The sequence below is a fragment of the Muricoccus nepalensis genome (assembly GCF_006438825.1).
In the GTDB taxonomy this organism is placed as follows: Bacteria; Pseudomonadota; Alphaproteobacteria; order Acetobacterales; family Acetobacteraceae; genus Roseomonas; species Roseomonas nepalensis.
On the sequence record NZ_RCZP01000001.1, the window covers coordinates 338,414 to 393,783 of the forward strand.

Genomic DNA, 55,370 nt, shown 5'->3' on the forward strand with positions numbered 1-55,370 from the left:
CAGCGGCTCGATCGCCTCCATGCCCGCGACCTCGATCCGCAGGCCCTGGCCGATCGACTGCGCCGCTCGCTCCAGCGGCTCGCAGTCGAGCGCGGTCAGCCGCACGGCCTCGCCGTCGGCGCGCACCTCGGTCGAGAAGATCACGGCGTTCCCCTCCACCAGCATCTCCCGGCACTTGCCGAGGATCTCGGAGAAGCAGGTCACCTCCGTGCTGCCGCTGGCGTCCGAGATCCGGATCCAGGCCATGCGGCTGCCGGTCTTCGTCGTGCGCTCCTTCGCGCCGATGATGGTGCCCGCCAGCTTCAGCCGCGCGGCGCCGCCCTGGGCGCGCTCCGTCATCTTCGCGATGGGGCACACGTTCAGCTTGCGCAGCGTGTCGATGTAGGTGTCGAGCGGATGGGCCGAGAGGTGGAAGCCGATCGCCTCCGCCTCCTTCTCCAGCCGGTCGAGCTGCGGCCAGTCCGGCATGTCCCGCAGCCGCAGCGGCGGCGTGTCGGCGGCGGCGCCGGGCGCGCCGAACAGACCGATCTGCGCGCTTCCTCGGTCCTCGGCCGCCGCCTGGGCGCGGCGGAGGATTTGCTCGGCGCCCTCCGTCACGCGGGCACGGTTCGGGTCCAGGCACTCAAAGGCGCCGGCGCGCGCTAGGTTCTCGACCTGCATCTTGTTGAGCTGCTTCGGGTCCACCCGGTCCGCGAAGTCGGAGAGCGATCGGAAGGGTCCGCCCTCCCCCCGCACGCGCACGAGGTCCTGCATGGCGGCGAGCCCCACGCGCTTGACGGCCGCCAGCGCGAAGCGGATCGCCTCCACTTGCGAGCCGTCCTCGCCCTCCCGCATCTCCACCGTGAACTCGGCGGCGCTGCGGTTCACGTCCGGCGGCAGCACCTTGATGCCGAGGCGCGACGCCTCCTGCAGGTGGGAGGCGAGCTTGTCGGTGTTCGCCATGTCGAGCGTCATGGAGGCCGCGAGGAAGGCCACCGTGTGGTTCGCCTTCAGCCAGGCCGTCTGGTAGGACACCAGCGCGTAGGCGGCGGCGTGCGACTTGTTGAAGCCGTACTCCGCGAAGCGCTCCATCAGGTCGAAGATCTCGCCGGCCTTGCCCTCCGGGATGCCGCGCTTCGTCGCGCCCTCCACGAAGATGGCGCGCTGGGCCTGCATCTCCGAGCGGATCTTCTTGCCCATGGCGCGGCGGAGCAGGTCCGCGCCGCCGAGCGAGTAGCCTGCCAGCTCCTGGCTGATCTGCATGACCTGCTCCTGGTAGACCAGGATGCCGTAGGTCTCCTCCACCAGCGGGCGCATCGCGGGGTGCACGGGCTCCCAGGGCTCGCCGTGCTTGCGGGCGCAGTAGGCGGGGATGTTCGCCATCGGCCCCGGCCGGTAGAGCGACACGGCCGCGATCAAGTCCTCGAACCGGTCCGGGCGCATCATACGGAGGCAGTCCCGCATGCCCTGGCCTTCGAACTGGAACACCCCGGCCGCGTCGCCCTTGGCGAGCATGGCGTAGGTCTTGGCGTCGTCCAGCGGGATGGTGGTCAGGTCCACCGTGATCCCCTGACCCTTGAGGATGTTCACCGCGCGCTCGAGCACGGTCAGCGTCTTCAGGCCGAGGAAGTCGAACTTCACCAGCGACGCGCTCTCGACGTATTTCATCGAGTACTGCGTCACCAGCATGTCGCTCCGCGGGTCGCGGTAGAGCGGCACGATGTCGATTAGCGGGCGGCGCCCGATCACCACGCCGGCGGCGTGGGTGGAGGCGTTGCGGTAGAGCCCCTCGAGCTGCAGCCCCGTGTGCATGAGGCGGTCGACGTTCTCGTCGGTCTCGCGCATCTCCTTCAGCCGCGGCTCGCCGTCCAGCGCCTCCTGCAGGGTGGGCGGCTTGGCGGCGTTGAAGGGAATGAGCTCCGCGATGCGGTTCACCTGGCCGTAGGGCATGCCCATCACGCGGCCGACGTCGCGCACCACCGCCTTGGCCTGCAAGCGGCCGAAGGTGATGATCTGGCCCACGCGGTCCTCGCCGTATTCCCGCCGCACGTACTGGATCACCTCCTCCCGCCGGTCCTGGCAGAAGTCGATGTCGAAGTCCGGCATCGAGACGCGCTCGGGGTTCAGGAAGCGCTCGAACAGCAGCCCGAAGCGGAGCGGGTCGAGGTCCGTGATCAGCAGCGCCCAGGCCGCGACCGACCCCGCGCCCGATCCGCGCCCGGGCCCCACCGGGATGCCCTGCTCCTTCGCCCACTGGATGAAGTCGGCGACGATGAGGAAGTAGCCCGAGAAGCCCATCTTCTCGATGACGTTCAGCTCGAAGGCCAGGCGCTCGCGGTACTCGGGGCGCTTCTCCTCGGGCGTGCCCTGGGCATCGAGGCGCCCTTCCAGCCCGCGCGTCGCCATGTCCCGCACCGTCTCCGCCTCGGTCATGCCGGGCTGCACCTTCGGGCAGATCGGCAACTCGGGCTTGCGCGTCTCCGCCATGACGGCGCAGCGGCGCGCGATGGCCAGCGTGTTGTCGCAGGCCTCCGGCAGGTCCGCGAAGAGGGCGCGCATGGCGGCCGGCGGCTTGAACCAATGGTCCGGCGTCACGCGGCGGCGGTCGGGCTCGGCCAGCGTCCGGCCCTCGGCGATGCAGAGAAGCGCGTCATGCGCCTCGTGCGCGGCCTCGGTCGCGAAGTAGACGTCGTTGGCGGCGACGATCGGCACGGCGGCGGCGTCGGCCAGCGCCAACAGCCCCGGCTCCACCGCGCGGTCGCGCTCCGTGCCGTGGCGGGTCAGCTCCACCGCCAGGTCGTCGCCATAGGCCTCCCGCAGCGCGGCCAGCAGCGCCTCGGCCTGCGCGCGGCGCCCCTCCGCCAGCAGGCGCCCGAGCGGGCCCAGCGTGCCACCGGTCAGCAGGAAGATGCCCCCCGCGTTGGCGCGAAGCTGGTCGAGGTTGATCGCGGGCTTGCCCGAGGGGTCCTCGCCGAGCCAGCCCAGCGAGGACAGCCGCTGGAGGTTCTGCAGCCCCGGCGCGTCCATCGCCAGCGCCACGACCGGGTCGGGCGGAAGCCGCGCCGCCTCCGGCCGCTCCGGCTCCTTCGCGCGGGCGAGCCAGAGCTGGCAGCCGATGATGGGCTGCACGCCCTCCTTGGCCGCGTACTGACTGAACTCGAGCGCGCCGAACATGGTGGCGGTGTCGGTCAGCGCCAGCGCGGGCATGCCGGCCTTGCGGGCGAGGCCGGGGAGCTTGTCGGCCTTGATGGAGCCTTCCGCCAGCGAGTAGGCGGAGTGGACGTGGAGGTGGACGAAGCTGGAGGCCATCCCCCGAATATAGGCCCTCCCCGCCCGATTCGCGCCCGTCCGCGGGCGGCAGGCCCGAGAAACGGGCCTCCGCCGGCGGAACATCGGCGCCTGTGGCTCTAGGTCGGCACGATCAGCCCGTCGCGCAGCGTGACCGTGCGGTCCATCCGCGCGGCCAGCTCGGGGTTGTGGGTCGCGATCAGGGCCGCGACGCCGCGCCCGCGCACGGCCTCGAGGAGCTCGGCGAAGACGCGGTCGGCCGTGCCGACGTCGAGGTTCCCGGTCGGCTCGTCCGCCAGCAGCACCTTCGGGCCGTTCGCCAGCGCCCGGGCGATGGCCACCCGCTGCTGCTCGCCGCCCGAGAGCCGCGTCGGCCGGTGGTGCCCGCGGTCGGCCAGGCCGAAGGTGGCCAGCAGCTCGCGCGCCCGCGCCTCCGCCTCCCGCCGCGGGCGATTGGCCGCGAGTTGGGGGAGGACGACGTTCTCCTCCGCGGTGAACTCCGGCAGCAGGTGGTGAAACTGGTAGACGAAGCCGATCGTGTCCCGCCGGAGCGCGGTGCGGGCGTCGTCGGAGAGGCCGCCAGAATCGCGGCCCTCCACCAGCACCCGCCCGGCATCCGGCTTCTCCAGCAGCCCCGCGACGTGCAGCAGCGTCGACTTGCCCGTGCCGGAGGGGGCGACGAGGGCCACGATCTCCCCCGCGAAGAGGTCGAGCTCGGCGCCGCGCAGCACCGGCAGCTCCCCCGCCTCGGTGCGGTAGCGGCGCTCGACGGCACGGAGCGCGAGCGGCGCGTCAGGCATTGCGCAGCCCCTCCACCGGGTCCAGCCGCGCGGCGCGCCAGGAGGGATAGATCGTGGCCAGCAGCGAGAGGCCGAGCCCCATGCCGACCACCTGCGCCACCTCCATCGGCTCCACCACCGCTGGCAGCTTCGTCAGGAAGTAGATCTCCGCGCTGAACAGCTCCGTGCCCGTCAGCCCCTGGAGGAACTGCCGGATGTTCTCGATGTTGAGGCAGAAGACGAGGCCGATGAGGAAACCGATGAGCGTGCCCGCGATGCCGATGGAGGCGCCGGCGAGGAGGAAGATGCGCAGGATCGCGCCGCGGGTCGCGCCCACCGTCCGCAGCACCGCGATGTCCCGCCCCTTGTCCTTCACGAGCATGATCAGCGACGAGACGATGTTGAAGGCGGCGACGATGATGATCAGCGTCAGGATGAGGAACATCACGTTCCGCTCCACCTGCACCGCGTTGAAGAAGGAGGAGTTGGAGTCCTGCCAGTCGAGCACCCGCACGGGCAGGCCGCGCAGCGCCCCGAAGATCTCGCGCGTCGCGTTCCGCACGCGGGAGGGATCGTCGACGAAGACCTCCACCTGGGTCGCGCTGTCGCGGTGCTGGAAATAGATCTGGGCCGCGCCGAAGGGCAGGAAGACGTAGCTGGAATCGTACTCCTGCATCCCCGCCTCGAAGAGCGCGACCACCTCGTAGGCGCGCAGCCGCGGCACCGTGCCCATCACCGTCGTGCGCCCCTGGGGCGAGACGAGGGTGATGCGCTCGCCGACGCGGATGCCGAGCTTCCGCGCCAGGCGCGTGCCGATGACGATGGTGTCGTCGCCGCCGAAGCGCGCGAGGTCGCCCGCGCGGATGTTCCCCGCGATCAGCGGCCGCGCGCGCAGGTCCTCCGGCCGGATGCCGCGGGCCAGCCCGCCCGTCGCGCCGCCCTCGTCGCTCGTGAAGAGGACCTGCCCCTCCACGATCGGGGTCGCGGAAGCGATGCCCGGCAGGCCGCGGATGCGGGCGGCGATGTTGTCGAAGTCGCGAAGACCGTCGTTGTCCTGCGCGTAGACGCCGAGATGCCCGTTCAGCCCGAGGATCCGCCCCAGCAGCTCCTGCCGGAAGCCGTTCATCACGGACATGACGATGATGAGGGTCGCCACCCCGAGCGCGATGCCGACGAGCGAGAAGATCGCGATGACCGAGACGAAGCGCTCCCCCTTGCGGGCGCGGAGGTAGCGGAAGGCGACGGCGCGCTCGAAGGGGGAGAACATCAAGCGAGCGTCGCGCGGATCCGGGCCAGCGCCTCGTCGAGCGGCAGTTCCAGCCGCTCGCCGGTCGCGCGGCGCTTCAACTCGACCACGCCCTTGGCCGCGCCCCGCGGCCCGACGATGGCCTGCCAGGGATAACCGACGAGGTCCGCGTCCGCGAACTTCGCCCCCGCGCGCTCCGGCCGGTCGTCCAGCACCGCCTCGCTGCGGAGCGCGCCGTAGAGCTGCTCGCAGAGCGCGTCCGCCGCGGCGTCTCCCGGCTTGAGGTTGAGGATGGCGCAGGCGTAGGGCGCGACGGCGTCGGGCCAGATGATGCCGCCCTCGTCGTGCCCGGCCTCGATGATGGCCGCGAGCAGCCGGGAGACGCCGATGCCGTAGGAGCCCATCTCCGGCACCACCGGCGTGCCGTCCGGCCCGGCAACCGTCAGGCCCATGGGCTTGGAGTACTTCGTGCCGAAGTAGAAGATGTGGCCGACCTCGATCCCGCGCGCGGTGACCTGGCTCTCCGCGGGGATCGCGCCCCAGGCGGCCTCGTCGTGCTTCTCGTCGGTCGCGGCGTAGCGGCTGGTCCAGAAGTCCACCACCGGCGAGGGGTCGCCCGTGCCGCTCGGGTCCTGCGCCAGCACGTCGAAGTCGAGCAGGTCCTTGTGGAGGTAGACGAGGCTCTCGCCGGTCTCGGCGAGGATGATGAACTCGTGGCTGAGGTCGCCGCCGATCGGCCCCGTGTCGGCCTGCATCGGGATCGCCTTCAGCCCCATCCGCGCGAAGGTGCGCAGATAGGCCCGGAACATCAGCCGGTAGGAACGCCGCGCGCCCTCGGCGTCGAGGTCGAAGGAGTAGGCGTCCTTCATCAGGAACTCGCGCCCGCGCATGACGCCGAAGCGCGGCCGGATCTCGTCCCGGAACTTCCACTGGATGTGGTAGAGGCTGCGCGGCAGGTCGCGGTAGGACTTCGCGTAGCCCTTGAAGAGGTCGGTGACCATCTCCTCGTTCGTCGGGCCGTAGAGCATCTCGCGGTCGTGCCGGTCGGTGATGCGGAGCATCTCCTTGCCGTAGTCCTCATAGCGGCCGCTCTCCTTCCAGAGGTCGGCGGGCTGCACCGTCGGCATGAGGATCTCCTGCGCGCCGGCGAGGTCCTGCTCCTGGCGCACGATCTCCGAGACCTTGCGGAGCACGCGGAGCCCGAGCGGCAGCCAGGCGTAGATGCCGGCGCTCGTCTGGCGGATGAGACCCGCGCGCAGCATGAGGCGGTGCGAGACGATCTGCGCCTCGGCGGGCGTTTCCTTCAGCGTGGGCAGGAAGGCGCGGGAAAGGCGCAAGTGCGGAGGCTCCGGTGGGCCAGGGGATGCGGTCGGGGCGCAACCTAGAGCAAGGCGCGGGGGGCGCAATCCGTGACGGGCTCCCGCCGCCCCGCGGTGCAAAAAAGAAGGGCCGCCCCGAAGGGACGGCCCGAGTTTAGGGAGGAAACGCCAGTCACACGGCGGAAGAGGAAAAGCCCTCTTCCATGTCCCTATGATGAGCCCCGACCTCTCCCCGGAGAAGAGTTTTTGGCCGCCGGACGGCGTGAAAATAGGCGAATAAGAAGCCTATTGATCAAAAAGAAGGCCTCAAGACGCCAAAACCATGCATCTGCCTAATCGTTGGGCTTTGCCAGCCAGCCCTCGCGGAAGGAGAGCCAATCCGCCAGGACGAGCCAGTCGATGAAGAACCACACGAGGATGGAGACAACCGTGGTGGTGAGCACGACTCGCAGCACCCGCACCTGCCGGGGCGCCCCGCGCCAGCCGCCCGTCGCCTCGGCCTCGGGGTCCGGGTTCACGCCCAGCGGCAGCACGGCGAAGAGGACCGTCCACCAGACGAGGAAGTAAACGACCGTTCCGGTAACCCAGCCCATCCCTGTTCCCCACGCCGCCCCGAAGGGGACTGCCGGGCCGCCCCAGGCGCCCGGACCCTGCCGTATCAGCCGCGATCACCATCAGGCGGAAACGGGAACATACCCCGCGCCTGCCGGATCAGACCCGCAGGAGGTGAAGCTCCACCAGCGGGCGCTTGCGCACCCGGCGGCCGATGGCCTTGCGCAGCGCGGTCCGGGCCGCCTCGCGCAGCGCCGTGTCCTCGCGCCGCAGCCCCGCAGGCATGTCGTTGACGAGGCGGGCGAGGTCCGTCGCGATCTGGTTCGTCGCGTCCTCGCCTTGCTCAAAGAGGCCGGGCGCGGAGATCTGCGGCAGGCCGCGCACCTTCCCGCTGTCGTCCACCGCGAGCGAGCCGACGACGACGCCGTTGAAGAGCATCCGCCGGCGGGCGCCGAGCACCGTCCCCTCCAGCGGCAGCAGCCGGGCGCCGTCGACGGCGAGCTTGCCGCTCTGCACCGTCTCCGACACCTCCACAGTGCCCGGGCCGAGGCGGAGCATGTCGCCGTCCTCGATCAGGTGCGGGATGGCGCCGAAGTCGCGGGCCAGCGCCGCGTGCTGCTGCAGGTGACGCCACTCGCCGTGCACGGGTACCGCGTGGCGTGGCTTCACCAGGTCGTAGAGGCGTCGCAGCTCCTCCTTGGCGGGGTGGCCGGAGACGTGGACCGGGTGCTCGGAGTCCGGCGTAATGACTCGGCAGCCCGCGCGGAAAAGGGCGGACTCCACGGCCATGATCGCCTTCTCGTTCCCCGGGATCATGCGGGAGGAGAAGATGACGGTGTCCCCCTCCCCCAGCGAGATCTGGGGATGCGTGTCCGCCGCGATCTTGGCGAGCGCCGAGCGCGGCTCGCCCTGGCTGCCCGTGCAGATGATCAGCAGCTCGTCATCCGGCTGGTAGCCGGCCTCGTCCTCCTCCAGGAAGGGCGGGATGTCCTTGAAATATCCCGTCTCGCGCGCCGACGCATCGGCGTTGCGCAGCGACCGGCCGAAGAGCGCGACCCGTCGCCCCGCGGCCATGGCGGCGCGGGCGATCGATTCGACACGGGCGATGTTGGTCGCGAAGCAGGCGACCGCCACCCGGCCCTTCAGCCCCGCGATGAGGCTGGTCAGGGCGACGCGCACGTCCGCCTCGCTTCCGGAGAAGCCGTCCACCAGGGCGTTGGTGCTGTCGCAGACCATGGCCAGCACGCCCTCGCGCCCGAGCGCCGCGAAGCCGGCCTCGTCGGTCGGCGGCCCGATCAGCGGGTCGGCGTCGAGCTTCCAGTCGCCGGTGTGCAGGACCGTGCCGTAGGGGGTGCGGATGGCCAGGGCCTGGGCCTCGGGCACGGAATGCGCGACGCGGAGGAACTGGAGGTCGAAGGCCCCGATCAGCAGGCGGGAGGCCAGCGGCACGGTGTGGAGCTTCACCTCGCCGAGCAGCCCGGCCTCGCCGAGCTTGCGGCGCAGGACGGCCGCGGCGAAGGGGCTGGCGTAGAGCGGGCAGCGCAAGAGCGGCCAGAGCGACGCCACCGCGCCGAGATGGTCCTCGTGCGCGTGGGTGATCACCAAGCCCACCAGCCGGTCCCGCCGCTCCACCAGCCAGGCGGGATCCGGCACGAGGATCTCCGCCTCCGGGAACTCGCTTCCCCCGAACCCGATGCCGCAATCCACCGCCAGGAGGGCCCCGTCCAGGCGATAGACGTTGAGATTCATCCCGATCTCGCCCGTCCCCCCCAGAGGGAGGAAGGCGAGGTCGTCCGTTGTATCGAAGGTCATTCGGTCTCGTTCTTGAGAGCTTCTGGAAGCGTTGTCTTGTGGAAGATGGGGGGTGGGTTGCGGCCAGCCAACAGGCGCAACCCTTCCAGCGTGATATCGGGATCAGTGTGTTGAATGACCGTCGTCCCTTCGGCGAACAAGGGGGCGAGCCCGCCGGTCGCGATCACCTTCAGGGGACTGCCGTGCTCGGCCCGGATGCGGCTCACGAGGCCCTCGATGAGGCCCACGTACCCCCAGAAGATGCCCGACTGCATGGCGGGCACGGTGTCCCGCCCGATCACCGCCTGAGGGCGGCCGATGCCGATCCGGGGCAGCCGGGCGGCGGCGCGGTGCAGCGCCTCGATGGAAAGGTTGATGCCGGGCGCGATGACGCCGCCGATGTAGGCCCCCCCCTCCCCCACAACGTCGAAGGTGGTCGCGGTGCCGAAGTCGATGACGATGAGGGGCCCGGAATAGTGGTGGTGGGCGGCCAGGGCGTTGAGCAGCCGGTCGGCGCCCACCTCCTTCGGCCGGTCCATGAGAATCTCGAAGCCCCAGTTCACGCTGTCCCCGCGCGCGACGAGGGGCTCGCAGTTGAACCAGTCCCGCACCAGCCGGCGAAGGTTGTAGAGGGCCGCGGGCACGACGGTGCCGAGGGCGCAGCGGGTGATCTCCGCCGGCCTCAGCCCCGCGTGGGAGAGCAGGGTGAGCAGCCAGACGGCGTACTCGTCGCTCGTCCGGTCCGGCCGGGTGGCGATCCGCCAGCGACCGCGCCACTCCCGGCCGTCATGGACGGCGAAGACGACGTTCGTGTTGCCGGCATCGATCGCCAGAAGCATCGCGGTCATCCTTCTGCGCGGCCCGGGGGGCGCCGTTCAGGCGTGAACGTCCCCGGCCGTCACCGTTTCCATGCCGAGAGCGGTGCGAAGACGCAATGCGCCGGTCTCGTCCAGCCCCTCGAACGCGCCGGTGACGGTCCCGCGCGGCCCGGTGACGGTCGTGGGGGTGCCGGGCGCCGGGCCGCGCTCGAGCCAAGCCCGCCGGATGGCCGCGAAGCCCTCCGCCTCCCGCACCGCGCGCCAATGATCGAGCGAGGCCAGGAGCGCCGCGGCCGCCCGCTCCGGCGGGAGGGCAGGCGGCGGCAGGGCGGCGGTCCGCCGGCCGGGCACCTCCGGCGCGAAGGCGAGGTTCACGCCGATGCCGAGGGCAAGCCAGTCCAGCCGCCCCTCCGCCGAGAGCGCGGCCTCGGCGAGGATCCCCGCGCATTTGGCGCCGCCAAGAAGAAGGTCGTTCGGCCATTTCAGGCACAGCCCGGCGGCGTGGGGCTCCAGCGCCGAATGCAGCGCGACCGCCACCAGCAGGCCCCATTGCGGGACCTCCCGCACCGGCGCCGCGGGGCGGAGAAGCACGGAGAGGGAGAGGTTGCCGGGCGGGGACTCCCAGTGCCGCCCCCGGGTGCCGCGCCCCGCGGTCTGCCGCCGGGCGAGGATGGCGAGCCGCTCCGGCTCCCCGGCCTCGGCGCGCTCCCGCAGCAGGTCGGCGGTGCTGGGGAGCTGGTCGTGCACCAGCATCCGCCAGCCCGCCGGCAGGTCGCTCACCCCGCCAGCGCCGCGACCGCCGCCGTGGCCGCCGCGACGATCGGCGCGGGGAAGAGGAAGAAGAGCACGTTGAAGAGCCCCGCCCCCGCCAGCACGAAGGAGACGGCCGAGCTGCGCGGGTCCAGCGCCGCCTCGGCCGCGTCGAAGTACATGATCTTGATGATGCGGAGATAGTAGAAGGCCCCGACCACGCTCGTCAGCACGCCCACCGTCGCCAGGACCCAGTAGCCCTCCTGCACCGCGGCGAGGAAGACGTAGAGCTTCGAGAAGAAGCCCGCGAGCGGCGGGATGCCGGCCATGGAGAACATGAAGACGGCCATGGCCAGCGCCATCGCCGGATCCGTCCGGCCGAGCCCCGCGAGGTCCTCGATCCGCTCGAGCGAGCGCCCCTGGCGCCGCATGGCGACCAGCACCGCGAAGACGCCGGCGTTCATGACGATGTAGATGGCCATGTAGAGCATCACGCCGCGAAGCCCGGTGTCGGTCGCGACCGCGAGCCCCATTAGCGCGTAGCCGACATGGCCGATGGAGGAATAGGCCATCAGCCGCTTGATGTTCGGCTGCCGGATGGCGGCGAAGGAGCCGAGCAGCATGGAGCCGAGGGAGGCGAGCCAGATCACCCCCTGCCACTGCGCGGCCAGGTCGGCGAAGGGGTCGGCCAGGACCCGGACCAGCAGCGCCACCGCCGCCACCTTCGGCGCCGAGGCGAAGAAGGCCGTCACCGGCGTCGGCGCGCCCTCGTAGACGTCCGGCGTCCACATGTGGAAGGGCACCGCGGAGATCTTGAACGCGAGCGCCGCGACGACGAAGGTCATGCCGACCACCACGCCCAGCGACACGCCGCCCTCCCCCGACACCGCCGTCGCGATGGCCGAGAAGTTGGTCGAGCCCGCGAAGCCGTAGGTGAGGCTCGCACCGTAGAGGTAGAGGCCGGAGGCCAGCGCGCCGAGGACGAAGTACTTCAGCCCGGCCTCGGCCGAGCGCGCGTTGTCACGGTCGAAGGCCGCGATGACGTAGAGCGAGAGCGAGAGGAGCTCGAGCCCCATGTAGAGGGTGATGAGGTCCGAGGCCGAGACCATGGCCATCATCCCGATCGTGCTGAACAGCACGAGGATCGGGAACTCGAAGCGCGCGATGCCCTGCTTCTCGTTCCAGTCGAGCGCCAGCAGCAGGCCGGTCGCGGCGCCGAGCAGGATGAGGATCTTGGCGAAGCGCGCGAAGGCGTCGGAGACGAACTGGCCGTGGAAGGCCTGCCCGTCCGCGGATCCCAGCACGAGCACCGCCGCCACGAGCAGCGCGCCGAGCGTGCCCATGGTGATCGGGAAGGTCATGTCCCGCTTCGGGATCACGCCGGCGAGCAGCAGCACGAGGCCGGCGACCGAGAGCAGCGTCTCGGGAAGGGCGAGGGTCCAGTTCATCGTCTCACAGCCCGGCCATGCGGGGGATCGCGAGGGCGGCCTCGTGCCGCTCGATGAGCGCGGCGACGGAGGCCTCCCAGACATGGGTGAAGGAGGAGGGATAGAGGCCCATCCAGAGGGTGAGCAGGATGAGCGGCGCGAAGATCGCGAGCTCGCGCGGCGAGAGGTCGAGCAGCGCGCGCACCTCCGCCTTCGTCACCTTGGAGAAGATGACCCGGCGGTAGAGCCAGAGCATGTAGCCGGCGCCGAGGATCATCCCCATGGCCGCGCCCAGCGCCACCCAGCCGTTGGCGCGCCAGGCGCCCGTGATGACCAGGAACTCGCCCGGGAAGCCGGCGGTGCCCGGCAGCGCAACGCTCGCCATGGTGAAGAGCATGAACACCAGCGCGTAGGCCGGCATGATCTTCGCGACCCCGCCGTAGCGCGCGATCTCCCGCGAGTGGACGCGGTCGTAGAGCACGCCGACGCAGAGGAAGAGCGCGCCGGAGACGATGCCGTGCGACAGCATCTGGAAGATGGCGCCCGAGATGCCCTGCTGGTTGAAGGTGAAGAGCCCGATTGTGACGATCCCCATATGGGCGACCGAGGAGTAGGCGATGAGCTTCTTCATGTCGTCCTGCGCGAAGGCGACGCAGCTCGTGTAGATCACGGCCACGACGCTGAGCGCGAACATGAGCGGCGCGAAGAAGGCGGCCGCGTCCGGGAAGAGCGGGATGGAGAAGCGAAGGAAGCCGTAGCCCCCCATCTTCAGCAGCACGCCCGCCAGGATCACCGAGCCGGCCGTCGGCGCCTCGACATGGGCGTCCGGCAGCCAGGTGTGCACCGGCCACATCGGCACCTTCACCGCGAAGGAGGCGAAGAAGGCGAGGAACATCCAGTACTGCCAGGAGACGGGCACCGGGTTGTCCATCAGCCCCGCGATGTCGGTCGTGCCGGCACGGTACCAGAGCGCGAGGACCGCGAGCAGCATCAGCACGGAGCCGAGCAGCGTGTAGAGGAAGAACTTGAAGGCCGCGTAGACCCGCCGCTGCCCGCCCCAGACGCCGATGATGAGGAACATCGGGATCAGCACGCCCTCGAAGAAGACGTAGAAGATGATGAGGTCGAGCGCGCAGAACATGCCCACCATCATCGTCTCGAGGACGAGGAAGGCGATCATGTACTCCCGCACCCGGTTCTGCACGGCCTCCCAGGAGGCGAGGATGCAGATGGGCGTCAGCAGGGTCGAGAGCAGGACGAAGAGCATCGAGATGCCGTCGACGCCCATGTGGTAGTTGACGCCGAACTCCGGCAGCCAGGTGGCCTGCTCGACGAACTGCGCGTCCGCCACCCGCGGATCGAAGCGGACCCAGAGGATGAGGGAGAGCACGAAGACGATCAGGCTTGTCCAGAGAGCCGTCCAGCGCGCGTTCGAGGCGACGGTCGCCTCGTCGCCGCGGATGGCCAGGATCGCCAACACCCCCGCCAGCGGCAGGAAGGTGAGCAGGGAGAGCAGCGGGAAGCCGGCCGCGTTCATCGGGTGAAGCCCAGGAAGATGACGGATACGAAGACGACGAGGCCCGCGATCATAGTGAAGGCGTAGTTGGCCACGCGCCCGGTCTGGAAGCGGGCCACGCCGCGGGCGGCGTCGACCGTGATGGCCGCCACCCCGTTCGGCACGCCGTCGATGATCCTCACGTCGCCGGTGCGCCAGAGCACCCGCGCGAGCCGCCGGAAGGGGCGGACGAAGATCATGTCGTAGAGCTCGTCGAAGTACCACTTGTTGAGGAGGAACCGGTAGACGGCCGGGAAGGTCTCCGCCAGCCGCACCGGCAGGCCCGGCGCGAACATGTAGAAGAGATAGGCGAGGGCAATGCCCGCGATGGCCACCACGGTGGGGGCGAGCGGAACCCAGCCCGGCACCTCGTGGATCGCGTGCATGATGTGGTTGTGCTCGCCGCTGAAGATGGCGCCGTTCCAGAACTCGCGCTCGTGGTGGCCCACGAAGAGGTCCGAGAAGGCCGCGCCCGTGAAGAGCGCGCCCAGCGCCAGCACCAGCAGCGGGATGAGCATCACGGCCGGGCTCTCGTGCACGTGCTCCATCGTGTGATGGTCCGCGCGCGGCCGGCCGTGGAAGGTCAGGATGAGCAGCCGCCAGGAGTAGAAGGCCGTCAGGAAGGCCGCGATGATGCCCATGGCGAAGGCGTAGAGCCCGGCGCCGGTGTGGGCGGCGAAGGCGCTCTCGAGGATGGTGTCCTTCGAGTAGTAGCCGGCGAAGAAGGGGATGCCGGCCAGCGCCAGGCTGCCGATCCACATTACCGCGTAGGTGACGGGGATCTTCGTCCAGATGCCGCCCATCCTGCGGATGTCCTGCTCGTCCGACATCGCGTGGATGACCGAGCCCGCGGAGAGGAACAGCAGCGCCTTGAAGAAGGCGTGCGTGAAGAGGTGGAACACCGCCGCCTGGTAGGCGCCGACGCCGATGGCGAAGAACATGTAGCCGAGCTGCGAGCAGGTCGAGTAGGCGATGATCCGCTTGATGTCGTTCTGCACGCAGCCGACCGTCGCCGCGAAGAAGGCCGTCGAGGCGCCGACGATGGTGACGAGCGTCAGCGCATTCGGCGCGTACTCGAAGAGCGGCGACATGCGCGCCAGCAGGAAGACGCCCGCCGTCACCATCGTCGCCGCGTGGATGAGGGCGGAGACCGGCGTCGGCCCCTCCATCGCGTCCGGCAGCCAGGTGTGCAGGCCGAGCTGCGCCGACTTGCCGCAGGCGCCGAGGAAGAGCAGCACCGAGATGACCTCGAGCGCCGGCATGCCCGCGAAGGTCGCCGAGCGCATCTCCTCCACCCGGCCGAAGATCTCGCCGAAGTTCAGGGCGCCGAAGGTCCAGAAGGTCAGGGCCATGCCGAGCATGAAGAACAGGTCGCCGACCCGGTTCACGATGAACGCCTTCATCGCCGCCCGGTTCGCGCTCTCGCGGTCGTACCAGTAGCCGATCAGAAGGTAGCTCGCGAGGCCGACGCCCTCCCAGCCGAAGAAGAGCTGCACAAGGTTGTCCGCCGTCACCAGCATCAGCATGGCGAAGGTGAAGAGGCCGAGATAAGCGAAGAAGCGCGGCGGGGTCTCGTCGTGGGACATGTAGCCGACGCTGTAGAGATGGATAAGGGTGGAGATGAAGGTCACCATCCCCACCATCATGGCGCTCAGCGTGTCGTAGCGGAGCGCCCAGTCGACGGTCAGCCCGCCGACGTCGATCCACTCGGCGATCGTGACGGTCCGCGGCGCCGAGTGCAGCCCGACCTCCACGAAGGCGGAGACGCCGCAGATCGCGGCCAGCACCATGCAGCCGACGGAGACCCACATGGCCAGGCGGTCGCCCAGCCAGCGGCCGAAGAACCCCGCGAGCGTCGCGCCCAGCAGGGGGAAGAAGACGGCACCGACGAACATGGCGCCCTAGCCCTTCAGGGTGGAAACGTCTTCCACCTCGATGCTTCCGGTGTTCCGGAAGTAGATGACGACGACCGCCAGCCCGATCGCGGCCTCGGCGGCCGCGACGGTCAGGATGAACATGGCGAAGATCTGCCCCGTCAGGTCCCCGAGCCGGGCCGAGAAGGCCACGAGGTTCAGGTTCACCGAGAGAAGGATCAACTCCACCGACATCAGGATGACGATGATGTTCTTCCGGTTCAGGAAGATGCCGAAGACGCCCAGCACGAAGAGGATCGCGCTGACCGTCAGGTAGTGGCCGAGGCCGACGTCGAGCATCAGTGATGGCCCCCGTGAGCGTGGTCGTCCTGCGCGATGGCCTTCGGCTTCTCCTCCGGCACCGGCGGGCGAAGGATGCCGAGCTCGCCGATGGAGGCGCCGACCGGCACCCGCGCCATATCGAGCTGCGTCCGGCGCGTCACCTGCGCCTCGATGTCCTGGCGCCGGCTGCGCACGCGGTCGCGGTGGGTCAGCACGATCGCGCCGATCATGGAGACCAGCAGGATCAGCCCCGCGCCCTGGAACAGGAACACGTAGTCCGTGTAGAGCACGCGGCCGATGGCCACCGTGTTCTGCACGCCCTCCGGCATGGCGTTCAGGCGAAGCCCCTCGGCCTGCCCGCTCGACTGCCAGGCGCCGAGCACGAAGACGAGCTCCAGGAACAGGATGCCGCCGATCACGGCGCCGATGGGCGCGTAGCGCTGGAAGCCCTGCCGCAGCCGCACGAAGTCGATGTCGAGCATCATGACCACGAACAGGAACAGCACCGCGACCGCGCCGACGTAGACGATGACGAGGATCATCGCCAGGAACTCGGCGCCCGCGATCAGGAACAGCGCGGCGGCGTTGAAGAAGGCCAGGATCAGGTACAGCACGCTGTGCACCGGGTTCCGGCTGGTGACCACCATCACGGCGCTGGCGATCAGCACCGCGGCGAAGGCGTAGAAGGCGAGGCCGGCGATCATCGGAAGGGCGCATCCGCCTTGAGGCGGGCCGCGAGAACGGGCTCCCAGCGGTCGCCGTTATCGAGCAGCTTCTCCTTGTTGTAGAGCAGCTCCTCGCGGGTCTCGGTCGCGAACTCGAGGTTCGGTCCCTCGACGATGGCGTCCACCGGGCAGGCCTCCTCGCAGAGGCCGCAGTAGATGCACTTCGTCATGTCGAGGTCGTAGCGGGTCGTCCGCCGCGACCCGTCCTCGCGCGGCTCGGCCTCGATCGTGATGGCCAGCGCCGGGCAGACCGCCTCGCAGAGCTTGCAGGCGATGCAGCGCTCCTCCCCGTTCGGGTAGCGCCGCAGCGCGTGCTCGCCCCGGAAGCGCGGGCTCAGCGGGGAGCGCTCGGAGGGGTAGTTGATGGTGGCCTTCGGCTTGAAGAAGGCACGCAGCGTCAGCCCCATGCCGGAGATGATCTCCGTCAGCAGGAGGCTGCGCGCGATACGGTCGAGCGTCGCCATTCAGCGGACCTTTCGCGGGCGCAGGGTGCGCCGGGGTGTCGGAATCATGTCGGGAGCCAGCCCCCGACCTTCAGCACGCCCGCCGTGATGACGAGCCAGATGAGGCTGATGGGCAGGAAGACCTTCCAGCCCAGCCGCATGAGCTGGTCGTAGCGGTAGCGCGGGAAGGTCGCGCGGACCCAGACGAAGACGAAGAGGCAGAAGCAGACCTTCAGGATGAACCAGACCGGCCCGGGCAGCCAGTTGAAGGGCGCGACGTCCATCGGCGGCAGCCAGCCACCGAGGAAGAGGATGGTGGTCAGCGAGGACATGAGGATCATGTTCGCGTACTCGCCCAGGAAGAAGAGGGCGAAGGTCATCGCGGAGTACTCGACGAAGAACCCCGCCACCAGCTCGGACTCGCCCTCGGGCAGGTCGAAGGGCGCCCGGTTTGTCTCGGCGAGCGTCGAGATGAAGAAGATGACGAACATCGGGAAGAGCGGGATGAAGAACCACACGGTCTTCTGCGCCAGCACCACGTCCGTCAGGTTCAGCGACCCCACGCAGAGCAGCACGGTGACGATCACGAAGCCCATCGAGACCTCGTAGGACACCATCTGCGCCGCCGAGCGAAGCGCGCCGAGAAAGGCGTATTTCGAGTTCGACGCCCAGCCCGCGATGATGATCCCGTAGACCCCGAGCGAGGAGATCGCGAAGAGGTAGAGCACGCCGACGTTGATGTCGGCCACCGCCCAACCCTCGTTCACGGGGATCACCGCCCAGGCGATCATCGCGAGCGAGAAGGTGAGCATCGGCGCCATGATGAAGAGGATCCGGCTCGCGCCCGCGGGCACGATGGTCTCCTTCATCAGCATCTTGCCGGCGTCGGCGAAGGGCTGCAGCAGGCCGAAGGGCCCGACCACGTTCGGCCCCTTGCGGAGCTGCATCGCGCCCAGGATCTTGCGCTCGGCCCAGGTCAGGTAGGCCACGAAGATGAGCAGCGGCACCAGGAGCGCGAGCGCCTGGGCCACCGTCAGCGACAGCACCCCGATGGGGGAGTTGAGGAAGTCGGTCATCACTCGGCCGCCATGGCGGGGGTTGGCGCGTGGGTGCGGGCGCACTCCGCCATCACGTCGCTCGCCCGGCCCATGACGTCGGCCTGGTAGTAGTTCGTGATGAAGGGCTGGAAGGGCTCGCCGCCCACCGCCCCGGCGTCGCCGCCCGGCGTGGCGGAGACGGCGGCCGGCGCCGGCACCTCGTCGGTGCGCGCGAAGGCCGGGTTCACCTCGGCCAGCCGCGTCCGAACCGCGAAGAGGTCGTCATAGGGCAGCGGGTGCCCCAGCACCTCGCTCGCCGCGCGGAGGATCCGCCAGTCCTCGCGCGCCTCGCCCGGCGGGAAGACGCCGCGGCGGCCGCGCTGCACCCGGCCCTCGGTGCTGACATAGGTGCCGTCCTTCTCGAGGTAGGTCGCGCCCGGAAGGATCACGTCCGCCCGCCCGGCGCCGCGGTCGCCGTGGTGGCCCTGGTAGATGACGAAGGTGCCGGGCGCGATCAGCGCGGGGTCGAAGCCGTCCGCCCCCAGCAGCCAGAGCGCGTCCACGCCGCCGCCGAGCATGGCGCCGAGGTCCTTGCCCCTCTCCCCCGGCAGGAAGCCGAGGTCGAGCGCGGCCACCTGCCCGCCCTGGGTGTGCAGCAGGTTGAAGCCGTTCCAGTCCTCCCGCACCGCGTCGAGCGACCGCGCGAGGCCCCAGGCCGCCGCCAGCACCGCCGCGCCGTCCGGCCGCGCGAGCGCGCCGCGCCCGACGATGATCATCGGCCGCTTGGCGCTGCGCAGCACCTCGCCGTAGGCGCCGCCCATCACCTCGGCGATCGCCGACGGCCCCTCGCCCAGGTACTGCACGGGGTAGGTGAGGTCCGCCCGCGGCCCGATCGCCGCGGCCGGCATGCGGTTGTTCATCACCTTGCGGCGGATGCGCGAGTTCAGCACCGGCGCCTCGAGCCGCGGGTTGCTGCCGATGATCAGCACCGCGTCCGCCACGTCGATCCCGGCGATGGCCGAGTTGAAGAGGTAGAAGGCCCGCTCCGACCCGTCGAGCGCCGCCCCGTCCTCGCGGCAGTCGAGGTTGGAGGAGCCGAGCGCCCCCATCAGGTCGCGCAGCGCCACGATGCTCTCGGCATCGGCCAGGCCGCCGGCCACCGCCCCGATGCGCTCGCCCGGCAGGCCCTTGAGCTTCGCCGCGATCGCCCCGAAGGCCTCCGGCCAGCTGGCCGCGCGAAGCTTGCCGTTCTCCCGGATCCAGGGACGGTCCAGCCGCCGCTTCTTGAGAGCGTCGAAGGAGAAGCGGCCGCGATCGGCCATCCACTCCTCGTTCACCTCCTCGTGCACGCGCGGCAGGATGCGCAGCACGTCCGGCCCGCGCGCGTCCACGCGAATGTTCGTGCCCGTCGCGTCCAGCACGTCCACGCTGTCGTTCTTCACGAGCTCCCAGGGGCGCGTCATGAAGGCGTAGGGCCGGCTGGTCAGCGCGCCGACCGGGCAGATGTCGATCAGGTTGCCCGAGAGCTCGGAGGACAGCGCCTTCTCGACATAGGTCGTGATCTCCATCGCCTCGCCGCGGCCGACCGCGCCCAATTCCGGCACCCCGGCCACCTCGGTCGCAAAGCGGACGCAGCGCGTGCACTGGATGCAGCGCGTCATGATCGTCTTGATCAGCGGGCCGAGATACTTGTCGGTCACCGCCCGCTTGTTCTCGTGGTAGCGGCTGCTGTCGCCGCCATAGGCCATCGCCTGGTCCTGCAGGTCGCACTCGCCGCCCTGGTCGCAGATCGGGCAGTCCAGCGGGTGGTTGATCAGCAGGAACTCCATCACGCCCCGGCGCGCGTTGCGCACCACCGGGCTGTCCGTGATGATCTTCATGCCGTCCATCACCGGGAAGGCGCAGGAGGCGACGGGCTTCGGCGCCTTCTCCACCTCCACGAGGCACATCCGGCAGTTGCCGGCGATCGACAGGCGCTCGTGGTAGCAGAAGCGCGGGATCTCCGCGCCGGCCAGCTCCGCGGCCTGGAGGGCCGTGGCGCCCATCGGCACCTCGACCTCCTTCCCATCCACCGTGACCTTGATGAGCTTCACCTCGCTCATGGTTCCTACTCCGCCGCCATCGGCATGGCCGCCGGGGCCATGGGTGCGGCAATGCGCGCCTTGTAGGCGGCGATGCGTTCTTCCATCATCGGCCGGTAGTGGCGGATGAGCCCCTGCACCGGCCAGACGCCGCCATCGGCGAGCGCGCAGATCGTGTGCCCCTCGATGCGCTTGGTCACGTCCTCCAGCACCGAGATCTCCTCGATCTCGGCCCGGCCCTCGACCATGCGGTCCATCACCCGGCTCACCCAGCCCATGCCCTCGCGGCAGGGCGTGCACTGGCCGCAGCTCTCGTGCTTGTAGAACTTCGACAGCCGCGCGATCGCCCGGATCAGGTCCGTGGACTTATCCATCACGATCACCCCCGCCGTGCCGAGGCCCGACTTGTGCTCCCGCAGCGCGTCGAAATCCATCAGCACGTCGTCGCAGATGTGCTTCGGCAGCAGCGGCGTGGAGGAGCCGCCGGGAATGACACAGAGGAGGTTGTCCCAGCCCCCGCGCACGCCGCCCGCGTGGCGCTCGATGAGCTCCCGCAGCGGGATGCTCATCTCCTCCTCCACGTTGCAGGGCTTGTTCACGTGGCCCTGGATGCAGAAGATCTTCGTGCCCGAGTTCTTCGGCCGCCCGAAGCCCGCAAACCAGGTCGCGCCCCGGCGCAGGATCTCCGGCACCACCGCGATCGTCTCGACGTTGTTCACCGTCGACGGGCAGCCGTAGAGGCCCACCGCCGCCGGGAAGGGCGGCTTCAGCCGCGGCATGCCCTTCTTGCCCTCCAGGGACTCGATGAGCGCCGTCTCCTCGCCGCAGATATAGGCTCCGGCGCCGCGGTGGACGTAGAGGTCGAAGTCGTACCCCGTCCCCGCCGCGTTCTTGCCGAGCAGCCCCGCCGCGTAGGCCTCCTCGATCGCGGCCTGCAGGATGAGGTGCTCGTTGTAGTACTCGCCGCGCACGTAGATGTAGCCGGCGGAGGCGTTCATCGCCACGGCGGCCATCAGGCAGCCCTCGACCAGCGTGTGCGGGTCGTGCCGGATGATGTCGCGGTCCTTGCAGGTGCCGGGCTCGGACTCGTCGCAGTTCACGACGAGGTAGGAGGGCCGGCCGTCCGGGTTGGACTTGGGCATGAAGGACCACTTGAGGCCCGTGGGGAAGCCCGCGCCGCCGCGGCCGCGCAGGCCGGACTGCTTCACCTCCTCGATGATCCAGTCACGCCCCTTGGCGATGATCTCCGCCGTGCGGTCCCAGTTGCCGCGTTTCTGCGCCGCCTGCAGGCCCCAATGCTGGGTGCCGTAGAGGTTGGTGAAGATGCGGTCCTTGTCCTGCAGAGCCATGGTCAGTCCCCTCCCGGGACGTCAAGCAGCGTCAGCGGGCCGCCCTCCGGCGCGCTCGTCTGGCGCCCGGTGGTGCTGCCCGGCGCCGGGCGCTCGCCGCGGCGCAGCTCCTCGATCAGCTGGACCGTGCGGTCGTAGTCCAGGTCCTCGTAGTAGTCGTCGTCCACCTGCAGGATCGGCGCGTTCACGCAGGCGCCGAGGCACTCCACCTCGGTCATGGTGAAGAGCCCGTCCTCGCTCGTGTGGCCGTAGCCCGGCAGCTTCGCCGCGTCCTTGCAGGCGCGCAGCACGTCATCCGAGCCGCGCAGCATGCAGGGCGTCGTCCCGCAGACCTGGAGGTGGTAGCGCCCGATCGGCTTCGTGTTGAACATGAAGTAGAAGGTCGCGACCTCGTAGACGCGGATCGGCGCCATGCCGAGGCGCTCGCCCACCCGGTCCATCGCGATCCGCGGCACCCAGGCGCTGCCCGTCTGCCGCCCCATCTGCTTCTGCACGACATAGAGCAGCGGGATGACGCCCGAGGCCTTCTTGCCCTCCGGGTAGCGCGCCAGGATCTTGGCGATCTGCGCCTCGCTCTCGGCGTCGAAGTCGAAGCGGTCGGGCTCCGCGCGGCTGTTCCGCCAGTTCGGGTCGAGGTGGTCGACGGCGGCTTCGGTCATCGGTCGATCTCCCCGAACACGATATCGAGGCTGCCGATCACCGCGACGGCGTCGGCCAGCATGTGGCCTTTGGACAGCACCTCCATCGCCTGGAGATGCGCGAAGCCCGGCGCCCGGATCTTGCAGCGATAGGGCCGGTTGGTCCCGTCCGCGACCAGATACACCCCGAACTCGCCCTTCGGCGCCTCGACCGCCGTGTAGGTCTCGCCGGCCGGCACGTGGTAGCCCTCGGTGTAGAGCTTGAAGTGGTGGATCAGCGCCTCCATCGAGCGCTTCATCTCGCCCCGCTTCGGCCCAACGATCTTGCGGTCGTCGATCTTCACCGGCCCCTCCGGCATCTGGTCGAGGCACTGGTGGATGATCTTCAGGCTCTCCGTCATCTCGGCCATGCGGACGAGGTAGCGGTCGTAGCAGTCGCCGTGGCGCCCGACCGGGATCTCGAAGTCCATGCGGTCGTACATGTCGTAGGGCTGCTGCCGGCGCAGGTCCCAGGCCATGCCGGAGGCGCGGAGGCAGGGGCCCGAGAAGCCCCACTCCATCGCCTGCTCGGGCGTCATGATGCCGATGTCGACGGTGCGCTGCTTGAAGATGCGGTTGTCCGTCAGCAGCCCCGCCACCTCGTCGATGAACTTCGGGAAGCCGTTCGCCCAGGCGCGGATGCGCTCCGGCAGCCCGTCCGGCAGGTCCTTGGCCACGCCGCCCGGCCGGAAGTAGTTCGCGTGGTAGTGGCTGCCCGAGACCTGCTCGTAGAACTCGAGCAGGGTCTCCCGCTGCTCGAAGCCCCAGAGGGAGGGCGTGATGGCGCCGCAATCGAGCGCGTAGGTCGTGATGTTCAGCAGGTGGTTCGCGATGCGCGTGATCTCGGCGAACATCGTGCGGATGTACTTGCCGCGCTCCGGCGCCTCGATGCCGAGCAGCCTCTCCTGCGCCAGCGCGAAGACGTGCTCCATGCACATCGGCGAGACGTAGTCGAGCCGGTCGAAATACGGCATCGCCTGGATGTAGGTCTTGTGCTCGATCAGCTTCTCGGTACCGCGGTGCAGCAGGCCGATATGCGGGTCGGCGCGCTCCACCACCTCGCCCTTCATCTCGAGGATGAGGCGGAGCACGCCGTGGGCGGCGGGGTGCTGCGGGCCGAAGTTGATGGTGTGGCTGTCCACCTCGACGCGGCGCGTCTCGGCCGCCGTCTCGGCATTGGCCCCTGGCGCCGAGGCGCCAAGCGGCATGGACTCGGCCGTGGTCAGGCTCATGGCTGCTTCTCCGCCGCCGGGCCCTCGACCTGCGGCTTGTCCAGCAGCGAGGTCTCGGAGGGCGCGATGCGGTTCAGGTGGACCTTCTCGTCGCCGGGCAGGGTCGTCAGGCCCTCCCAGGGAGAAAGGAAGTCGAAGTTGCGGAAGTCCTGCTGGAGCTTCACGGGCTCGTAGACCACCTCGCGCCGCTCCTGGTCGTAGCGGACCTCGACATGGCCGGTGAGCGGGAAGTCCTTGCGGAGCGGATGCCCCTTGAAGCCGTAATCCGTGAGGATCCGGCGCATGTCCTCCAGCCCCTCGAAGGCGATGCCGTACATGTCCCAGGCCTCGCGCTCGAACCAGCCCGCGCTCGGCCAGATCGCGGTCACGCTCGGCACGGCGTTCTCGGCGTCCGTGCGGGCCACCACGCGGATGCGATGGTTGTGCGTCAGCGAGAGAAGGTTCCACACCACGTCGAAGCGCTCCTCGCGCTCCGGGTAGTCGGCGCCGCACACATCCATGCACTGCTCAAAGGCGAAGCGCGGGTCGGTGCGCAGCACCGTCATGACGTTGCGCACCTGGTCGCGGTGGATGCGGATGGCCAGCTCCGCCCCGCGGGCGATGGTGGCCTCCAGCAGCACGCCCGCCGGCAGGGTCTCGGTGAGGGCGGTGCCGAGCGCGGAGAGGTCAGCCACGGAGGATGGTTCCCGTCCTGCGGATCTTCTTCTGGAGCTGCATGATCCCGTAGACCAGCGCCTCGGCCGTGGGCGGGCAGCCCGGCACGTAGACGTCCACCGGCACGATCCGGTCGCAGCCGCGCACCACGCTGTAGGAGTAGTGGTAGTAGCCGCCGCCGTTCGCGCAGGACCCCATGGAGATCACCCAGCGCGGCTCGCTCATCTGGTCGTAGACCTTGCGCAGCGCGGGCGCCATCTTGTTGGTCAGCGTGCCCGCCACGATCATGACGTCCGACTGCCGCGGCGACCCGCGCGGGATCACGCCGAAGCGGTCGAGGTCGTAGCGCGCCATGTAGGCGTGGATCATCGGCACGGCGCAGCAGGCCAGGCCGAAGGTCATCGGCCAGAGGCTGCCCGTGCGGGCCCAGTTCACCACCTTGTCGAGGTTGGCGACCACGAAGCCCTTCTCCTCGACCTCGTCGGTCACGCCGCGCAGCAGCGCGTCCTGTTCCGGGCCGGGCGGCAGTGCTTTGCCGTTCCAGGCGATCTGAGGTTCGTTCATCGGTTCGCTGACGCCGCTCATCGCATCGTCCTCCGCGCGTTGCCGCGCGTCATGTTCCTGCGCGCACGCCCCGGATGGGCCGCCGCGTCTCGCCGCGCGACTACGCGCGACTCGTTTTCCCGCGCGTCGAAGCGCCGGTCATTCCCAGTCCAGCGCGCCCTTGCGCCACTCGTACACGAAGCCGACCGTCAGCAGGCCCAGGAAGCCCATCATCGACAGGAAGCCCAGCCAGCCGATCCCGCCCAGCGCCACGGCCCAGGGGAACAGGAAGGCCACCTCCAGGTCGAAGATGATGAACAGGATGGCCACGAGGTAGAAGCGGACGTCGAAGCGCCGCCGCGTGTCGTCGAAGGGCTCGAAGCCGCACTCGTAGGTCGAGAGCTTCTCCGAGTCCGGCTTCTGGCGCGCCGCCAGGACGGAACCCCCGACCATGGCGATGCTGATCGCCGCGGCAATGCCCAGGAAGACCAGGATCGGGAAGTAGTTGGCCAGCAGCGGCTGGGTCATCGTGCCCTCAGTGCTCTCGGGCGGACCGGGACCAGAACGAGGCACCGGATACGCCCATGGGCGCTGGGGCGATGCCGCAGCGCAACGCACGCTACATATAGGCCCCGCGCCCCTTCCGCCATAGGGCTCCGGCCGCGCGGCCGCAGAATAAACGCAGCGTAATCAATGGTTGCGAGACGTTCGCAACAGCGCTTCCGCACGGTAAGGCGCGCAAAACGAAAACGCCGCCCGGTGAGGGGCGGCGCTTCGATTTCGTCGCGTGGCGCGAGTGACGGGGCTCGAACCCGCGACCTCCGGCGTGACAGGCCGGCGCTCTAACCAACTGAGCTACACCCGCTCGCGTCGTGGGGGCCGTTTATGAGGTCCGCCCCGCGGTGTCAAGCAGGCCTCAGCGCAGCACGACGACAACCGGCGGCGGCGCGAGCCAGGAGGCCAGCAGCGCGGCGTTCCAGAGCGCGCGCGTCTCCTCCTGCCGCAGGGCGAGCGCGCGCTGGAAGTCCCGCTCCTCCCGCTCGGCGCGGTCGATCGCGGCAAGGTCACGCCGCGCGGCCGCGTCGCCGCGCCCGGCTGCGAGCGACAGCCAGCTCCGCGCCTCGCCGAGGTCCTGTCCCATCTCCTCCAGCCCGGTCATGTAGAGCCGGCCGACCGCCCGCTGCGCGCGCAGGTCACCCCCCTGCGCCGCGCTCCGCATCCACTGCAGCGCTTGGTAGGACTGGCGCGGCACCCCCTCGCCGCGGAAGAGCATCGTCCCGAGCGCGTACTGCGCCTCCGGGACCCCGCCCTCCGCCGCGCGCGTCATCCAGCGCGCGGCCTCGCCGCCGTGGCGCGGCAGGCCGCGGCCCTCCTGGTAGGCCACGGCCAGGTTGTAGGCCGACGGCGCGTGCCCGGCCGCGGCCGCCGCGCGCGTGAGGTCGAGCGCCCGGCGCCGTCCCCCCGGCGCCACCCCGCGCTCGACCAGCGTGGACAGGCGCCAGGTGGCCCAGGGATGCCCCTCCGCCGCCGCGTGCTCGTAGGAGCGGGCCGCCGCCGAGGGGCTGCGGGCCGCGCCACCCAGGCCGAACTCCTGGGCCTGGCCGAGCTTGTAGGCGGCCCGGGCGTCCCCGGCGGCGGCGGCGTCCCGCAGCGCCCCGACCTCCTCCCCCGCGTAGGCGTCCGCGTCCGTCGGACGCTCGGGCTCCCGCGCGTAGGTTGCCGTCACCTGCTGGGAGGACTGGGTCCGGCACGGAACCCCGGGCGGGCAGACCACCACCGAGGGCCCGAAGCCGCCGCCGGGTTGCCCGGAGGAGGCGCAGGCGGCGAGGCCGAGGCCCGCCCCGAGGAGGGCCAGTCGGACGACGCTCACGGCGGCCTCAGTTCACCCGCAGCCGGCCGCCGGTGCCCATGCCGCCGCGCACCTCCTGCGCCTGATAGTTCTGCAGGGCCACGACCATCTTGTTGTAAGCGTCCACGAAGGCCGCGACCGTCGCCTGCCCCGCCGGCGTCCGCTGGTAGCCGCCAAGCGCCCCGGCCGCGCCGCCGCCGAAGCCCGCCAGCACCGCGCCGAAGTTGGTGGCGGTGGAGGACCCCTCCGACGCCGCGACCTGCACGCCCGCCCGCATGTTGAACACCGAGAGCGTGACCTGCGTGGAGGAGCTGGACATGGCGGCGCCCGCCAGGCCGACGGCGAGCCCGCCCCAGCCGCCGATCCCCGCGCCCAGGCCGCTCGTGTCCTGGTTGGCGAAGAGGATCGCGGGCTCCATGAAGTAGTCCGCCGCCACGCGCTGGCCGCGCTGCATGTTGGAGCCGGCGCGGAACTCGCCGCTGTTGCGCATGTCGCCGATCATGCCGCGCATGCGGCCCTCGAGCCGGTCGTTGCCCATGGCCGTGATGACGAAGCAGTTCGACTGCTGGACGATCAGCCGCACCATCGGCTCGATCGTCGTGATCTGCGTGCGCTGCGTGAAGGGGCCGAACCAGCTCGCCTGCCGCCCGTCGTCGATGGCGATCGTGCCCAGCGTCTCCGGGCAGCGGACGATGCCGCCGCCGACGCTGGTGCCGCCCGCCGCGGCCCCGGTGACCGGGCCGCTGGCGGTCCCCTGCTGGAGGCAGCCACCGAGCGCCACGGCGGCGACGGCGGCCAGGAGGCCGTTGCGGAAGATCATGGAATGGATGGTCCCTCTGAGCCGGCCGCCGATTCGGCCTCCAGACGAAACATTCCACAAGGGGATTAACAGGACAATATTGCAACACCGCGACGATATTACGGCCTGCGGGCATGGGCGCTGAGGGATTCGAACCCCCGGCATCCTCGGTGTAAACGAGGCGCTCTACCGCTGAGCTAAGCGCCCGCGCGAGGCGAACCTAGCGCAGCGCCCGCCGCAGCGCCATGCCGCCCGCCGGCCGGCCCGAACGCGAGAAGGGGCGCCGGCCCTCGCCGACGCCCCTTCCCTGATCCAGCCGCCGCCCGGTCAGTGCGGCAGCAGCGCCGTCCCCGCCGGGTCGCCCGAGGCCGGCTTGGAGGGCGTGACCTCCTCCGGCTCGATCCAGTCGATCGGCTCCGGCCGGCGCACCAGGGCCTGGGCGATCACCTCGTCCACATGGGCGACGGGGATGATCTTCAGGGCCTTGCCGACGCTGTCCGGGATATCGGCCAGGTCCTTCTCGTTCTCCTTCGGGATGAAGACGGTGCCGACGCCGGCGCGGAGCGCCGCCAGCAGCTTCTCCTTCAACCCGCCGATCGGCAGCACCCGGCCGCGCAGCGTGATCTCGCCGGTCATGGCCACGTCCTTGCGGACAGGGATGCCCGTCAGGATCGAGACGATGCTCGTCGCCATCGCGATGCCCGCGGAGGGCCCGTCCTTCGGCGTCGCACCCTCGGGCACGTGGACGTGGATGTCCCGCTTCTCGAAGATGTTCGGCTTGATCCCGAAGGTCGTGGCCCGGCTGCGGACATAGGACACCGCGGCCGAGACGCTCTCCTGCATGACGTCGCCGAGCTTGCCCGTGTGCTTCACGGCGCCCTTGCCGGGCAGCAGCACGGACTCAATCGTCAGGATCTCGCCACCCACCTCGGTCCAGGCGAGGCCGGTGACGGCACCCACCATGTCCTCGGCCTCGGCCTCGCCGTAGCGGAACTTCCGCACGCCGGCGTACTTGCCGAGGTTCTCGTCGGTGATCTCGACCTTCGTCGCCTTGCCCGAGACGATCTCGCGCACGGCCTTGCGCGCCAGCCCGCCGATCTCCCGCTCGAGGTTACGGACGCCGGCCTCGCGCGTGTAGTAGCGCACCAGGTCGCGCACGGCCTCGTCGGTCACGCTCCACTCGCCGGCCTTCAGCCCGTTCGCCTCGGAGACCTTGGCGATCAGGTGGCGCCGCGCGATGCCGATCTTCTCATCCTCGGTGTAGCCGGGGATGCGGATGATCTCCATGCGGTCCAGCAGCGGCTGGGGCATCTTCAGCGAGTTGGCGGTCGTGATGAACATCACGTCCGACAGGTCGTAGTCCACCTCGAGGTAGTGGTCGTTGAAGGTGCCGTTCTGCTCTGGGTCCAGCACCTCCAGCAGCGCCGAGGACGGGTCCCCGCGCCAGTCGGCGCCGAGCTTGTCGATCTCGTCCAGCAGGAAGAGCGGGTTGGAGCTCTTCGCCTTCTTCATGCCCTGGATGACCTTGCCCGGCATGGAGCCGATATAGGTCCGCCGGTGGCCGCGCACCTCCGCCTCGTCCCGCACGCCGCCGAGCGACATCCGGACGAAGTTGCGGTTCACCGCCTTGGCGATCGACTTGCCGAGCGAGGTCTTGCCGACGCCCGGGGGCCCGACGAGGCACAGGATGGGCCCGCGGATCTTCTGGCTGCGCGACTGCACCGCCAGGTACTCGATGATCCGCTCCTTGACCTTCTCCAGGCCGAAGTGGTCGGCGTCGAGCACCTTCTGCGCGGCCTCCAGGTCAATCCGCACCTTCGTGCGCTTCTTCCAGGGGATGGTCAGCATCCAGTCGAGGTAGTTGCGGACGACGGTCGCCTCGGCCGACATCGGCGACATGCCGCGCAGCTTCTTCAGCTCGCCCATCGCCTTCTCGCGCGCCTCGGCGGAGAGCTTGGTGGCCTTGATCTTGGCCTCGAGCTCCGCGACCTCGTCCTTGCCCTCCTCGCCCTCGCCCAGCTCCTTCTGGATCGCCTTCATCTGCTCGTTCAGGTAGTACTCGCGCTGGGTCTTCTCCATCTGCCGCTTCACGCGGTTCCGGATGCGCTTCTCGACCTGAAGGACGCCGATCTCGCTCTCCATGTGGGCGAAGACCCGCTCGAGCCGGGCGGGCACGCCCACCGTCTCCAGCAACTCCTGCTTCTCGGCGATCTTGAGGTTCAGGTGGGCCGCCACCGTGTCAGCGAGCTTTGCCGGCTCCTCGATCTGGTTGATCGAGACGAGGACCTCGGGGGCGATCTTCTTGTTGAGCTTGATGTAGCCCTCGAACTGACTCACCACCGAGCGGCTGAGCGCCTCGACCTCGCGGGGCTCGGGCGCCTCCTCCTCGATCGTCTCGGCGAAGGCCTCGAAATGGGTGCCGGTCTCCTTCCAGCCGACCACGCGCGCGCGGCGGCCGCCCTCGACCAGCACCTTCACGGTGCCGTCCGGCAGCTTGAGGAGCTGGAGCACGGTCGAGACCGTGCCGACCTCGAACAGGTCCGTCGCGCCGGGGTCGTCCTGGGCGGCGTTGCGCTGGGCCAGCAGGAGGATCTGCTTGTCCTCCCGCATCACCGTCTCCAGCGCGCGGACAGACTTCTCGCGCCCGACGAAGAGCGGGACGATCATGTGGGGAAATACAACGATATCGCGGAGGGGAAGGACGGGCAGCGCCTCGCCCTTGATCAGCTCCACATCAGAATCCGCCATCGGGACCTCACTTGGACAGTCGGCGCGGGACCGCCCCAAACGGGCACGGCCCCTTGCCACGGGGGAGTGCCCTATGTGGTACCGGGGCGCCCCTCTCACAACAGCGGACCCCGCAGCAGGAGAATGGCGCCCCGGTGAAAGGGACATAGCAAGAATGATGCCTCTCCCGAGGGAGAGAGGCCGCCCGGCGGGGACGGCCCGCCCGGCTAGGCGCTAGTCTGCTCCGCCGGTCGTTCACCGTAGATGAACAGCGGCTGCGCCCGCGTCTCGGCCACCTCCTTGTTGACGACAACCTCCTCCACCTCGTCGAGGCCCGGAAGCTCGAACATGGTGGAGAGAAGGATGCCCTCCATGATGGAGCGCAGGCCGCGGGCGCCCGTCTTGCGCTGGATGGCGCGGGTGGCGACCGACTTCAGCGCGTCCTCGGTGAAGGTGAGCTTCGTCCCCTCCATCTCGAACAGCCGCTGGTACTGCTTCAGCAGGGCGTTCTTCGGCTTCGTCAGGATCTCGATGAGGGCCTTCTCGTCGAGATCCTCGAGCGTCGCGATCACCGGCAGGCGCCCGATGAACTCGGGGATGAGGCCGAACTTCAGCAGGTCCTCGGGCTCCACCTCGCGCAGGATCGCGCCCTGGCGGCGCTCGTCCGGCCCCTTGACGTCGGCCCCGAAGCCGATCCCCGACCCCTTGCCCTTCGCCGCGATGATCTTCTCGAGCCCCGCGAAGGCGCCGCCCACGATGAAGAGGATGTTGGAGGTATCCACCTGCAGGAACTCCTGCTGGGGATGCTTCCGGCCGCCCTGGGGCGGCACGGAGGCCACGGTGCCCTCCATGATCTTCAGCAGCGCCTGCTGGACGCCCTCGCCCGACACATCGCGCGTGATCGAGGGGTTGTCCGACTTGCGGGAGATCTTGTCGACCTCGTCGATGTAGACGATGCCGCGCTGGGCCCGCTCCACGTTGTAGTCCGCGGACTGGAGGAGCTTGAGGATGATGTTCTCGACGTCCTCGCCCACGTAGCCCGCCTCGGTCAGCGTGGTCGCGTCGGCCATGGTGAAGGGCACGTCGAGGATGCGGGCCAGCGTCTGGGCCAGCAGCGTCTTGCCCGAGCCCGTCGGGCCCACGAGCATGATGTTACTCTTGGCGATCTCCACCTCGCCGGTCTTGGCGCCGTGCGCCAGCCGCTTGTAGTGGTTGTGCACGGCCACCGAGAGCACCTTCTTCGCGTGCTCCTGCCCGATGACGTAGTCGTCGAGGACCTTGCAGATCTCCTTCGGCGTCGGCACCCCGTCCCGGGACTTCACGAGGTGCGTCTTGTGCTCCTCGCGGATGATGTCCATGCACAACTCGACGCACTCGTCGCAGATGAACACGGTCGGGCCCGCGATGAGCTTGCGCACCTCGTGCTGCGACTTCCCGCAGAACGAGCAGTACAGGGTATTCTTCGAATCGGCGGATTTGCTCATGCGCGCTCCTCGCCCCCGGGCCGGCCATACGGCGCGACAGGGGCGTTTAGGGGGCAGAATAACCCCGCCCTCCCCCCGGGGGAAGCGCGGGACGAAATCGTGAAGGCCGCCCCGTCCCAGCGCCAGCCGGCCGGCCCGGGGCTCTCCCGGGCCGAATCGGCGCGGCGCGGCGCGGGTCCGGGGGCACCCATCAGGGCCGCGGCGGCTCCACCGCGGGGGTCGCGACATTCGCGCCCGCGGGCAGCTTCACCACCACCTGGTCGATCAGGCCGAACTCCTGGGCCTCCTCGGCGGACATGTAGCTGTCGCGCTCGAGCTTCTTCTCGATCTCCTCGATCGGCTGCCCGGTGTGGTGGACATAGATCTGGTTCAGGCGCTTGCGGAGGCTGAGGATCTCGCGGGCCTGGATCTCGATGTCCGTCGCCTGCCCCTGGGCGCCGCCGGAGGGCTGGTGGACCATGATCCGGCTGTTCGGCAGGGCGAATCGCTTGCCCTTCTCGCCGGCGGTAAGCAGCAGGGACCCCATGGAGGCCGCCATGCCGAGGCAGACCGTGGACACGGGGCTGCGGATGTACTGCATGGTGTCGTACATCGCGAGGCCCGCGGAGACCACGCCGCCGGGGCTGTTGATGTAGAAGGCGATGTCCTTGTTGGGGTTCTCGCTCTCCAGGAACAGCAACTGGGCGCAGATCAGGGACGACATCTGGTCGTAGACCTGACCCGTCAGGAAGATGATCCGCTCCTTCAGCAGGCGCGAATAGATGTCGAAGGCGCGCTCCCCGCGGGCGGTCTGCTCGACCACCATGGGAACGAGGTTGTTGTACAGTTCCACCGGATCGCGATCGACGAATACTGAGCGAGTCATCGTTTGTCCTTCCCCGCCGGCGAGGAGGCGCGTCCCCGATGGCACTGCCCGGAGGGACACCCGGCCAGGCCGCGGCGTCCGCCCGGCCCACTTCGCCGGCATTCTTCAAACCCCAAGATGGGGCAAGCCGCCCCCCCGCGAAAGGGGGGCGGAGCCGGTATTCAACCCGTGACCGTCGGCCCGGCCCAGAGGAGGCCCCGGAGAGGGGGCCCGGGCCGCTCCTCAGGCCGCCTGGAGGTCCGAGGCCGAAACGGTCGTGTCCGTCACCTTGGCCAGCTCGAGCATGAAGTCGACCACCTTCTCCTCGAAGATCGGCGCCCGCAGGTTCTCGAGCGCCTGCGGGTTCTTCTGGAAGAACTCGAAGACCTGCCGCTCCTGGCCGGGGTAGCGGCTCGCCTCGGTCCGCATCGCCTGGGCCAGCTCGTCCTGGGCGACCTGGATGTTGTTCGTGCGCCCGATCTCGGACAGTAGCAGGCCCAGCCGGATGCGCCGCTCGGCGATCTTCCGGTACTCGGCGCGCAGCGTCTCCTCGTCCTTGCCGGCGTCGTCGGCGTCCAGGCGGCCCGCCTTGCGGTCCTCCTCCACCCGGCCCCAGATCTGGCCGAACTCGGCCTCCACCATGCCCTCGGGTACCGGGAAGTCGGCGCGGTCGGCGAGCTGGTCGAGCAGGGAGCGCTTCACGCGCAGCCGCGTGAGCTGGTCGTACTCCCGCTGGATCGAGGCGCGCAGCTCGTCCCGCAGCTTCTCGGCGCTCTCGAGGCCGAGGGACTTGGCGAACTCGTCGTCCGCCGGGGCCGCGGAGCGCTTCTTCAGGGCCTTGGCCGTGATCTCGAACTCGGCGGGCTTGCCGGCCAGCTCGGCCGAGCCGTAGCCCTCGGGGAAGCTCACCCGCACCTTGCGGGTCTCGCCGACGCGGATCCCCTCCAGCCCCTCGGTGAAGCCGGGGATGAAGCCCTCGCCGCCGACGTCGATCGGCATGTCCTGGGCCGTTCCGCCCGGGAAGGCCTCGCCGACCACGGCCTCGTCGCCCTCGCCCTCGACCAGCCGGCCCACGAAGTCGGCGACCACCGTGTCGCCCTTCTCGGCCGGGCGCTCCTCGGTCACGTCCTCGAGCTTCGCGTTGCGCGACGCCAGCCCGTCCAGCGCCTTCTGCACCTCCTCGTCCGAGGGCTCGGCGCGCGGGCGCTCGATCTCGATCCCGGAGAAGTCCGGCATCGGGATCTCGGGCAGCAGCTCCATCTCGATGTTGAAGGATAGGTCCTGGCCATCGGCGAAGTCGCCCGCCAGCTCCACCTTCGGCTGCAGCGCCGGGCGCAGGCCGCGGCCGGTCAGCAGCTCGCGCGTCGCGCTCTGGACCTGCTCCTCCAGCACCTCGCCGGTGACGGCCGTGCCGTAGCGCTTCTTGACGACCGACATCGGCACCTTGCCGGGGCGGAAGCCGGGCATCCGCAGGTCGCGGCCCAGGGCTGCCAGCCGCTTGTCGCGCGTCGCCTCGATATCGGCCGCCGGCACAACCACCGAGAAGGACCGCTTCAGCCCCTCGGCCGAAAGCTCCGTCACCTGCATTCGCTCAGTTCCACATCCAAGACATTACAAAGGACAATCGGGGCGGCGCCGGGCTGGTTGGTGCGGGCGGAGGGATTTGAACCCCCACGGCTTGCGCCACTGGAACCTAAATCCAGCGTGTCTGCCAGTTCCACCACGCCCGCCTCGCGCAGGCACCGAAGGGGCGGGCCATAGCGCACCCGCGCCCGCTTTCCAAGCGGCGGCCGAATCGGGCCGCCCCGCCCGCGGTGCCGGACCCCGCCGGCCTCAGCCCCGGTCGAAGCCCCGCCCCGCCGCCCGCAGCGCCGCCGGCAGCCCCGCGACCACGTCCTCCGCCACCACCCCGGGGCCCGCCGGCACCGCCGCGCCCTGCAGCCAGACGGCGGCGCAGGCGGCCTCGAAGGGGGCCATGCCCTGCGCCAGCAGCCCGCCCAGCGTGCCCGCCAGCACGTCCCCCGTCCCCGCCGTGGCCAGGCTCGGCGGCGCGTTGTGGTTGATGGCGGCGCGCCCGTCCGGCGCCGCGATCACCGTGTCCGGCCCCTTCAGCACCACCACCACCCCCGTCCGCCAGGCGGCGTCCCGCGCGGCGGCGAGGCGGTCCGGCCCGGGCTCCCCGAAGATGCGCGTGAACTCGCCGGCGTGCGGGGTGAGCACCGCGGCCCCCCGCAGCGCGTCCGGCCGCCCCGCGCAGGCGCCGAGCGTGCCGGCATCGGCCACGATCGTCCGCCCGGCCCAGATCGCGGCGTCCAGCAGCTTGCGCGTGTCCCGGTCGGGCGCGAGGCCGGGGCCGATCACCCAGGTGCCGCGCCGCGCGTCCTCCAGCAGCGGGCGCACGGGCGGGCCGGCGACGATGATGCCGGGCTCCCCCGTCAGGAAGGCCGTGGCCGCCTCGGGCGTCTCGGCGGCCAGCGTCACCAGCCCCGCCCCCGCCCGGCGCGCGGCCGAGGCCGCCAGCCGCGCCGCGCCGGGCATGGCCCCCCCGGCCACCACGACGTGGCCGCGGTGGTACTTGTGCCCCCCCACCTCCGGCGCCGGCAGGCGCCAGAGGCCGGGCGCGTTGCGGAAGCTCCGGGGCTCGTCCCCCGCGAGCGCCTCGGCCAGCGCCGCCTCCGGCAGGCCGATATCTGCCAGGACCAGCTCCCCGCAGAGCGTCCGCCCCGGCAGCAGCAGGTGGCCGGGCTTCAGCCGCGCGAAGGTGACGGTGACCGCCGCCCCCACCACCTCCCCCAGCGGCTGCCCCGTCGCGCCGTCGAGGCCGCTCGGCACGTCGACCGCCAGCACCGGGCCGCCCGCCGCGCGCAGCACCGCCAGGGCCCCCCCGGGCAGCGGCCGGGACGGCGCGGCGCCGAGGAGCGCGTCGATCACGAGCCCGGCCCGCGCCGCCTCCGCCGGCTCGAAGGGCACGACCGGTCCCCGCCAGCGCGCCGCGGCCGCTTCCGCCGGCCCGCCCGGCCGGGGCGGCGCCAGGGCCGCCACGGCCACCCCCCAGCCCGCCTCCTCCAGCCGGCGGGCCGCGACGTAGCCGTCCCCCCCGTTGTTCCCCGGCCCGGCGAGCACGAGCACGCGCGCCCCGCGGAACCGCGCCGCCGCCTCCCGCGCGACGGCCAGCCCCGCCGCCTCCATCAGGCGCTCGACCGATACTGACGACGCCGCGTCCGCCCGCGCCATCGCGGCCGGCGAGAAGAGGTCCAGCGGCCAGGCGCTCGGGACGGACCGGCCGGGGGCGGGAAGGCCCGGCGCCGCCCCGCCGTCCGTGCCGCCGGGCTCCCGGCCGCGCTCCCTCACCGATCTGGCGCGGCGGAAGCCACCAGGGGGACGTTTTGTCATGCGATCAGGACGCTCACTCGCCGAAGTTGCCGAAGCTTACGCCCTGCCTCCGGAAAGGCGAGATGCCCCCTCCCCGGGAAGCCGGCTCGCCCGCTCGCGGCCGATACGCGCTAGGCTCGCCCCGAATCGGGTGGGGGTGCGGGCATGGCCTTCGTGGTGGCGGTGGCGCAGCGGAAGGGCGGGGCCGGCAAGTCGACCGTCGCGGCGAACCTCGCGGTAGCCCTGGCCGAGGCCGGCTTCAGCGCGGCCCTCCTCGACACGGACCCGCAGGGAACCCTCACCCGCTGGCACGCGCTACGGGGCCAGGCCGCCCGCGACCTCCATTTCGACAACCCCGCGGGCTGGCGCGTGCCCCAGGCCGTCACCCGGCTCCGGAAGGCCGTGGACTTCGTCGTCCTCGACACCCCGCCCCACGCGGACACGGACAGCCGGCTGGCCATGCGCTCGGCCGACCTCGTCCTCATCCCCCTCCAGCCCTCGGTCGCGGACCTCTGGGCCATGGAGGGCACGCTCGAGGTGGCGGCGGCCGAGAAGCGCTCCGTCGCCCTCATGCTCAACCGGGTGCCCGCGCAGGGCCGGGCGGCGCAGGAGGTGGCGGCGACGCTCGATCAGCGGAAGCTCCCCCTCCTCCCCTCCCCCTTCGGCAACCGCACTGCCTTCGCCGCCGCCTTCGCGGAGGGGCTCGGCGTCACCGAGCACGCCCCCCGCAGCCAGGCCGCCACCGAGGCCCGCGCCCTGGCCGAGGCCGTCCGTCGCGAGAGCGCCTAGCGGCCCCGGCGCGAAGCAGCCTAGCCCGCCCGCACGACCTCCGTCCGCCAGAGCGCGAGCCCCGCGCCGACGAGGACGAGGAACCCCGCCAGGTCCCACTCGTCCGGCACCTCCCCCCAGAGCAACACGCCGAGCGCCGTGGTCCAGAGGATCGCCGAGTACTCGAAGGGCGCGACCAGCGTCGTGTCCTCCGCCCGGTAGGCCGCGGTCATGAGCATCTGCGCCACGACCGAGACGAACCCCACCACCAGCAGCAGCCCCCATTGCAGCGGCGTCGGCCAGGTCCAGCCCGGGATCGCCGCGAGGCCCGTGGCGAGGGCGGCGCCGATGGCGAACCACAGCACGATGGTGATGCCGGACTCCCCCGCCTCCCCCATGCGGCGGATCGAGACCATGGCGCAGGCCCAGCCGAAGGCGCCGAGCAGCACCCCCCCGACCGCGCCGAGGTGCAGCGGCCCGCCGCCGCTCCCGGGCTGGAGCATCAGAAGCACCCCCCCGAAGCCTGCCAGCACCACCGCCACCCGCTGCCAGCCCACCCTCTCCCGCAGGACGACCACCGAGAGGGCCGTGAGGAAGAGGGGCATGGTGAAGTTGAGCGCGGTCACGGTCGCCAGCGGCAGCAGCGCGTAGCCGAAGAAGGAGCCGTACATGCCGACCAGCCCGCCCACCAGCCGCTCCAGGTGCCGGCGCGCGTGCCGCGTCCGCAGCGCGCCCCGCACCCCGCCCGGCGCCGACCGCGCCAGGAGGAACAGGACCGGCAGGGGCAGCAGGTTGCGGAAGAACACGAGCTCCGAGAGCGGCACGCCCCCCTGCAGCCCCTTCACCGCCGCCGCGGCCAGGGCGAAGAGGCCGGCCGAGCCGGTGACGCAGGCGATCGCCCGGACCCGCGCGGCGCGCGGGCCGGCGGTGCGGGACAGGGAGGGGTTCATGCGTGGGGCTTCGTGTGACCGTGCTGGGCGTGACCGCGCCGCCATTCTCCCCCCCGCCGCCCCGGCCGCAACCCCCGCGGGCGACCGTTCCGTCGCGCCGCCCCGCGCCCGCCTCCCACCTCCCCGCCGATTTCCCCCCCGCGGCCATCCGCGGTAGCGTCCCGCCCCCGATGACCGACCACGACGGCCCGCCCGCCCCGCCCCCGGCCCGGCCCGCCAACGCCCCGCCCGTGCCCCCGCACCCCCTCTACGCCCCCGAGGCCGACGACGTGGTCTGGGCCGGGCGCTTCCCGGTGCAGCGCGTGCGCTTCCGCTTCCGCAAGCGCGACGGCACCCTCTCCGGCCCCCTCACCTGGGAGCTGATGCGGCGCGGCCAGGGCACGGTCATCCTTCCCTGGGACCCCGTCTCGGACCGCATCGCCCTCATCGAGCAGTTCCGCCTGCCCGCCCTGGCCGCCGGCGAGGAGCCGCGCATGACGGAGCTCCCGGCGAGGCTCGTCGAGCCCGGCGAGGACCCGGCCGCGACCGCCCGGCGGGAGCTGGAGGAGGAGACCGGCCTCCGCTGCTCGCGCCTGGAGCCGATCGGCACCTACATGCTCATGCACGGCGCCTCGGACGAGCGGGTGCACTTCCAGCTCGCCCGCGTCGCGCTCGAGGAGGGCGCCGGCACGATCGGCGGCCTGGCCGCCGAGAGCGAGGAGACGGCCGTGGTCGTGGTGACGGCGGCCGAAGCCTTCGCCATGGTGGCGGAGAACCGGATCCGGAACGCCCCCGCGGCCCTTGCCCTGCTCTGGTTGCAGGTGAACCACGCCCGCCTGCGGGCGGAATGGACGAGATGATGCAGACCCAAGCCCTCTACCGCGACGACGCCTACGCCGCCGCCACCCCGGCCACCGTGATCGAATCCTCCGAGGCCGGCGTCCTCCTCGACCGCAGCGTCTTCTACCCCCGCGCCGGCGGCCAGCCCGGCGACACCGGCACGCTCGTGTGGGAAGGCGGCGCGATGCCCGTCGCCGACACCGTGAAGGCGTCGGACGGCTCCCCCCTGCACGTCCCCGCGCCCGGCGCCCCCCTGCCCCCGCCCGGCACGACGGTGGAGGCGCGCATCGACTGGACCCGCCGCCACCGGCACATGCGCATGCACACCACGCTGCACCTTCTCTGCGCGGCGATGCCCGGCATCTACGCCACCGGCAACCAGATCGGCGCCGAGAAGTCCCGCCTCGACTTCGACCTGCCGGAGCCGCCCACGAAGGAGTGGGTGACGGAAAAGCTGAACGAGCTCATCGCCGGCGACCACCCGATCGGCGAGCGGTGGATCACCGAGGCCGAGCTGGACGCCAACCCCGGCCTCGTCCGCACCCTCTCCGTCCAGCCCCCGCGCGGCGCCGGCCAGGTGCGCTTGGTCCGCATCGGCCCGGAGGACGCGCCGGTCGACCTCCAGCCCTGCGGCGGCACCCATGTCCGCCGCACCGGCGAGATCGGGCGCGTGGAGGTGCTGAAGATGGAGAGCAAGGGCAAGCAGAACCGGCGCATCCACATCGTGCTGGCGGAGGACACCCCATGAACGACCCCACGAATAGCCTCGTCTCGACGGAGTGGCTGGCCGCCGAGCTCGGCAAGCCCGACCTCGTCGTGCTCGACTGCACCCTCTTCCTGCCCAACGAGCCCGGCGACAAGTTCGAGGGCTTCCGCGCCGCCCACATCCCCGGCGCCCGCCTCTTCGACATCGACCTCTTCGCCGACCCCGACAGCGACCTGCCGCACATGGTCCCGACCCCCGCACGCTTCGCCAAGCTCGCGGGCGCGCTCGGCATCGCCAACGCCAGCCGCGTCGTCTTCTACGACCAGCACGGCCTGCGCGCCTCCGCCCGCGGCTGGTGGCTCATGCGCCTGATGGGCCACGAGAACGCCATGGTGCTCGACGGCGGCCTGCCGAAATGGAAGCGCGAGGGCCGCCCGACCGAGACCGGCGAGGCCACCCCCGCCCCGGCCGCCACCTTCGTGCCGGACTTCCGCGCCGACCGCCTCCGCGGCATCGGCGACATCAAGCGGATCGTGCGCCAGGGCGGCGGCGAGGCCCTGATCCTCGACGCCCGCGCCGCCGGCCGCTTCGACGGCACCGCGCCCGAGCCGCGCCCCGGCCTGCCCTCCGGCCACATGCCCGGCGCCGCCAACATCGCCTTCACCGAACTCCTGACGCCGGACGGCACCATGCTGCCCTCCGACGCGCTCCGCGCCCGCTTCGAGCGCGCGGGCGCGGACGGCGAGCGCCCGGTGATCCTCTCCTGCGGCTCCGGCGTCACCGCCTGCGTGCTGGCGCTCGGCCTCGTCCGCGCCGGCCTGCCCGAGGGCGCCGTCTACGACGGCTCCTGGACCGAATGGGCGCTGCGCCCGGAAACACCGAAGACCACGAAGGACGCCGCCTGATGGCTGATCCCACCGATAAGCAGCTCGGCTTCGCCACCCGCATGTCCCACCACGGGCGCGCGGGCGCCAAGGTGCACGGCTTCGTCAACCCGCCCGTCCACCGCGGCTCCACGGTGCTGTTCCCGGACTGCGAGAGCCGCAAGGCCGCCGCCAAGCAGCGCTACGAGCAGGTGCTCACCTACGGCACCGCCGGCGGCCCCACCCACCACATGCTCGAGGACATGATCGCCGAGATCGAGGGCGGCACCCGCGCCCTTATCGTCGGCACCGGCCTCGCCGCCGTCATGGTCCCGCTGCTGGCCTACCTGAAGGCCGGCGAGCACTGCCTCATGCCCGACAGCGTCTACGGCCCTGCCCGCAACCTCGCGGACGGCCTCATGAAGGGGTGGGGGATCGAGACGACCTACTACGATCCCACCGTGGACGAGGCGGGGATGCGCGCGCTCCTCCGCCCGAACACGAAGGTCGTCTACACCGAGAGTCCGGGCAGCCACACCTTCGAGGTGCAGGACATCCCCGCCCTCGCCCGCGCCGCCCACGCGGCCGGCGCCAAGGTGCTGATGGACAACACCTGGGGCTTCTACAACTTCCAGCCCTTCGAGCACGGGGTGGACGTCTCCATCCAGGCGCTGACGAAGTACGCGGGCGGCCACTCCGACGTCCTGCTCGGCAGCGTCGCCGTGAACACGCCCGAGGACTGGACGGTGGTGAAGACGGCCGCCAGCCAGCTCGGCCAGTTCGCAAGCCCCGACGACTGCTGGCTCTGCCTCCGCGGCCTGCGCACCCTGCCCGTGCGCCTGCGCGAGCAGGCCGAGGCCGGGCTCGTCGTCGCCCGCTGGCTGGAAGGGCGTCCGGAGGTGCTGCGCCTGCTGCACCCGGCGCTGCCCTCCCATCCCCAGCACGCCCTCTACGCCCGCGACTTCGCGGCGCCCTGCTCGCTCTTCGGCGTGGTGCTCCAGCCCCGCTACTCCGAGGCGGACGCGGAGGCGGTCTGCGACAACCTCGCCCTCTTCGGCATCGGCGCCTCCTGGGGCGGCTACGAGAGCCTGGCCCTGCCCACCGCGCCCTCCATCACCCGCACGGCGCGCGACCCGGGCCTCGGCGGCCCGGCCATCCGCATCCACATCGGCCTGGAGAACACCGAGGACCTGATCGCCGACCTCGCCCAGGCGCTGGACCGCCTGCCCCGCTGAGCCCGCCCGCCCCGTCCGGTCACGCCGGGCGGGGCGCCGCCTCCGCCGCCTCCGCCCGCTCCTGCCGCCGCCCGAGCCAGAAGCTGAGCCCGAGCCAGAGCACCGAGAGCGGCACCGCGACCACCGCGACCCCCGTCATCCCGAGCCCCAGCGCGGCCAGCCCCGCGTAGGACCAGGACCCCACCTGGTCGCCCCCGCGGTAGACCACCGTGTCGATGAAGTTCTTCGCCTTGTAGCGGTCCTCCCGCGGCACCGAGGTGAACAGCACCTCCCGCGTCGGCCGGGCGAGAGCGAAGTTGCTGACCCGCCGCAGCACCTGCACCGCGACGAACACCGCGACCGTCGGCGAGGCCGCCAGCGCCGCGAAGCCGGCCACGCTGAACAGCGGCAGCGCGCAGAGGGTGAGCGCGACCCCCAGCCACCCCATCAGCCGCCCCGTCAGGAAGAGCTGGAACACCAGCGTCAGCACGTTCACCCAGAAGTCGATGTCGGCGAAGAAGGCCGTGCGCGCCGCCCGGCTCGGGAAGTTCGCCTCGGCGATCGTCGCCTGCTGGAAGTAGAGGAAGGTGGAGGTGACGGAGTAGAAGAGGATGAAGAAGGCGATCCCCAGCAGGTAGGGCGAGCGGAAGGTGTGCGTCATCCCCGCGAAGATGCCGCCCCCCACCGCGCGGTGCGGGTCGTCCCCCGGCACCGGCCGCGCGAAGGCGTCGCTGATCCGCGACAGCCGGCGCGACGCCAGCACCGCCACCTCCAGCAGGAGGATGGAGGCGAGCAGCAGCCAGGTCTGCCCCACATGCTCCACGAAGCCCGCCGTCAGGCTCGACCCCGCGATCCCCCCCAGCGTCGCGCCCGCCGCCAGGAAGCCGAAGAGCCGCTTGCCCTGCTCCGCGTCGAAGACGTCCACCACGAAGGACCAGAAGACCGACACGACGAAGAGGTTGAAGACCGAGATCCAGATGAAGAAGGCCCGCCCGATCCAGACGTGCTGCTCGGGCGTGGCGAAGCCGAGCAGCGCCATGAAAAGCAGCAGGTTCAGCATGAAGAAGCGGTAGGCGATCGCGATGAAGCGCTCCCGCGGGAAGCGCCGCACGGCAAAGGCGAAGAGCGGGTTGACCGCCAGCATGGCCACCAGCGTGCCCGTGAACAGCCAGGGCAGGTTCCGCACCCCGCCCGCGACGCCCAGCTCGTCCCGGATCGGCCGCAGCACGTAGTAGGCGAGGAACAGCGCGAAGACGTAGAGCCAGGACCAGGCCAGCGCCCGCGCCTCCGCCGGCCGCACGTCGATCGCGCGCCGGAGCAGCCGGTAGGCCCAGCCCCCCTCCGCCGCCGCGCCAGGGAGCGCGGGGCGCGCCTCAGAGGGCATCGATGTATTGCTCCATCCGCCGCCGCAGCGCCGCGTCCGGCATCCGCCCCTGGGCGGCCTTCAGGTTGTCGTCAACGTAGCGCGCCTGCGCCATGCCCGGGATCGCGCAGGTCACGGCCTCGTGGGAGACGATGTACTTCAGCATCACCTGCGCCCAGCTCGTGCAGTCGATCTCCGCCGCCCAGTCCGGCAGCGGCCTTCCCTGCGTCGCCCGGAACACGCTGCCCCGCCCGAAGGGCAGGTTGATGAAGACCGCCATGCCCCGGTCCCGCGCCAACGGGATGATCCGCTCGGCCGCGTTGCGGTTGTCGAGCGCGTAGTCGATCTGGATCGAGTCGAGCGTCTCGCGCCGCATCATCGCCTCGAAGGCCTCGTACTGCCGGTCGAAGGAGGTGGTCGCGCCGAGGTAGCGGATGCGCCCCGCCGCCTTCAGCTCCCGCAGCGTCGCCAGCTCGTCGGCGATGTCGCGCAGGTTATGCACGGCGATAAGGTCGATCCGGTCCGTCCTGAGGTTGCGGAAGCACCCCTCGATCTGCGCCCGCCCCTGCTCCTTGTTGTCCACCGCGACCTTCGTGCAGACGAACATGGAGGGCCGGATGCCGAGGTCCGCCATCAGCCCGCCCATCACCGGCTCGGCCACGCCATAGGTCGGCGAGGTGTCGAGCACCGTGCCGCCGAGCTGGTGGAACCGCCGGAAGGTCTCCCGCAGCGGCGCGAGGTCCTCCTCGGTCTTCGCGTCCTCGTAGCGGCGCGCCGAGCCGAGGCCGACCACCGGGATCATCTCGCCGGAGGAGGGAATCGGCTTGCGGAGGAGTTCCGCCGGCGCCGCCGCCGGCTGGGCCGCGGCCCCCGGGGGCAGGGCCAGGGCGGCCCCGGCGGAAAGGCCTGCCGAGAGAAGGCTGCGGCGGCTGGCTTGCATGGCGTCGTCTCCCCGGGGAGCGGGCCGCGGGATGCGGCCTGCGGCGTCGTGCCGGGCGCGAGGTTTGCGCGGCCCGCCGCCTGGGTCGATACCGGTCCGGGCAAAAAACGCTCAGCCCGCCGCGGCGCAGCTCCCGCAGGTCCCCTCGACCTCCACCGTCGCCCGCACCGGGCTGAACCCCGCCGCCCGGGCCGCGGCCGCGACGGCCCGCGCCACCGTGTCGTCCGACAGCTCCGCCGTGCGCCCGCACTTCCCGCAGATGAGGAACTGGTGGGGATGGTCGTGCTCGTGCCCGTGGGGCGCCTCCATGCAGGGCAGGAAGGCGTTCAGCCGCTCGATCCGGTGGATCAGCCCCTGGGCCATCAGGAAGTCGAGCGCGCGGTAGACCGTCGGCGGCGCCGCCCCCGGCCGCTCGGCGCGCAGCCGGTCGAGCAGCGCGTAGGCGCCGACGGGCTGCCCCGCCTCCAGCACCATCTCCAACACCCGCCGGCGGAGCGGCGTGAGCTGCACGCCGCGGCGAAGGCAGGACTCCTCGGCCTCGCGAAGGGCCTCGGCCGCGAGCGGGGCTTGGGGGTGGTCGCCGTGGGGCATCCGGTCCTCGGGGCGGCGCGCATGGAAGGGGGCCGCCGCGACCCCCTATATAGTCGGCATGGCCGAACCGCCCAACCTCGCCCCTGCCCCGCCGACCCGCCCCGCCGCCCTGCCGGCCTGGCACCCGCCCTCCCCCGACGCCCGCGCCGCCTTCGTCGCCGCGCTCCGGCCGGACGAGAAGGGCCTCGTCGCCGCCATCGCCCAGGCCGAGGGCACGGGGGAGGTGCTGATGCTCGCCTGGATGAACGCCGAGGCCGTCGCCGAGACGCTCGAGACGGGGCGGGTGACCTACTACAGCCGCTCCCGCCGGAAGCTCTGGCGCAAGGGCGCGACCTCGGGCCAGGTGCAGCACCTGCTCGACCTCCGCCTCGACTGCGACGGCGACGCGCTGCTCGCGACCGTCCACCAGGAGGGCGTCGCCTGCCACACGGGCCGCCGCTCCTGCTTCTCCTGGGGCCTGGCCGGGGAGGCGGTCGCGCCGCTCGAGCCCGTCCTGCAGGACCCGGCGCGCCTTTACGGCCGGGAGGGCTGAGGCCGCCCCGCCCGACCCCGCCGGGGTGAGGATCCCGCCCCGCCGGATTGACGGCCCGGACGGGGCGGCGCTTCCCTGGCCGCTCCGCCACGGAAGGACCGCCCCATGCCCCTGACCATGCCGGAGGAGCTCATCCTCCTCATGCTGGACGACCGCAGCGGGCGGCTGAACGAGCCCGCCGGCCCCGCCTCGGGCGACGCCGTCGCCTGCGCCATCCTCGGCGAGCTCGCGCTGCACAAGCGCCTCGAGACCGCCCCCGGCCGCCTCTTCGTGACCGACCCGACGCCGACCGGCGACCCCCTCCTCGACCCCGTCCTCGCCCGCATCGCCGCCGACCCCGGCCCGGCGCCAGGAGAGGGCGGGCCGCACGACAGCCGCTGGTGGATCGAGGCGCTGGGCCTCGAGGCCGAGGGCTTCCGCGAGGCCATCCTCGCCCGCCTCGTCGCCCGCGGCATCCTGCGGGAGGAGGAGGGGCGGTTCCTGTGGATCTTCCCCGAGCGCCGCTACCCCGCGGTCTCCGACAAGGAGGAGCGCGAGGTGAAGGCCCGCCTGACCGGCGTGATCTTCGACGACCACACGCCCGCCCCGCGCGACAGCCTCCTCATCGGCCTCGCCCGCGCCGCCGGCCTTCTGCCCCTCATCCTCGCGCCCGACGCGCTGGAGGCGGCCGAGCCGCGGATCGCCGAGGTCGCCGACCTCGATGAGCTGAGCCGCTCCCTCGGCAACGCCGTGCGCGACATCTTCGTGGAGATGGCCCGCTACGCGCCGATGATGTGAGGCCGCCTCAGCCGAAGCGGAGCTTCATCGCCAGGATGTAGGCGGACAGGACCAGCGTGGCCGCGTTGGCCAGGATGATCCCGTTGCTGCCGATCAGCAGCCCGTAGGCGAGCCAGAGGCCCACGCCGGTGGTGAAGAGCAGCAGCATGGGCGTGGAGAGGTCGCTCGCCGAGCGCGTGCGGTGCGTCCGCAACACCTGGGGCACGAAGGCGATGGTGGTGAGCACCCCCGCGACCACGCCCAGCCACTCCACCCCGTCCATCGCCCGCCCCCGCGCGCCGCGCCGCCCCGGGACTCCGGGGCGCTTTCCCTGGCGGCCGCCCCCGCCTATGCATCAGCCCATGCCCGAAATCCACCGCCCTCCCACGGGGCCGGCATGACCCTCGTCTACGTCGTGGCCGGCGAGTCCTCCGGCGACGTCCTCGGCGCCCGGCTCGTCGCGCGCCTGCGCGAGGCGCGGCCGGACCTCCGCTTCGCCGGCATCGGCGGCGAGCGCCTGGCCGAGGCCGGAATCGAGAGCCTCTTCCCCATGCGCGAGCTCGCGCTGATGGGCCTGCTCGAGGTGCTGCCGAACATCCGCGCCCTCGCCCGGCGCCTCGACGAGACCGTCGCCGACATCGCCGCCCGCCGCCCCGCCGTCCTCGTCACCATCGACAGCCCGGGCTTCGCGCTCCGCGTCGCGGCGCGGGTGCGGCCGCTCGGCATCCCCGTCGTCCACTACGTCGCCCCGCAGGTCTGGGCCTGGCGCCAGGGGAGGGTGAAGCGGATGGCCGGCCGCATCGACCGCATCCTCGCCCTGCTGCCCTTCGAGGCCCCCTTCTTCGAGCGCGCGGGCATCCCCGTCACCTTCGTCGGCCACCCCGTGCTCGAGAGCGGCGCCGACGCCGGCGACGCCGCCCGCTTCCGCCGCCGCCACGGGATCGCCGAGGGCGAGAGGGTGGTCCTCGTCATGCCCGGCAGCCGCCGCACGGAGGTCGGCCGGCTGCTGCCCATCTTCGGGGAGACGCTCCGCCTCGTCGCCGGCCGCCACCCGGGCCTGCGCCCCGTCGTGCCGCTGGCCGGCCCCGTGGAGGAGGCGGTGCGGGACGCGGCCGCCGGCTGGACCCCCGCGCCGATCCTCGTCCGCGACCTCGCCGACAAGCACGACGCCTTCGCCGCCGCCGAGGCGGGCCTGATCAAGTCCGGCACCTCCTCTCTCGAGGTCGCGATGGCCGGTGTGCCAATGGTGGTCGGCTACAAGCTCAACCCCGTCACCGGCTGGCTCATCCGCCGCATGGCGAAGGTGAAGTACGCGAGCATCGTCAACCTCCTCGCCGACGCCCCGGTCATCCCGGAGCTCCTGATCGAGGATTGCCGCCCTCCCCTCCTCGCGGAGGCGCTGGGCCGCCTCCTCGCCGGCGAGGGCGTGGCCGAGCAGCGGGAGGGCTTCGCCCGCGTCATGTCGCTCCTCTCGCCCCCCAGCGGAGGCAGCCCGAGCGAGGCGGCGGCGCGGGCGGTGCTGGCGACGGTCCGCGCCTGAACGCAGGAAGGGCCGCGGCTTCCACCGCGGCCCCCCTGCTCCACCCAACCCGCGCGGTTCAGACGCGCGGCTTGCCCGTCGTGCCAGAGGTCGTGCCGGTGGTCGTGCCGGTGGTCGTGCCGCTCGTGCCCGTCGTGGTCCCGGCGGTGCGGTCGTCCTCGACCTCCACCTCGGTGTGGCGGACGGTGTCGGTCACGTTCTGCGTGCGCTCGCCGACATCCTTGCGGATGACCAGCTCCTCCTTCACGCGCGCCTCCTTGGCGACGACCGCCTCCTCGGAGTGCTCCACCGCGTCGATGACGCGCTCGCGGAAGGCGTCGTCGGCGGCCGAGAGCGGCTGGTCCACCACGCGGCGCTCGATCGAGACGTGCTCGTCGCGCAGCGTCACGCTCTCGCTGACCGGCGTCTCGACGATGTAGGAGCGGACGCGGACCCGGCCGCGATCCATCTCGCGCTTGCCGACGCGCAGGCGCTCCTCGACGACCGGGATGCGCTCCTCGTTCGTCGTGCTCGCGCCCGTCATGCGGTCGCCCGTCGCGCGCTCGCCCGTCATCCCGGTCTGCGGCATCGCCGCGCCCGTGCCGACGGCCGGGGTGGCGGTGCCGCCCATGCTCGCCGCGCCGACCGCGCCCGTGGTGCCCATCCCGCCAGACATGCTGTCGGCGGAGCCGCTCCAGCCGGACGCGCGCCACTCGGCCTCGCGGCTGTCGAGATCGACGGCGCCATGCGCCTCGAAGACGTCGAGCGCGTGGTCGACCACGCTGTCGTCGACCTGGGCCGAGACGACAAAGCCGCCGCGGCGAATGCCCTCCGCATAGGCCTGACGATCCTCGTCGGCGATGAAGAGGTCCTTCAGCGAGGCCCAGAAGCCGGTCTCGCCCGTGCCGGTGCCGCCCGCCCCCTCGGTGTTGCCGTGGATCGAGATCTGACTGGAGTCGATGCCGTCATGCGAGCGAAGATGGGAGACGACGGCCTCCGCCTCGGAGCGACTGTCGAAAAGGCCGGTGATCGTGCGGGTCATGCGTGCATTCCTTCTTGGCTGCAACTGGCTTTGCTTGAAACGGGATGGGACGCCCTGGCTTCAGGAGCCGGACGGCTCCGGCACCGCGGGGATGCGCTCGACCGCGGCGTGCTGCACCCGGCGCGTCGCCGGCTGCTCGAACGACTTGTCCTCGTCGATCATCCGGACGTGGATCTCCTCGCGCAGAACAAGGCGCTTCTCGACGACGAGAACCTCCTCCACAACGGGAATGATCATCACGTCCCCTTCCTGTCGCACGGCGGGGGCCTCGGTGACAGTGTGGCCCATGGGACGTCGCTCCACCTCGGCCCGGCGGCTTCGGAGCGTCGCGCGGAGAACCTCGTCCACCACCTCCGTGGTGAGGGCCACGCGCACGCGTCCCGTCTCCACCTGCCGCTTCCCGAGCAGGAGAGTTTCCTCGACGAGAGGAACGACGGTCTCGGCAGGAGCCTCATACGTCATCGCAACCTCACCCCGGACCGTTCTGAAAACGGGGGACTCGCGAGGGGGTTGCGGCGCCGGCCGGAAAAGTCGGGCGGTCAGGCGGCCCGCGTCACACCGCGTGCCGCTTCGGCCGGGCCTTGCGGCGAAGCTCCATCAGGTCCGCCTCCTCCCGCACCGCGCTGCGAAGGATCGCCTCCTGCCCCCAGCGGTACTGCGGCGGGCAGGCCGTCCGCACGCCGTAGCGCGCGGCCGCGTTCATGGTGAAGGCCGGGTCCACCAGGTGCGGCCGCGCCAGCGCCACGAGGTCCGCGCGCCCCGCCGCCAGGATGGTGTTCACCTGGTCGGCCGAGGTGATGCTGCCCACGCACATGGTCGCGACCTTCGCCTCGTTGCGGATCATGTCGGACCAGGGCACCTGGAACATCCGCCCGTAATGCGGCGCGCTGCCCGCCACCGTCTGCCCCGTGGAGACGTCGAGCAGGTCGCAGCCCTCCTCGGCGAAGGCGCGGGCGATGGCCAGGGTCTCCGCGTCGGTCACGCCGCCCTCCGCCCAGTCCGTCGCGGAGACGCGCACGCTCATCGGCTTGTCCGACGGCCAGGCGGCGCGCAGCGCGCGATAGACCTCCAGCGGGTAGCGCAGCCGGTTCTCGAGGCTCCCGCCATAGGCGTCCTCGCGGCGGTTGAGCAGCGGCGAGAGGAAGCTCGCCATGAGGTAGCCGTGGGCGCAGTGGAACTCGAGCATGTCGAAGCCGGCCCGCGCGCCCCGCGCCGCGGCCTGCACGAAGTCGTCGCGCACGCGGTCCATCTCGGCCCGCGTGATCGCGCGCGGCACCTGGCTGTTCGGGAAATAGGGAATGGCGCTCGCGGACACGATCGGCCAGCCGCCCTCCGGCAGGGGCTGGTCCATCCCCTCCCACATGAGCTTCGTGGCCCCCTTCTGCCCGGCATGGCCGAGCTGCAGCGCAATCCGGCTGCCGCCATGCGCGTGCACGAAATCGACGATCCGCTTCCAGGCGGCCTCCTGCGCGTCGTTCCAGAGTCCCGTGCAGCCCGGCGTGATCCGCGCCTCCGGCGAGACGCAGGTCATCTCCGTGAAGATCAGCCCCGCGCCGCCCGTCGCCCGCGCGCCGTAGTGCATCAGGTGCCAGTCGTCGGGCAGTCCGTCCGTCGCGGAGTACTGGCACATCGGCGCCACCACCACGCGGTTCGGAAGCTCCATGCCGCGCAGCCGGAAGGGCTGGAACATCGGCGGCGCGCCCTTCACCGCCGGCAGGCCCTGCCCGCGCACCTCCTCCTCGAACAGCGCGCGCGATTCCTCCACGAACTCCGGCGCGCGGAGGGTGAGGTTCTCCCAGGTGATCGCCTTCGAGCGCGTCATCACCCCGAAGGCGAAGCGCGCCGGCGGCATGTCCCAGAAGCGCGCGACGTGCTCGAACCAGACGAGCGACACGTCCGCCGCGTGCTGGATCTTCTCCACCTCCTCGCGCCGCCCGCCCTCGAAGCGCGCCAGCGCCTCCTCCACGGTGCCGCCGCGCATGAAGGCGGCGTGCAGGTGGATGGCGTCCTCCATCGCGAGCTTCGTGCCGGAGCCGATGGAGTAGTGCGCCGTCGCCTTCGCATCCCCCAGCAGCACCACCTTGCCCTTCGACCACCGCGCGCAGCGCATCATCGGGAACTGCCGCCACAGGCTGCGGTTGGTAATGAGCCGGTGGCCCTCCAGCTCCTCCGCGAAGACCTCCTCCATGAAGGCGGCGCTCCTCTCCTCGCTCATCGCGCCCAGCCCCGCGCGCTCGAAGGTCCCGGGATCGGTCTCCAGCACCCAGGTGCTCGCGCCCCGCTCGTACTGGTAGCAATGGGCGATGAAGATCCCTTCCGGCCGCTCCTTGAAGAAGAAGGTGAAGGCGTCGAAGGGCCGGGTGCTGCCCATCCAGGCGAAGCGGTTGGGGCGCAGGTCCACGGTGGGCTGGAAGTGCTCGAGGTCGCGCGCCCGTACGGGGCTGTTGATGCCGTCCGCCGCCACCACCAGATCCGCGTCCGGAAAGTCCTCGGGCATGGCGTCCCGCCCGAACTCCAGCTCCACGCCCAGCGCCCGCGCCCGCTCCTGCAGCAGCATCAGCAGGGTGCGGCGCGAGCAGCCGCAGAAGCCGTTGCCGCCGATCCGGTGCGCCGCCACCTCGTTGCCGCGCTTGGCCACGATCTCGATGTCGTCCCAGTAGGCGAAGGCGCCGGTGATGGCCTCGTAGGATTCCCGGTCCGCCCGCTCGAAGGTCTCCAGCGTCTGGTCGCTGAACACCACGCCGAAGCCGAAGGTGTCGTCGGCCCGGTTGCGCTCCACCACCGTGATCCGCGCCTCCGGCCGGTCGCGCTTCATCAGGATGGCGAAGTAGAGCCCGGCGGGGCCGCCGCCGATGACCGCGATCCGCATGGGAAATCTCCTGGGCTGCCCCGGCGTCAGCCGGTGTAGAAGATAGTTTAGGCTTCAAGCTTTCAAGGTTTCAACGGGCGCTTGCGGCCGGCCGCCGAAATCCTTTAGGCTTCAAGGATCATGGACGGCATCAGCGGGCGCCAGGCGATCGTGACGGGCGGCGGGACCGGCATCGGCCTCGCCGTCGCGGCCGCCCTCACCCGCGCCGGCGCCCGCGTGACCGTCGCGGGCCGGCGCGAGGCGCCGCTGCGTGCCGCCGTCGAGGCCGGCCACGCCGCCGGCTTCGAGGTGGCCGACGTCACCGAGCCCGGCGCCTTCGCCGCCGCCCTCGCCCGCGCGGGCCACCCCGCCATCCTCGTCAACGCCGCCGGCGCCGCCGAGAGCGCGCCCTTCCTCCGCAGCGACGACGCCCTCTGGGACCGCATGCTCCGCGTGAACCTCCTCGGCGCCGCCGCGGCCACCCGGGCGGCCCTGCCCGCCATGCTGGAGGCCGGCTGGGGCCGGGTGGTCAACGTCGCCTCCACCGCCTCGCTCCGGGGCTACCCCTATGTCACGGCCTACGCCGCCGCCAAGCACGGCCTGCTCGGCCTCACCCGCTCCCTCGCGCTGGAGGTGGCGACGCGCGGCGTCACTGTGAACGCCGTCTGCCCCGGCTTCACCGAGACCGACATCGTGGCCGAGAGCGTGTCCCGCATCATCGCCAAGACCGGCCGGACCGAGGCCGAGGCCCGCGCCGAGCTCGCCCGCCACAACCCCCAGGGCCGCCTCGTCCAGCCGGAGGAGGTCGCCTCGGCGGTCCTCTTCCTCCTCGGCAACGCGGCGGTGAACGGCCGCGCCCTCGCGGTGGACGGGGGGGAGGTCCCATGACCCCCGACACCCACGTCGACGCCGAGACCGCGCTGGACCACGCCGGGCCCGGCCACAAGGACGACCTCCGCCTCTGGCTGCGCCTCCTCTCCTGCGCCCGGCTGATCGAGGCCGAGATCCGCCGCCGCCTCCGCGTCCGCTTCGACACCACCCTCCCCCGCTTCGACTTCCTCGCCCAGCTCGAGCGCGCGCCCGACGGCCTCACCCCCGGCGACATCAGCCGCCGCATGATGGTCACCGGCGGCAACGTCACCGGCCTCGCCGCCCGGCTGGAGGAGGAGGGGCTGATCGAGCGCCGCGCCGTCCGCGAGGACCGCCGCGCCGTCACCCTCCGCCTCACCCCCGCGGGCCGGCGCGAGTTCGCCCGCCAGTCCGCGGCGCACGAGGAATGGGTGGCCGAGCTCCTCGGCGGCCTCTCCGCCACCGACCGCGCGGCCCTGCTCCGCCTGCTCGACCGCACGCGCCGCGGCGTCCGCGCCGCCATCTCAGAGGGGGGAGCATGAGCCTCGCCGGCTTCGACGCGCGGCACGTCCGCCTCACCGTGGAGGGCCGCGTCGCCTCCATCCTCCTCGACCGCCCCGAGCGGAAGAACCCGCTCACCTTCGACTCCTACGCGGAGCTCGTCGCCCTCTTCCGCGCGGCCGCGGCGGACGACACGGTCGGCGCCGTCGTGCTCTCGGGCGCCGGCGGCAACTTCTGCTCCGGCGGCGACGTGCACGAGATCATCGGCCCGCTGCTCGACCGAGACACCAAGGGCCTGATGCAGTTCACCGCCATGACCGGCGACCTCGTGAAGGCCATGCGCGCCTGCCCGCAGCCGATCATCGCGGCGGTCGACGGCATCGCGGCCGGCGCGGGCGCCATCATGGCCATGGCCTCCGACATGCGCCTCGCCACCCCCCGCGCGAAGGTCGCCTTCCTGTTCAACCGCGTCGGCCTCGCCGGCTGCGACATGGGCGCCTGCGCCATCCTGCCCCGCCTCATCGGCCAGGGCCGCGCCTCGGAGCTCCTCTACACCGGCCGCTCCATGTCCGCGCAGGAGGGACTCGACTGGGGCTTCTTCTCCCGCGCCGTCGAGCCCGAGGCGCTGGTGGAGGCCGCCGCCAACCTCGCCCGCCAGGTCGTGGAAGGCCCCGGCTTCGCCAACGCCATGACGAAGCGGATGCTCGCCATGGAGTGGTCCATGTCCGTCGAGCAGGCGATCGAGGCCGAGGCCGTCGCCCAGGCCCTCTGCATGACCACGAACGACTTCCGCCGCGCCTACGACGCCTTCGTGGCGAAGCGGCGCCCCGTCTTCGAGGGCGACTGATGGCCGACCGCGACTTCCTCCTCTGGCCCTTCCTCGAGCCCCGCCACCGCGCCTGGGCGGAGGAGGTCGAGGCCTGGGCCGGCGCCCACGCCGAGCGCCTCTCCGCGGGCGACACGGACGAGGCCGTCCGCCGCCTCACCCGCGCCATGGGCGAGGCCGACCTCCTCCGCGTCGCCGTGCCGGAGGACGGGCGCCTCGACGTCCGCGCCCTCTGCATCGCCCGCGAGACGCTGGCCCGCCATTCCGGCCTCGCCGACTTCGCCTTCGCCATGGCCGGGCTCGGCACCGGCTCCGTCACCCTCTTCGGCGACGCGGCGCTGCGCGACGCGGTCCTCCCCGCCGCCCGCGCCGGCACGTCGCTCGCCGCCTTCGCCCTCAGCGAGCCCGAGGCGGGCTCGGACGTCGCGTCGCTGGCCACCACCGCCACCCGCGACGGCAACGCGCACTGGCGGATCGACGGCAGCAAGACCTGGATCAGCAACGGCGGCATCGCCGGCACCTACGTCGTCTTCGCCCGCACCGGCGAGGCGCCGGGCGCCAAGGGCCTCACCGCCTTCCTCGTCCCGGCCGACACCCCCGGCCTTACGGTCGCGGAGCGCATCGAGGTCGCCGCCCCGCACCCCCTCGCCACCCTCCGCTTTGACGGCCTGCGCGTGCCCGACACCCACCGCCTCGGCGCGCCGGGGGACGGCTTCAAGGTCGCCATGGCCACGCTCGACGTCTTCCGCGCCACCGTCGGCGCCGCGGCGCTGGGCTTCGCCCGCCACGCGCTGGACCTCACCGTCGCCCGCGCCAGCGACCGCCATCTCTTCGGCGGCCCCCTCTTCGACCAGCAGATGACCCAGGCCGCCATCGCCGAGAGCGCGGTCGACGTCGAGACCTCCGCCCTCCTCGTCTACCGCGCCGCCTGGCTGAAGGATTCCGGCACCCCCCGCGTCTCGCGCGAGGCCTCCATGGCCAAGCTCCACGCGACCGAGGCCGCCCAGCGCGCCGCCGACCGCTGCGTCCAGATCCACGGGGGGCACGGCGTCGTCCGCGACCACCCCGCCGAGAAGCTGTACCGGGAGGTCCGCGCGCTCCGCGTCTACGAGGGCGCCAGCGAGGTCCAGCGGATCATCATCGCGCGCGCCGAGCGGGACATCGCGCGCGGGAAGGCGAAGGGAGCGGCATGATGGACACCAACCTTCCGCCGGACGACTGGTCCGGCGCCACCCCGGACCTCGCCCCCAGCGCCCACATCGACACCTTCCCGCGCGACAACCTCCCCCCGCGCGACCAGTGGCCCGAGCTCCTCTTCGACCTGCCGGACTACCGCTACCCAAGGCGCCTGAACTGCGCCGTCGAGCTTCTCGACCGCAACGTCGAGCGCGGCCGCGGCGACCACCCCGCCCTCATCACCCCCGAGGAGACCCTCACCTACCGCCAGCTCCAGGACCGGGTGGACCGCATAGCCAACGTGCTCACGCGCGACCTCGGCATGGTCCCCGGCAACCGCGTGATGCTCCGCAGCGCCAACAACGCCTGGATGACGGCCGCCTACCTCGCCGTCATCAAGGCGGGCGGCGTCGTCGTCGCCACCATGCCGCTCCTCCGCGCGAAGGAGCTCGGCCAGATGCTGGAGAAGGCGCGGATCACGCTCGCCCTCTGCGACGTGAAGCTGCGGGACGAGATGGACCGCGCCGCCGCCGAGGCGCCCCTCCTCCGGCACGTCGTCCACTGGGGCAACGGCGACCTGGAGGCCCGCTGCGCCGCCCAGCCGCCCGGCTTCGCCGCCTGCGACACCGCCGCCGACGATGTCTGCCTCATCGGCTTCACTTCGGGCACCACGGGCCTGCCCAAGGGCACGATGCACTTCCACCGGGACATGCTCGCCATCTGCGACGGCTACTCGCGCCACGTCCTGCGCCCGACGCCCGAGGACCGCTTCATCGGCTCCGCGCCGCTCGCCTTCACCTTCGGCCTCGGCGGCCTCGTCCTCTTCCCCTTCCGCATCGGCGCGACCGGCATCCTGCTGGAGAAGGCCGGGCCGGACGAGCTGCTGCCGGCCATCGAGAAGCACCGCGCCACCATCCTCTTCACCGCCCCCACCGCCTACCGCGTCATGGCCGGCAAGGTCGCCGACTTCGACCTCTCCTCCCTCCGCAAATGCGTCTCCGCCGGCGAGACCCTGCCGCGCGCCATCTTCGACGCCTGGGAGGCCGCGACGGGCCTCCGCCTGATGGACGGGATCGGCGGCACGGAGATGCTGCACATCTTCGTCGCCGCCCCCGAGGAGACGCTCCGCCCCGGCTGCACCGGCCTGCCCGTCCCCGGCTACCAGGCGCGCGTGATCGACGGCGACGGCAAGGAGGTCCCCCGCGGCACCCCCGGCTGGCTCGCCATCCGCGGCCCCATCGGCTGCCGCTACCTCGCCGACCCCCGCCAGACGGACTACGTCCGCCACGGCTGGAACATCCCCGGCGACGTCTACGTCCAGGACGAGGACGGCTACTTCCGCTACCAGGGCCGCGGCGACGACATGATCGTCGCCGCCGGCTACAACATCGCGGGCCCGGAGGTGGAGGGCGCCCTCCTCACCCACCCCGCCGTGCGCGAGTGCGGCGTCGTCGGCGCGCCCGACGGCAAGGGCGGCACCATCGTGAAGGCCTATGTCGCCCTCCACCCCGAGCACTTCGCCAACGAGGACATGGTGAGGACCCTGCAGGACCACGTCCGCGCCGAGATCGCCCCCTACAAGGCGCCGCGCG

50 protein-coding genes and 3 tRNA genes (2 of these 53 running past the window's edge) are annotated in these 55,370 nt (G+C 71.5%); 13 read left to right on the forward strand and 40 right to left on the reverse strand.

Going from position 1 to position 55,370, the window contains the following annotated elements; translation table 11 throughout:
* The 32 genes from dnaE to EAH89_RS01605 all read right to left on the reverse strand — a co-directional run.
* On the reverse strand, positions 1-3,288 hold the 5' portion of the coding sequence (gene dnaE, locus EAH89_RS01450; protein WP_140880980.1) for a DNA polymerase III subunit alpha. The gene continues 171 nt to the left of window position 1, outside the view; 3,288 of the gene's 3,459 nt are visible here — the first part of the coding sequence; the start codon lies at positions 3,286-3,288; the stop codon falls past the left edge of the window.
* A 98-nt stretch (positions 3,289-3,386) separates the two neighbouring features.
* Positions 3,387-4,067, reverse strand: coding sequence for an ABC transporter ATP-binding protein (locus tag EAH89_RS01455; RefSeq protein ID WP_140880981.1), 681 nt, complete (start codon positions 4,065-4,067; stop codon positions 3,387-3,389).
* Entirely contained in the window at positions 4,060-5,313 is a 1,254-nt protein-coding gene (locus EAH89_RS01460) for a lipoprotein-releasing ABC transporter permease subunit (RefSeq protein ID WP_140881151.1), read from the reverse strand. The genes EAH89_RS01455 and EAH89_RS01460 overlap by 8 nt, the downstream gene beginning before the upstream one ends.
* Positions 5,313-6,629 carry a proline--tRNA ligase gene (gene proS / locus EAH89_RS01465; protein ID WP_140880982.1) on the reverse strand — a complete coding sequence of 439 codons (1,317 nt, stop codon included), beginning with the start codon at positions 6,627-6,629 and terminating at the stop codon, positions 5,313-5,315. Before proS ends, EAH89_RS01460 begins: the two co-directional genes overlap by 1 nt.
* A 314-nt stretch (positions 6,630-6,943) precedes the next feature.
* The gene (locus EAH89_RS01470) at positions 6,944-7,204 is read right to left on the reverse strand and encodes a DUF1467 family protein (protein ID WP_140880983.1); all 261 of its coding nucleotides are present in this window, start codon (positions 7,202-7,204) and stop codon (positions 6,944-6,946) included.
* Positions 7,205-7,322: 118 nt separating this feature from the next.
* Positions 7,323-8,975: a ribonuclease J gene (locus EAH89_RS01475; RefSeq protein WP_140880984.1), complete on the reverse strand. Its 1,653-nt coding sequence runs from the start codon at positions 8,973-8,975 to the stop codon at positions 7,323-7,325.
* A complete protein-coding gene (locus EAH89_RS01480) occupies positions 8,972-9,793 on the reverse strand; it encodes a type III pantothenate kinase (protein WP_140880985.1) in 822 nt (273 codons plus the stop codon). The genes EAH89_RS01475 and EAH89_RS01480 overlap by 4 nt, the downstream gene beginning before the upstream one ends.
* A gap of 36 nt (positions 9,794-9,829) precedes the next feature.
* Positions 9,830-10,552, reverse strand: a complete 723-nt coding sequence (locus tag EAH89_RS01485) for a biotin--[acetyl-CoA-carboxylase] ligase (protein ID WP_241666789.1) — start codon at positions 10,550-10,552, stop codon at positions 9,830-9,832.
* Positions 10,549-11,970 (reverse strand): NADH-quinone oxidoreductase subunit NuoN, encoded by a 1,422-nt coding sequence (nuoN, locus tag EAH89_RS01490; RefSeq protein ID WP_140880986.1) that lies wholly within the window; start codon positions 11,968-11,970, stop codon positions 10,549-10,551. The genes EAH89_RS01485 and nuoN overlap by 4 nt, the downstream gene beginning before the upstream one ends.
* Before the next feature lie 4 nt (positions 11,971-11,974).
* A complete protein-coding gene (locus tag EAH89_RS01495) occupies positions 11,975-13,486 on the reverse strand; it encodes an NADH-quinone oxidoreductase subunit M (RefSeq protein WP_140880987.1) in 1,512 nt (503 codons plus the stop codon).
* On the reverse strand, positions 13,483-15,399 hold the full coding sequence (nuoL, locus tag EAH89_RS01500; protein WP_140880988.1) for an NADH-quinone oxidoreductase subunit L: 1,917 nt from the start codon (positions 15,397-15,399) through the stop codon (positions 13,483-13,485). The genes EAH89_RS01495 and nuoL overlap by 4 nt, the downstream gene beginning before the upstream one ends.
* 6 nt (positions 15,400-15,405) lie before the next feature.
* Positions 15,406-15,717, reverse strand: coding sequence for an NADH-quinone oxidoreductase subunit NuoK (gene nuoK / locus EAH89_RS01505; RefSeq protein WP_140880989.1), 312 nt, complete (start codon positions 15,715-15,717; stop codon positions 15,406-15,408).
* Positions 15,717-16,403, reverse strand: coding sequence for an NADH-quinone oxidoreductase subunit J (locus EAH89_RS01510; protein WP_140880990.1), 687 nt, complete (start codon positions 16,401-16,403; stop codon positions 15,717-15,719). Before EAH89_RS01510 ends, nuoK begins: the two co-directional genes overlap by 1 nt.
* Positions 16,400-16,888, reverse strand: coding sequence for an NADH-quinone oxidoreductase subunit NuoI (gene nuoI, locus EAH89_RS01515; protein WP_140880991.1), 489 nt, complete (start codon positions 16,886-16,888; stop codon positions 16,400-16,402). The genes EAH89_RS01510 and nuoI overlap by 4 nt, the downstream gene beginning before the upstream one ends.
* Positions 16,889-16,932: 44 nt before the next feature.
* Positions 16,933-17,943, reverse strand: coding sequence for an NADH-quinone oxidoreductase subunit NuoH (nuoH, locus tag EAH89_RS01520; protein WP_194152289.1), 1,011 nt, complete (start codon positions 17,941-17,943; stop codon positions 16,933-16,935).
* Positions 17,943-20,006 carry an NADH-quinone oxidoreductase subunit NuoG gene (gene nuoG, locus EAH89_RS01525; RefSeq protein ID WP_140880993.1) on the reverse strand — a complete coding sequence of 688 codons (2,064 nt, stop codon included), beginning with the start codon at positions 20,004-20,006 and terminating at the stop codon, positions 17,943-17,945. Before nuoG ends, nuoH begins: the two co-directional genes overlap by 1 nt.
* 5 nt (positions 20,007-20,011) lie before the next feature.
* Complete coding sequence (gene nuoF, locus EAH89_RS01530) at positions 20,012-21,334, reverse strand: NADH-quinone oxidoreductase subunit NuoF (RefSeq protein WP_140880994.1); 1,323 nt, start codon at positions 21,332-21,334, stop codon at positions 20,012-20,014.
* Between the two features lie 2 nt (positions 21,335-21,336).
* Entirely contained in the window at positions 21,337-21,993 is a 657-nt protein-coding gene (locus EAH89_RS01535; protein ID WP_140880995.1) for a complex I 24 kDa subunit family protein, read from the reverse strand.
* On the reverse strand, positions 21,990-23,219 hold the full coding sequence (locus tag EAH89_RS01540) for an NADH-quinone oxidoreductase subunit D (protein WP_140881153.1): 1,230 nt from the start codon (positions 23,217-23,219) through the stop codon (positions 21,990-21,992). The genes EAH89_RS01535 and EAH89_RS01540 overlap by 4 nt, the downstream gene beginning before the upstream one ends.
* A 20-nt stretch (positions 23,220-23,239) precedes the next feature.
* A complete protein-coding gene (locus EAH89_RS01545) occupies positions 23,240-23,917 on the reverse strand; it encodes an NADH-quinone oxidoreductase subunit C (protein WP_140880996.1) in 678 nt (225 codons plus the stop codon).
* Positions 23,910-24,482, reverse strand: a complete 573-nt coding sequence (locus EAH89_RS01550; protein ID WP_140880997.1) for a NuoB/complex I 20 kDa subunit family protein — start codon at positions 24,480-24,482, stop codon at positions 23,910-23,912. The genes EAH89_RS01545 and EAH89_RS01550 overlap by 8 nt, the downstream gene beginning before the upstream one ends.
* 117 nt (positions 24,483-24,599) lie before the next feature.
* The gene (locus EAH89_RS01555) at positions 24,600-24,968 is read right to left on the reverse strand and encodes an NADH-quinone oxidoreductase subunit A (RefSeq protein ID WP_140880998.1); all 369 of its coding nucleotides are present in this window, start codon (positions 24,966-24,968) and stop codon (positions 24,600-24,602) included.
* A 260-nt stretch (positions 24,969-25,228) separates the two neighbouring features.
* A tRNA-Asp gene (locus EAH89_RS01560) sits at positions 25,229-25,305 on the reverse strand.
* Between the two features lie 51 nt (positions 25,306-25,356).
* Entirely contained in the window at positions 25,357-26,310 is a 954-nt protein-coding gene (locus tag EAH89_RS01565) for a tetratricopeptide repeat protein (protein WP_140880999.1), read from the reverse strand.
* 7 nt (positions 26,311-26,317) lie between these two features.
* Positions 26,318-27,109 (reverse strand): hypothetical protein, encoded by a 792-nt coding sequence (locus EAH89_RS01570; protein ID WP_140881000.1) that lies wholly within the window; start codon positions 27,107-27,109, stop codon positions 26,318-26,320.
* 114 nt (positions 27,110-27,223) lie between these two features.
* A tRNA-Val gene (locus EAH89_RS01575) sits at positions 27,224-27,295 on the reverse strand.
* Positions 27,296-27,415: 120 nt separating this feature from the next.
* Complete coding sequence (gene lon / locus EAH89_RS01580; protein ID WP_140881001.1) at positions 27,416-29,836, reverse strand: endopeptidase La; 2,421 nt, start codon at positions 29,834-29,836, stop codon at positions 27,416-27,418.
* A 206-nt stretch (positions 29,837-30,042) separates the two neighbouring features.
* Entirely contained in the window at positions 30,043-31,299 is a 1,257-nt protein-coding gene (gene clpX, locus EAH89_RS01585) for an ATP-dependent Clp protease ATP-binding subunit ClpX (RefSeq protein WP_140881002.1), read from the reverse strand.
* A gap of 190 nt (positions 31,300-31,489) precedes the next feature.
* Positions 31,490-32,164, reverse strand: coding sequence for an ATP-dependent Clp endopeptidase proteolytic subunit ClpP (gene clpP, locus EAH89_RS01590; RefSeq protein WP_140881003.1), 675 nt, complete (start codon positions 32,162-32,164; stop codon positions 31,490-31,492).
* Positions 32,165-32,386: 222 nt separating this feature from the next.
* A complete protein-coding gene (gene tig, locus EAH89_RS01595) occupies positions 32,387-33,730 on the reverse strand; it encodes a trigger factor (protein ID WP_140881004.1) in 1,344 nt (447 codons plus the stop codon).
* 58 nt (positions 33,731-33,788) lie between these two features.
* Positions 33,789-33,873, reverse strand: a tRNA-Leu gene (locus tag EAH89_RS01600).
* Between the two features lie 103 nt (positions 33,874-33,976).
* Positions 33,977-35,536, reverse strand: a complete 1,560-nt coding sequence (locus EAH89_RS01605) for an NAD(P)H-hydrate dehydratase (RefSeq protein WP_241666790.1) — start codon at positions 35,534-35,536, stop codon at positions 33,977-33,979.
* 144 nt (positions 35,537-35,680) lie between these two features.
* On the opposite strand from EAH89_RS01605, the gene parA reads away from it, so the two are divergent.
* Positions 35,681-36,304, forward strand: coding sequence for a ParA family partition ATPase (gene parA, locus EAH89_RS01610; protein ID WP_140881005.1), 624 nt, complete (start codon positions 35,681-35,683; stop codon positions 36,302-36,304).
* Positions 36,305-36,324: 20 nt separating this feature from the next.
* On the opposite strand, the gene EAH89_RS01615 is transcribed toward parA, so the two are convergent.
* The gene (locus tag EAH89_RS01615; protein ID WP_140881006.1) at positions 36,325-37,233 is read right to left on the reverse strand and encodes a DMT family transporter; all 909 of its coding nucleotides are present in this window, start codon (positions 37,231-37,233) and stop codon (positions 36,325-36,327) included.
* Positions 37,234-37,235: 2 nt separating this feature from the next.
* On the opposite strand from EAH89_RS01615, the gene EAH89_RS01620 reads away from it, so the two are divergent.
* From EAH89_RS01620 to metC, 4 genes are read left to right on the forward strand one after another with little or no spacing between them, the layout of a single operon-like run.
* Positions 37,236-38,072 (forward strand): NUDIX domain-containing protein, encoded by an 837-nt coding sequence (locus EAH89_RS01620; RefSeq protein ID WP_241666791.1) that lies wholly within the window; start codon positions 37,236-37,238, stop codon positions 38,070-38,072.
* Complete coding sequence (locus EAH89_RS01625) at positions 38,069-38,800, forward strand: alanyl-tRNA editing protein (RefSeq protein ID WP_456306476.1); 732 nt, start codon at positions 38,069-38,071, stop codon at positions 38,798-38,800. The genes EAH89_RS01620 and EAH89_RS01625 overlap by 4 nt, the downstream gene beginning before the upstream one ends.
* A complete protein-coding gene (locus EAH89_RS01630; RefSeq protein ID WP_140881008.1) occupies positions 38,797-39,663 on the forward strand; it encodes a sulfurtransferase in 867 nt (288 codons plus the stop codon). The genes EAH89_RS01625 and EAH89_RS01630 overlap by 4 nt, the downstream gene beginning before the upstream one ends.
* Positions 39,663-40,856, forward strand: a complete 1,194-nt coding sequence (gene metC / locus EAH89_RS01635) for a cystathionine beta-lyase (RefSeq protein WP_194152291.1) — start codon at positions 39,663-39,665, stop codon at positions 40,854-40,856. Before EAH89_RS01630 ends, metC begins: the two co-directional genes overlap by 1 nt.
* Positions 40,857-40,875: 19 nt before the next feature.
* Here metC and EAH89_RS01640 read toward each other — a convergent pair whose 3' ends face one another.
* The 3 genes from EAH89_RS01640 to EAH89_RS01650 all read right to left on the reverse strand — a co-directional run bounded on the left by EAH89_RS01640 (position 40,876) and on the right by EAH89_RS01650 (position 43,729).
* Positions 40,876-42,219: an NTP/NDP exchange transporter gene (locus EAH89_RS01640; RefSeq protein WP_140881009.1), complete on the reverse strand. Its 1,344-nt coding sequence runs from the start codon at positions 42,217-42,219 to the stop codon at positions 40,876-40,878.
* Entirely contained in the window at positions 42,209-43,138 is a 930-nt protein-coding gene (locus EAH89_RS01645; RefSeq protein ID WP_140881010.1) for an aldo/keto reductase, read from the reverse strand. Before EAH89_RS01645 ends, EAH89_RS01640 begins: the two co-directional genes overlap by 11 nt.
* A 111-nt stretch (positions 43,139-43,249) precedes the next feature.
* Complete coding sequence (locus EAH89_RS01650; RefSeq protein ID WP_140881011.1) at positions 43,250-43,729, reverse strand: Fur family transcriptional regulator; 480 nt, start codon at positions 43,727-43,729, stop codon at positions 43,250-43,252.
* Positions 43,730-43,787: 58 nt separating this feature from the next.
* Between EAH89_RS01650 and hisI the strand changes: the two genes are divergently transcribed.
* Together hisI and EAH89_RS01660 are read left to right on the forward strand one after the other, a co-directional pair.
* Entirely contained in the window at positions 43,788-44,261 is a 474-nt protein-coding gene (hisI, locus tag EAH89_RS01655) for a phosphoribosyl-AMP cyclohydrolase (RefSeq protein WP_140881012.1), read from the forward strand.
* Between the two features lie 105 nt (positions 44,262-44,366).
* The gene (locus EAH89_RS01660) at positions 44,367-45,038 is read left to right on the forward strand and encodes a GOLPH3/VPS74 family protein (RefSeq protein ID WP_140881013.1); all 672 of its coding nucleotides are present in this window, start codon (positions 44,367-44,369) and stop codon (positions 45,036-45,038) included.
* A 7-nt stretch (positions 45,039-45,045) separates the two neighbouring features.
* Here EAH89_RS01660 and EAH89_RS01665 read toward each other — a convergent pair whose 3' ends face one another.
* Positions 45,046-45,300 (reverse strand): SemiSWEET family sugar transporter, encoded by a 255-nt coding sequence (locus EAH89_RS01665; RefSeq protein ID WP_140881014.1) that lies wholly within the window; start codon positions 45,298-45,300, stop codon positions 45,046-45,048.
* Positions 45,301-45,414: 114 nt separating this feature from the next.
* Here EAH89_RS01665 and lpxB point away from each other — a divergent pair, with 114 nt between their 5' ends.
* Positions 45,415-46,557, forward strand: a complete 1,143-nt coding sequence (gene lpxB / locus EAH89_RS01670) for a lipid-A-disaccharide synthase (protein ID WP_140881015.1) — start codon at positions 45,415-45,417, stop codon at positions 46,555-46,557.
* A gap of 58 nt (positions 46,558-46,615) precedes the next feature.
* Here lpxB and EAH89_RS01675 read toward each other — a convergent pair whose 3' ends face one another.
* The 3 genes from EAH89_RS01675 to EAH89_RS01685 form a co-directional block, all read right to left on the reverse strand.
* Positions 46,616-47,578 (reverse strand): YsnF/AvaK domain-containing protein, encoded by a 963-nt coding sequence (locus tag EAH89_RS01675; RefSeq protein WP_140881016.1) that lies wholly within the window; start codon positions 47,576-47,578, stop codon positions 46,616-46,618.
* 60 nt (positions 47,579-47,638) lie between these two features.
* Positions 47,639-48,040, reverse strand: coding sequence for a DUF2382 domain-containing protein (locus tag EAH89_RS01680; RefSeq protein ID WP_140881017.1), 402 nt, complete (start codon positions 48,038-48,040; stop codon positions 47,639-47,641).
* Between the two features lie 91 nt (positions 48,041-48,131).
* Positions 48,132-50,447 carry a bifunctional salicylyl-CoA 5-hydroxylase/oxidoreductase gene (locus EAH89_RS01685; RefSeq protein ID WP_140881018.1) on the reverse strand — a complete coding sequence of 772 codons (2,316 nt, stop codon included), beginning with the start codon at positions 50,445-50,447 and terminating at the stop codon, positions 48,132-48,134.
* Between the two features lie 120 nt (positions 50,448-50,567).
* Here EAH89_RS01685 and EAH89_RS01690 point away from each other — a divergent pair, with 120 nt between their 5' ends.
* The 5 genes in view from EAH89_RS01690 to EAH89_RS01710 are tightly spaced (each overlapping or abutting the next) and all read left to right on the forward strand, a layout consistent with a single transcriptional unit that may run on beyond the window.
* Positions 50,568-51,314 (forward strand): SDR family NAD(P)-dependent oxidoreductase, encoded by a 747-nt coding sequence (locus EAH89_RS01690; RefSeq protein WP_140881019.1) that lies wholly within the window; start codon positions 50,568-50,570, stop codon positions 51,312-51,314.
* Positions 51,311-51,817: a MarR family winged helix-turn-helix transcriptional regulator gene (locus EAH89_RS01695; protein WP_140881020.1), complete on the forward strand. Its 507-nt coding sequence runs from the start codon at positions 51,311-51,313 to the stop codon at positions 51,815-51,817. Before EAH89_RS01690 ends, EAH89_RS01695 begins: the two co-directional genes overlap by 4 nt.
* Entirely contained in the window at positions 51,814-52,623 is an 810-nt protein-coding gene (locus EAH89_RS01700) for an enoyl-CoA hydratase family protein (RefSeq protein WP_140881021.1), read from the forward strand. Before EAH89_RS01695 ends, EAH89_RS01700 begins: the two co-directional genes overlap by 4 nt.
* Positions 52,623-53,795 (forward strand): acyl-CoA dehydrogenase family protein, encoded by a 1,173-nt coding sequence (locus EAH89_RS01705; protein WP_140881022.1) that lies wholly within the window; start codon positions 52,623-52,625, stop codon positions 53,793-53,795. The genes EAH89_RS01700 and EAH89_RS01705 overlap by 1 nt, the downstream gene beginning before the upstream one ends.
* On the forward strand, positions 53,795-55,370 hold the 5' portion of the coding sequence (locus EAH89_RS01710; protein ID WP_140881023.1) for an AMP-binding protein. Its footprint extends 83 nt past the window's final position; the window shows 1,576 of its 1,659 coding nt (coding positions 1-1,576); it begins with the start codon at positions 53,795-53,797; its stop codon lies off the right edge, out of view. Before EAH89_RS01705 ends, EAH89_RS01710 begins: the two co-directional genes overlap by 1 nt.

Excerpts from the sequence above, each read along its gene's own strand:
- EAH89_RS01455 (WP_140880981.1), bottom strand. The coding sequence starts at position 4,067 with ATGCCTGACGCGCCGCTCGCGCTCCGTGCCGTCGAGCGCCGCTACCGC.
- EAH89_RS01460 (WP_140881151.1), bottom strand. The coding sequence starts at position 5,313 with ATGTTCTCCCCCTTCGAGCGCGCCGTCGCCTTCCGCTACCTCCGCGCC.
- EAH89_RS01470 (WP_140880983.1), bottom strand. The coding sequence starts at position 7,204 with ATGGGCTGGGTTACCGGAACGGTCGTTTACTTCCTCGTCTGGTGGACG.
- EAH89_RS01475 (WP_140880984.1), bottom strand. The coding sequence starts at position 8,975 with ATGACCTTCGATACAACGGACGACCTCGCCTTCCTCCCTCTGGGGGGG.
- EAH89_RS01480 (WP_140880985.1), bottom strand. The coding sequence starts at position 9,793 with ATGCTTCTGGCGATCGATGCCGGCAACACGAACGTCGTCTTCGCCGTC.
- nuoN (WP_140880986.1), bottom strand. The coding sequence starts at position 11,970 with ATGAACTGGACCCTCGCCCTTCCCGAGACGCTGCTCTCGGTCGCCGGC.
- EAH89_RS01495 (WP_140880987.1), bottom strand. The coding sequence starts at position 13,486 with ATGAACGCGGCCGGCTTCCCGCTGCTCTCCCTGCTCACCTTCCTGCCG.
- nuoL (WP_140880988.1), bottom strand. The coding sequence starts at position 15,399 with ATGTTCGTCGGTGCCGTCTTCTTCCCCCTGCTGGGCGCGACGCTCGCG.
- nuoK (WP_140880989.1), bottom strand. The coding sequence starts at position 15,717 with ATGCTCGACGTCGGCCTCGGCCACTACCTGACGGTCAGCGCGATCCTC.
- EAH89_RS01510 (WP_140880990.1), bottom strand. The coding sequence starts at position 16,403 with ATGATCGCCGGCCTCGCCTTCTACGCCTTCGCCGCGGTGCTGATCGCC.
- nuoI (WP_140880991.1), bottom strand. The coding sequence starts at position 16,888 with ATGGCGACGCTCGACCGTATCGCGCGCAGCCTCCTGCTGACGGAGATC.
- nuoH (WP_194152289.1), bottom strand. The coding sequence starts at position 17,943 with ATGACCGACTTCCTCAACTCCCCCATCGGGGTGCTGTCGCTGACGGTG.
- nuoG (WP_140880993.1), bottom strand. The coding sequence starts at position 20,006 with ATGAGCGAGGTGAAGCTCATCAAGGTCACGGTGGATGGGAAGGAGGTC.
- nuoF (WP_140880994.1), bottom strand. The coding sequence starts at position 21,334 with ATGGCTCTGCAGGACAAGGACCGCATCTTCACCAACCTCTACGGCACC.
- EAH89_RS01535 (WP_140880995.1), bottom strand. The coding sequence starts at position 21,993 with ATGACCGAAGCCGCCGTCGACCACCTCGACCCGAACTGGCGGAACAGC.
- EAH89_RS01540 (WP_140881153.1), bottom strand. The coding sequence starts at position 23,219 with ATGCCGCTTGGCGCCTCGGCGCCAGGGGCCAATGCCGAGACGGCGGCC.
- EAH89_RS01550 (WP_140880997.1), bottom strand. The coding sequence starts at position 24,482 with ATGAGCGGCGTCAGCGAACCGATGAACGAACCTCAGATCGCCTGGAAC.
- EAH89_RS01555 (WP_140880998.1), bottom strand. The coding sequence starts at position 24,968 with ATGACCCAGCCGCTGCTGGCCAACTACTTCCCGATCCTGGTCTTCCTG.
- EAH89_RS01570 (WP_140881000.1), bottom strand. The coding sequence starts at position 27,109 with ATGATCTTCCGCAACGGCCTCCTGGCCGCCGTCGCCGCCGTGGCGCTC.
- lon (WP_140881001.1), bottom strand. The coding sequence starts at position 29,836 with ATGGCGGATTCTGATGTGGAGCTGATCAAGGGCGAGGCGCTGCCCGTC.
- clpX (WP_140881002.1), bottom strand. The coding sequence starts at position 31,299 with ATGAGCAAATCCGCCGATTCGAAGAATACCCTGTACTGCTCGTTCTGC.
- clpP (WP_140881003.1), bottom strand. The coding sequence starts at position 32,164 with ATGACTCGCTCAGTATTCGTCGATCGCGATCCGGTGGAACTGTACAAC.
- tig (WP_140881004.1), bottom strand. The coding sequence starts at position 33,730 with ATGCAGGTGACGGAGCTTTCGGCCGAGGGGCTGAAGCGGTCCTTCTCG.
- EAH89_RS01605 (WP_241666790.1), bottom strand. The coding sequence starts at position 35,536 with ATGACAAAACGTCCCCCTGGTGGCTTCCGCCGCGCCAGATCGGTGAGG.
- parA (WP_140881005.1), top strand. The coding sequence starts at position 35,681 with ATGGCCTTCGTGGTGGCGGTGGCGCAGCGGAAGGGCGGGGCCGGCAAG.
- EAH89_RS01615 (WP_140881006.1), bottom strand. The coding sequence starts at position 37,233 with ATGAACCCCTCCCTGTCCCGCACCGCCGGCCCGCGCGCCGCGCGGGTC.
- EAH89_RS01625 (WP_456306476.1), top strand. The coding sequence starts at position 38,069 with ATGATGCAGACCCAAGCCCTCTACCGCGACGACGCCTACGCCGCCGCC.
- EAH89_RS01630 (WP_140881008.1), top strand. The coding sequence starts at position 38,797 with ATGAACGACCCCACGAATAGCCTCGTCTCGACGGAGTGGCTGGCCGCC.
- metC (WP_194152291.1), top strand. The coding sequence starts at position 39,663 with ATGGCTGATCCCACCGATAAGCAGCTCGGCTTCGCCACCCGCATGTCC.
- EAH89_RS01640 (WP_140881009.1), bottom strand. The coding sequence starts at position 42,219 with ATGCCCTCTGAGGCGCGCCCCGCGCTCCCTGGCGCGGCGGCGGAGGGG.
- EAH89_RS01645 (WP_140881010.1), bottom strand. The coding sequence starts at position 43,138 with ATGCAAGCCAGCCGCCGCAGCCTTCTCTCGGCAGGCCTTTCCGCCGGG.
- EAH89_RS01650 (WP_140881011.1), bottom strand. The coding sequence starts at position 43,729 with ATGCCCCACGGCGACCACCCCCAAGCCCCGCTCGCGGCCGAGGCCCTT.
- hisI (WP_140881012.1), top strand. The coding sequence starts at position 43,788 with ATGGCCGAACCGCCCAACCTCGCCCCTGCCCCGCCGACCCGCCCCGCC.
- EAH89_RS01660 (WP_140881013.1), top strand. The coding sequence starts at position 44,367 with ATGCCCCTGACCATGCCGGAGGAGCTCATCCTCCTCATGCTGGACGAC.
- EAH89_RS01665 (WP_140881014.1), bottom strand. The coding sequence starts at position 45,300 with ATGGACGGGGTGGAGTGGCTGGGCGTGGTCGCGGGGGTGCTCACCACC.
- lpxB (WP_140881015.1), top strand. The coding sequence starts at position 45,415 with ATGACCCTCGTCTACGTCGTGGCCGGCGAGTCCTCCGGCGACGTCCTC.
- EAH89_RS01675 (WP_140881016.1), bottom strand. The coding sequence starts at position 47,578 with ATGACCCGCACGATCACCGGCCTTTTCGACAGTCGCTCCGAGGCGGAG.
- EAH89_RS01680 (WP_140881017.1), bottom strand. The coding sequence starts at position 48,040 with ATGACGTATGAGGCTCCTGCCGAGACCGTCGTTCCTCTCGTCGAGGAA.
- EAH89_RS01685 (WP_140881018.1), bottom strand. The coding sequence starts at position 50,447 with ATGCGGATCGCGGTCATCGGCGGCGGCCCCGCCGGGCTCTACTTCGCC.
- EAH89_RS01690 (WP_140881019.1), top strand. The coding sequence starts at position 50,568 with ATGGACGGCATCAGCGGGCGCCAGGCGATCGTGACGGGCGGCGGGACC.
- EAH89_RS01695 (WP_140881020.1), top strand. The coding sequence starts at position 51,311 with ATGACCCCCGACACCCACGTCGACGCCGAGACCGCGCTGGACCACGCC.
- EAH89_RS01700 (WP_140881021.1), top strand. The coding sequence starts at position 51,814 with ATGAGCCTCGCCGGCTTCGACGCGCGGCACGTCCGCCTCACCGTGGAG.
- EAH89_RS01705 (WP_140881022.1), top strand. The coding sequence starts at position 52,623 with ATGGCCGACCGCGACTTCCTCCTCTGGCCCTTCCTCGAGCCCCGCCAC.